A 56,040-nucleotide genomic window follows, 5' to 3' on the forward strand; every position below is an offset into this window, starting at 1 on the left:
TCGGGACAAACCCGACAGAATCCAGTTCAGAACAATCTGACCTAAACAAAAGACACCAAAAACTGGCATCAAAAAAAACAACCACACCCCACAAACGGGAAAACACGAGGTGCAGTCAAAAAACAACAAACAAAAACCACCAAACACACTATTGAGTTCTCAAACAACACGCCTTTTTCGGGCAACCCCACCAACCTACTATCTCTTGGTCGGGCTGTCAAGCTCTTGCTCTGGGCTTTTTCGGCCCCGCTCGTTCTTGACGTTGAATAGATTAGCGGGCCGATCTTGATTTTACAAAACGCCTGCATATGGCCGGTTTTTGGGCGAAAACGCGTCGCGCACGGTTCCGTCGGAACCGTCAGCGCGACACGCCAATCCCCGTCAACTGACCCGTTCGACCTCCGCGCCCAGACTCACGAGGTTCTCCACGAACAACGGGTACCCGCGATCGATGTGGAAAACGTCGTGAACCTCGGTGTCGCCATCGGCGACCAAGCCCGCCAACACCAAGCCGGCGCCGGCGCGAATATCCGATGCCCACACCGGGGCACTCGACAACTGCGGAATTCCGCGGACCACCGCGTGATGTCCGTCGGTCCGGGCGTCGGCGCCCAGGCGGATCATCTCCTCGACGAAACGGAACCGTGCTTCGAACACGTTCTCGGTGATCATCGAAGTGCCCTCGGCGATGCAGGCCAGGCCGATGGCCATCGGTTGCAGGTCGGTCGGGAATCCCGGATACGGCAGCGTCGCGACGTTGACGGCCTTCGGCCGTTCGTACTGCACGACGCGGAAACCGTTGTCGTGCTGGGTGACGGTCGCGCCGGCATCGTGAAGTTTGTGCAGCACCAGCTGCAGGTGTTGCGGGTCCACCCCCGTCACGGCGACATCACCACGCGTCATCGCCGCGGCAATTCCCCAGGTCGCGGCCACAATCCGGTCACCGATCACCCGGTGCTCGGTCGGATGCAGCTTGTCCACGCCGGTGATGGTCAGCGTCGAGGTCCCGCCCCCACTGACCTTGGCACCCATCTGGTTCAACATGTCGCAGATGTCGACGATGTCCGGTTCCCGCGCGGCGTTGTGGATGACCGTCACGCCCTCGGCGAGCACGGCCGCCATCAGGATGTTCTCGGTCGCACCCACCGACGGGAACTCGAGCTGAATCTCGGCGCCACGCAGGTGGTCCGCCTCGGCGACCACGCAGCCGTGCTCGATGTTGCATCGCGCGCCGAGCTGCCGCAGACCGGATTGGTGCATGTCCAGGGGCCGCGAACCGATCGCGTCACCGCCGGGCAGCGCGACTTTCGCCTTCTTGCAGCGCCCCACCAATGGGCCGAGCACACACACCGAGGCGCGGAACTGCCGGACCGCGGCGAAGTCCGCGTCGTACTTCGGCTCGTCGGGCGACGTGATTCGGGCAACATCGCCTTCGAGCTCGACGGTGGCCCCGAGACCACGGAGCACCTCCGCCATCAATGGCACATCCAGGATGTCCGGACAGTTGGTGATCGTGGTGGTGCCCTCGGCCAACAACGCCGCGGCCATCAGCTTGAGCACGCTGTTCTTCGCGCCCCCCACGGCAACTTCGCCGGACAACCGGCTACCCCCGGTCACCACGAAACGCTCGCTCACGCGGCTAAGTGTAAACAGCGGCGAGGGCCGGTGTCAGACAACGAACAGGTCACCGCGGGTACGGTTTCACCCATGGCCGTGCACCTGACCCGCATCTATACCCGGACCGGTGACGATGGGTCGACCGGGCTCAGCGATTTCAGCCGGGTGTCGAAGAACGACGCGCGCCTGGCCGCGTACGCGGACTGTGACGAAGCCAACGCCGCGATCGGCGTCGCGGTCGCTGCGGGCGCCCCGGACGAACGAATCCGCTTGGTACTCCTGCAGATTCAGAACGATCTCTTCGACGCCGGCGCAGATCTGTCGACCCCGGTGGTCGAGAATCCCGAATACCCGCCGCTGCGGATCACCCAGCCGTACATCGACCGACTGGAAGCCTGGTGTGACGAATTCAACGAGCCGCTGTCGAAGCTCACGTCGTTCATCCTGCCCGGTGGCACTCCCCTGTCGGCATACCTGCACGTGGCCCGAACCGTGGTCCGGCGCGCGGAGCGGGCGGCATGGCAGGCGATCGAGGAACACGGCGATTCGGTCAGCGTCCTGCCGGCCAAATATCTGAATCGGCTCTCGGATCTGCTGTTCATCCTGTCGCGGGTCGCGAACCCGGATGGCGATGTGCTGTGGCAGCCCGGCGGCGGGACGCCGCAATCCGACAACACCGGAACTCAGTAGGGGAATTCAGACCGCGCGGCGGCGCGAGCGCGGCGAAGGCCGGGCCTCCAGCCACGACGTGAAAGCCGTCAAAGCCCCACGGTCCAAAGCGATTTCGTAACCGTTGCGCCGTTCGGGACTGTTGTCGCGCAGCTCGAGAATGACCGTTTCGATGGTCATGATGTCGAATTCGTCGCCCCGTGGGGCGCGGCGCCCAACAACTTCCAGGCCACGACGGGACAGCGTCCGGTCAGGCCACCAGCGCAGGCTCGACAAACGATAAAAGCCGGCCTCACCACCGCGGTAGCGCATGACTCCATGCCGCCACCCGTGGCCGCCGGCAGCTGGGTAGTCGCGCAGGATGGCGGCAGTACCGCCAACCTGACGCAACTTCCACAGCCGATAACTCAGTGCGGCTACAGCCAGCACCAACACGCCGACGAGCGCGACCATCATCAACATGGACGCGCTCATCGGAGTATCAGTCGAGCTGGCCTACGGCGCGCAGACGCGCCCGGCCCCACGCAGCGGTCGCCTCGTCGTCGGACGCGGCATCGGCCTTGGCCGCATGCGCATCGATCTCCGACTCCAGCGCCGCATCTTCAACCAGAATCCGCACGGTGTCCTCGGTTACCGAGAGGAACCCACCGGACACGGCGATCCGCAGATCATCCTCGCCCTCACGCTCGACCCGGACCATCGCGTCCTCGACCAGCTGGCCGACCAACGGGATGTGCCGGGGCAGGATGCCGATCTCGCCGGCGGTGGTGCGAGTGAAGACGAATGTGGCCTTACCTGTCCACAGCGCGCGCTCGACGGCGACGATCTCGACGTCCATTTCGGCCATGTCACACCACCTTTCGGCTAAGACTGACAGCGAACTCTGCCAGTCGGTTCTTCGCGCAAGCGCTCATCACAGCTTGGCGCCGAGGCTTTCGGCCTTCTTCGCCAGGTCGTCGAGACCACCGATGAGGAAGAACGCCTGCTCCGGCAGGTGGTCGAAGTCGCCCTTGGCGAGACGGTCGAACGCCTCGATGGTCTCCTTCAGCGGCACCGTCGAACCCGGCTGGCCGGTGAACTGCTCGGCGGCCATCATGTTCTGGCTCAGGAAGCGCTCGATCTTACGGGCGCGGTACACCAGCACCTTGTCCTCTTCCGACAGTTCGTCGATACCGAGGATGGCGATGATGTCCTGAAGGTCCTTGTAGCGCTGCAGGATTCGGATGACTTCCTGAGCAACCCGGTAGTGCTCGTCGCCGACGATGCTCGGGTGCAGGATCGTCGAGGACGACGCCAGCGGGTCCACGGCCGGGAAGATGCCCTTGGAGAACACCGCACGAGAGAGCTCGGTGGTGGCGTCCAGGTGGGCGAACGTCGTGGCCGGGGCCGGGTCGGTGTAGTCGTCGGCGGGCACGTACACGGCCTGCATCGAGGTGATCGAACGACCACGGGTCGAGGTGATGCGCTCCTGGAGCTCACCCATCTCGTCGGCCAGCGTCGGCTGGTAACCCACGGCCGAAGGCATACGACCCAGCAGGGTCGAGACCTCGGAACCGGCCTGGGTGAACCGGAAGATGTTGTCGATGAAGAGCAGCACGTCCTGGTTCTGCTCGTCGCGGAAGTACTCGGCCATGGTCAGGGCCGACAGGGCGACGCGCATACGGGTGCCTGGCGGCTCGTCCATCTGGCCGAACACGAGGGCGGTGTCCTTGAGCACGTTCGCGTCCGCGAGCTCGACCCACAGGTCGTTGCCCTCACGGGTGCGCTCACCGACGCCGGCGAACACCGAGGTACCACCGAAGTTGCGGGCAATACGGTTGATCATCTCCTGGATCAGAACCGTCTTACCGACACCGGCACCACCGAACAGGGCGATCTTGCCACCACGCACGTACGGCGTGAGCAGGTCGACGACCTTCAGACCGGTCTCCAGCATCTCGGTGCGGGGCTCCAGGTCGGCGAAGGCCGGCGGCTTGCGGTGGATGGACCAGTGCTCGAACTCCTTGCCGTAACCCGGCTCGTCGAGGCAGTCACCCAGGGCGTTGAACACGTGGCCCTTGACGCCGTCGCCGACGGGCACCGAGATGGAGGCGCCGGTGTCGCGGACGTCGGTGCCACGCACCAGGCCGTCGGTCGGCTGCATCGAGATGCAGCGGACCAGGTTGTCACCGAGGTGCTGGGCAACCTCGAGGGTCAGGGTCTTGGCCAGCGCACCGAAGGTGATGTCGGCGTGCAGAGCGTTGAACAGCTCGGGCACAGAGCCACGCGGGAATTCGATGTCCACCACCGGGCCGGTGATGCGAACCACGCGACCAGTGGTCTTGGTCTCTACGGCAGAAGTCATATCTCTCTTCGCTTCCTACGGGGCCTATTTCGCGTCGGCCAGCGCGTTGGCGCCACCGACGATTTCGCTGATTTCCTGGGTGATCTGGGCCTGGCGCTCGCGGTTCGCGGCGAGGGTCAGGGCCTTGATCAGGTCGTCGGCGTTGTCCGTTGCCGACTTCATGGCGCGTCGACGCGAGGCCGACTCCGAGGCCGCGGCCTCTAGCAGTGCCGCGTAGACACGGGTCGCGATGTAGCGCGGGAGCAACGCGTCGAACAGCGCGTCCGCACTCGGCTCGAACGAGTACAGGGTGTGGACCTCGGTCGGCTCCCCCGTGTACTCGACGGCCAGCGGGGCGATCCGCACGGCCTCGGCCGTCTGCGACAGCATCGACTTGAACTCGGTCGACACGATGTGCAGTTCGTCGACGCCCAAGACGCCGTCGGCACCAGGTTCGTCACCCTCGTCGTCCGCACCCGACATGAACGCCGTCACCAGGGTGTCGGCGATCTCCTTGGCATTGGCGTACTCCGGACGCTCCGAGAAGCCGGTCCAGGACTCGGCGACGGCGCGCTGACGGAAGCTGTAGTACCCCAAGGCCTTTCGGCCGACGACGTACAGCACCGGCTCCTTGCCCTCGTTGCGCAGCAACGTGAACAGTTCCTCGGCCCGACGCAGCACGTTGGCGTTGTAACCGCCGCACAGGCCGCGGTCGGACGACACCACCAGAACCCCGGCACGCCGCGGGTTCTCCCGCTCCACGAGCAGTGGGTGGTCCAGCGCGCTGGCCCCCGCAAGCTCGGTGAGCATGTTGGTGATCTCGGTGGCGTAGGGCCGGGCTGCATCAACCCGGGCCTGCGCCTTGGCGATCCGCGACGTGGCGATCAGCTCCTGCGCCTTCGTGATCTTCTTGATCGACGAGGCGGATTTGATACGTCCGCGTAGCTCGCGCAGTGTGGCTGCCATTGGTTACCTAGGCCTTCTTCGGTGCCGGCTTGTTGACCTTGACCGACTCCTGGCCGAGCTCAGCAGGATCCAGGGCCTCGGCCTCGGCTTCCTTGACAACGACCGAGCTGCCGTCGGAGGCGGCGAAGCCCTTCTTGAACTCGTTGATGACCGAGACCAGCTTCTCCTCGTTCTCCTCGGAGAGCTTCTTGGTCTCCTTGATCCCGGTGAGGATGTCGGCGTGGCTGGCCTTCACGTGCTCCAGCAGTTCGGACGAGAAGCGCGAAACGTCTTCGGCCGGAACCGAATCCAGGTGGCCCTGGGTACCGAGGAAGATCTCGATGACCTGGTCCTCGACGGCCAGCGGGCTGTACTGCGGCTGCTTCAGCAGCTCGACCAGGCGCACACCGCGGTCCAGCTGAGCCTTCGAAGCGGCGTCCAGGTCCGAGGCGAAGGCCGCGAATGCCTCCAGCTCGCGGTACTGCGACAGGTCCAGACGCAGCGAGCCGGCAACTTCCTTCATCGCCTTGATCTGGGCGGCACCACCGACGCGGGACACCGACACACCGACGTTCACGGCCGGGCGGACACCCTGGTTGAACAGGTCGGACTCCAGGAAGCACTGACCGTCGGTGATCGAGATGACGTTGGTCGGGATGAACGCCGAGATGTCGTTGGCCTTGGTCTCGATGACCGGCAGACCCGTCATCGAACCGCCACCGAGCTCGTCGGACAGCTTCGCGCAACGCTCCAGCAGACGGGAGTGCAGGTAGAAGACGTCACCCGGGAACGCCTCGCGGCCCGGCGGGCGACGCAGCAGCAGCGAGATGGCGCGGTAGGCGTCGGCCTGCTTGGACAGGTCGTCGAACACGATCAGGACGTGCTTGCCGTTGTACATCCAGTGCTGGCCGATGGCCGAGCCGGTGTACGGGGCCAGCCACTTGAAGCCGGCGGGGTCAGAGGCGGGAGCCGCGACGATGGTCGTGTACTCCATGGCGCCGCCCTCTTCCAGCGCGCGCTTCACGCTGGCGATGGTGGTGCCCTTCTGGCCGATCGCGACGTAGACGCAGCGCACCTGCTGCTTCGGGTCGCCGGTCTCCCAGGCCTCGCGCTGGTTCAGGATGGTGTCGACGCAGACGGCGGTCTTGCCGGTCTTGCGGTCACCGATGATCAGCTGACGCTGGCCGCGGCCGATCGGGGTCATGGCGTCGATGGCCTTGATACCGGTCTGCAGCGGCTCGCTGACGCTCTGGCGCTGAACGACGGTCGGGGCCTGCAGCTCGAGGGCACGACGGGTCTCGGCCTTGATCTCGCCCTGGCCGTCGATCGGCTCACCCAGCGGGTTGATGACGCGGCCCAGGAACTCGTCGCCGACAGGCACCGAGAGCACCTCGCCGGTGCGCTTGACCTGCTGGCCCTCTTCGATCTTCTCGAACTCACCCAGGATGACCGCACCCACGCTGTGCTCGTCGAGGTTCAGGGCCACGCCCAGAACACCGCCGGGGAACTCGAGGAGCTCCTGGGTCATGACCGAGGGCAGACCCTCGACGTGTGCGATGCCGTCACCGGCGTCGACGACAGTGCCGATCTCTTCACGATCGGTCGAGGCCGAGAACGTCGTTACGTAGTTCTCGATGGCACCTTCGATATCAGCAGCCGAGATTGTCAACTCTGCCATGGTTTTTGGTCTTCCTAGTCTTGGGTGTTTCGGAGTTAGTCGGGCAGCCGGTTGGAGGCGGCGGCCAGTCGTGACGAGATGGAGCCGTCGATCACCTCGTCGCCGACGGTGATGGTCAGACCACCGAGGAGGCTCGGGTCGACATGCAGCTGGACGGACACCGGGTGACCGTAGATGCGGGTCAGGACCGACGTCAGTCGGGTGCGCTGGGCATCCGACAGGGCCGCGGCCGCTTCGACGTGGGCAACCACCTCGCCGCGGCGGGCGACTGCCAGCTCGGCCAGATCAAGGACGGCCTGGTCGGCACGCTCACCGCGCAGCAGGCTCACGGTCTGCGTCAGCAGCGCCTTGACGGTGCTGTTGACCGAGCCGTTGGCACCGGTGAGGACCTTGTCCAGCAAGGCAACTCGGCCGTCGACCGGGGTGCCGTAGTCACCGAGCAGCGTCGAGAGGCGCGGCTGCGCGTCCAGCACACGGCTGAACCGGAACAGCTGATCCTCGACCTCGGCGACGTCACCGCTGACCTCGGCCCGCTTGATCAGTGCCAGGCGAGCGACGTGCTCGACGGCGTCGACCAGGTCGGACTGCTCCGACCACCGCGAAGACACCGCGGAACGCAGCAGCTCCAGTGCGTTGGCGCCGATCTTGCCGGACAGCACCGCGTCCAGCAGAGCGACCTTGGGGGCCGGGTTGTCGGCGGGCTCGGCCAGGTGCCGGCCGAGGTTGACCTCGGTCAGCAGCAGGCGAGCGACGGCGGCCAGATCATCGGCGAGCGCGGTCAGCGCGGCCGCATCCAGGCCGTTGGCGGTCGCGTCGAACTTCTCGACCAGCGCGGTCAGTGATTCCCGGCTCGCGGCCCGCAGCTTCACCTCGGCGTGGGTACCGACCTCGGCCGAGGACGGGGCCATCTGCTCGAGATCGTCGAGGAAGCGGTCGACGGTGCCGGCCTGCGCGCCGGGCTCGGCGACGTAGCGCCGCACCAGCTCGTCGGCCTTGGCGACCGATTCCGCGCCCAGCTCCTGACGGAGCTCGCGGATGACGCCCTGGCGCATCAGCTCGACGTGCTGGCCGCCCTGTGCCTTGATCCGCTCGGCGTCGATGACGGCCTGCTCGGTGAGCTGCTCCACGATGCGCTGCGAATCGTGCCGGGCCTCGTCGGTCACCTTGGCCGACTCGGCCTTCGCGTCGGCAAGAGCCTTGGCGTGCATCTTGTCGGCGTCGGCGAGTTTCTGTGCGGCTTCGGCACTTTCGGCCAGCGCGACGCGAACGGCCTCCTGCTGCTTGGCCATCATGCCCTTCACCGGAGGTACCACGTACTTCCAGATGATGGCCACGATGACGGCAAAGCCGATCAGCTGCCCGATGAAGATTTCCATCTACTGGCTCCCGCCTGATTTCACGTCAGCCGCCAACTCGACGCCGAGAATGCGGCTCGCCAGCGTCTGGGACAGGTTGTCGACCGACGACTGCAGTTCGGTCTGTGTGGACTGCCGCTGTGCGGACAGTGCCTGGTCGGCACCCTTGAGGGTTTCGGCCACCTCACCACTCGCCGCTGCACGCGCCTGGTCGACGACCTTGCGGCCCTCGTTGCGGGCCTCGTCACGGATGGCCGAAGCCTCCGTGCGAGCGCTCGCCATCGCCGCGATGTAGTCCGCCTCTGCGGCGGCCACCTGCTCAGCCGACTTCCGGTTGTCAGCAGCGGTCTTGGCCAGCATTTCCTCGCGTTCGACCAAGACCTTGCTGATCGGTGGCACAACCCACTTGCCGATCACGCCGAGCACGATCAGGAAGATGATCAGCACGACGAAGAAGGTCGCGTTGGGGATCAGGAAGTTCTGACCCCCGCCGCCTTCCGCTGCTGCCTGGCCCGAGGCCAGGATGGTTGCGCTCAATTCACCCATGTCGACGGATTACGACAGGCCCGGGGTGGCGAACACGAAGAGCGCCATGAAGGCCAGGTTGATGAAGTACGCGGCTTCCACCAGACCGACGGTGATGAAGAACGGGGTGAACAGGCGGCCCTGGGCCTCCGGCTGACGGGCGATGCCCGAGATCAGCGCGTTACCGGCGATACCGTCACCGATACCGGCACCGATGGCGCCACCGGCCATGATCAACCCACCGCCGATGAGGGCGCCCTGGATGATAGTGGCGTTCGTTGCTGCGTCGGCCATTCTCTTTTTCCTCCTTGGTAACTGGTAGCTGCGCTACCAGGGTCTTATTTGTGGTTCCTACAGGTCTTGCGGGTACTCAGTGGTGCTCGTCGAGTTCCATCGACTGGCTGAAGTACAGGATCGTCAGCAGCGCGAAGATGAACGCCTGGATGAGGCCGACGAACAGGTCGAAGGTCTTCCAGATGGCGTTCGGCGCCCACTGCACGTACCACGGGAACATCGCGATCAGCGCGACCAGGATGCCGCCGGCGAACATGTTGCCGAAGAGTCGGAGAGACAGCGAGACCGGCTTGGCGATCTCCTCGACGATGTTGATCGGCGCCAGGACCGCGACGTGGCCCTTCAGCAGCTTCTTGAAGTGGCCGAAGACGCCCCGGCGCCAGATGCCCGCAGCGTGGTAGCAGAGGAACACGAACAGCGCGAGCGCCAACACGTAGTTGATGTCCGAGGCCGGCGGGGCCAGCAGTTCCTTCGCGCCACCGTCTTCCCCACCGAACTGCACCGGCAGGACCGACAGCCAGTTGGAGATCAGGATGAAGGTGAAGATCGTGACGGCCAGCGGGAGCACGAACGGCGCGATCTTCATGCCGATCGCGGTCTCGATCTGCTGGCGCATCTGGATGGTGATGGCCTCGAAGAACAGCTGCACACCGCCCGGCACACCGGTGGAGGTCACCTTGGCCTTCACGAAGAACGCCAGCGCGATGACGATGACCGCGGCCACGCTGGTGGCGATGATCGTGTCGACGTTGAAGGTGTAGCCCCACAGCTCGTGCTGCTCGTGGTGGCCGACCTCGATGGCGGCCTCGGCGGTGAATTGTTGAATCACTTGGGTCGTCAGTCCTTTGCTTCTGATCCGTCGTGTGCTTCTGGTTGGTCGCCGCCGCCACCGTTACGTTGGCCGGCGCGGACCTTCTTCATCACCGGCAATGCGGTGCTCATGACAAGAATCGCCTGGAACAAAGCCACCCCGAACAGCACGCCGATACCGGTTGGCTTGAAGAACCACGTGATCAGCAGGGCGATCACCGAGATGGCGACCAACCGCATGGCGGAGTTGGCGGCCATCTGCATCTTCAGGGGGTGGTCCTTGGCGGTGACCTTCGCAACCGCGCGACGGACCATCATGGCGTTGGCCAGACCGAGCGCCATCCCCAGACCGAAGAAGGCGCCGAACTTCAGATTGCCGCTCACTGCGTAGCCGCCACCGAGTGCGATGGCTGTCACGAGGAGCGAGATAGCAAACAAGCGCACGGGCTGAAAAGCCACTGCCGGCAACACCAAAGGCGCGTCCTGCGCTGGTGTCGTCATGGTGTTCACCTCAATCCCGCGGTCACGAGTGCCGTCCCCATATACCTGGCAATCCTGTGTGCGTGCCCACAGAGCGTATCGAAGGTCACATCGAGCGCGTCGGGCACACTGGAATCACCCAAGGGGAAGCTCCCTTTGTCGGTCGTCATTCGGCGCCGATCGGCTTGTGTGAACCGATGGGCCGGGCCGGCAACCCGCGAGGTTTTTCGGGTTCTGCCAGAACCGTACCACATGGTGAGCACCCGAAAACGGGCACCTACTACTTTTTGTCGTACTCGCCTTCTGGCACGTCATCGCGCCGCCGCAGGAGCGGAATCAGGGTGAAGATGGCGGCCAGCAGGATGGCCCCGAGCATCACCGCACCGGTGTACCGGGGGTCGAAGAAAATGGTGCTGGCCGCCCCCAGCGCCACGATGCCCACCCATAGGTAGATCAACAGCACGACGCGTCGGTGCGAGTGACCGATCTGCAGCAGCCGGTGGTGCAGATGCATCTTGTCGGGACTGAACGGGCTGAGTCCGGCACGGGTGCGGCGCACGATGGCCAGCAGCATGTCGAGGGCCGGTACGAACATCACCGCAACGACCAACAGGAATGGCGACAGCAAAGCAAAAACGTCGCGCGCGCCGTAGGCGTTCTGGGAGATCGGGCCCGCCGCGGTGGTCGACGCCGCCGCCAGCATCAGGCCGATGAGCATGGACCCGGAGTCGCCCATGAAGATGCGGGCCGGGTGGAAGTTGTGTGGCAGGAAGCCCAGGCACGCGCCGGCCAGCACGACCGAGATGACGGCGGGCGGGTAGAACAGCACGTCACCGCCGTGGTCGCGCAGCAGCCCGACCGAGAAGATGCAGATGGCCGACGCGGTGATGAGTCCCAGCCCGGCGGCCAGACCGTCGAGGCCGTCTACGAAGTTCATCGCGTTGACGATCGACACCGTCAGCGCCAGGGTCAGCAGGATCGACGACGCCTGGTCCAGCACGATGGTGCCGACACCGCCGATCGGGATGTACAGCACACTCCACGCGACGCCCATGGTGACCAGGACGCTGGCCGCGGTGATCTGGCCGGCGAACTTCGTCAGGGCGTCCAGGCCCCAGCGGTCGTCGATCAGGCCGATCAGCATGATCAGGCCGCCCGCCACCACCACCGCGGGCATACCGGACGAATAGACGAAACCTCGGGTCAGTGCGGGCAATTGGGACGCCAGCAGGACGGCGGCCGCCACCCCGATGTACATGGCCAGCCCGCCCATCCGCGGGACCGGCTGGACGTGGACGTCGCGTTCGCGCGGATAGGCCACGGCGCCGAACCGGAACGCCAGCGCCCGCACCCAGCCCGTGGCGAAGTAGGTGATGATCGCCGCGGTCAGACCGACCAGCACGAGCTCCCGGAGGGGAACCCCGGTGCCCCGGTCGATCTGCGCGAGCAGCCGGCCTGCGTCGGCAACTACGGTCACGACACCTCGCCGGTCAGGGACTCCGCTTCGACTCCGAGCACTTCGGCGATCTGTGCGAGCGAGATCGGCCCTTCGCGCAGCACCCGCGGCGTCGCGCCGGTCAGGTCGACGATCGTGGACGCGGCCTGCTTGGTCGCCGGTCCCGCGTCCAGGTACACCTCGACCTTGTCGCCCAGCTGTGCCCGCGCCTCGTCGGCGTTGACCGCGGGCGGTTGGCCCGAGATGTTGGCGCTGGACACCGCCATCGGGCCGACCTCACGCAGCAGCTCGATCGCCACCGGGTGCAAGGGCATGCGCAGCATGACGCTGCCGTTGGTGTCACCAAGATCCCACGACAGCGACGGGGCCTGCTGCACGACCAGGCTCAACGCGCCGGGCCAGAACGCCTCGATCAGGTCCCGGGCCGCCGGGGGCACGGCGTAGACGAGCCCGTCGATGGTGCGCCAGGAACCGACGAGCACCGGGACCGGCATGTTGCGGCCCCTCCCCTTCGCGGCCAGCAGCGCCGCGACGGCCTCGCTGTTGAAGGCGTCGGCACCCAGGCCGTAGACGGTGTCGGTGGGCAGCACGACCAGGCGGCCGCCCTTGAGCGCACTGATAGCCGAGGCGATCCCGGTGGCGCGCTTGGCCGCATCACCGCAGTCGAACGTCTCCATCCATCACTCCTCACGCAAGCGTTTCGTCGGTTGCCATGACCCGTTTTACCGTCGGGTCGCGGTGACGAACCGGGGCCGCCCGGTCAGGTCGCGCCGCGCGGTGATGTCACCGAACGTACCGTCGCGGTCCAAGGCGGCCACCACCTGATCGGCTGTGGTGTCGTCGTGTTCGATGCCCAACTTGCCGCCGGGACGCAGCAACCGGGCCGCCAGCGCGATGATCGGCACGATGACGGACATGCCGTCGGGCCCGCCGAACAGGGCGCCGGCCGGGTCGTGGTCGATGACCTCGGGGTCGAGGTCGGCGCCGTCCGGGATGTACGGCGGGTTGGACACCAGCAGGTCCACTGTGCCGGTCCTGTCTGACAGCAGGCTGGGAACAGTGACGTCGGCTTCCAGCACCTCGACGGCGCTGCCGTCGCAGTTGCGCCGGGCATAGGCCAACGCCTCCGGGGACTTCTCGACGGCCACAACTTGCGCCTGCGGCCAGGTGTGCGCCAGCGCCAGGGCCAGCGCTCCCGAGCCCGTGCACAGGTCCACGATCACCGGGCTCGGCGGCAACGGCTGGTTCATGGCCCACTCCAGCAGGGCCTCGGTCTCCGGCCGCGGGATGAACACCCCCGGACCGACGTGCACTTCCACCGGACCGAATGCCGCGGTTCCGATCAAGTGCTGCAAGGGAATTCGTTGTGCGCGACGCGCGATGAGGTCGCCGTAGCCGGCGAAGAACGTCGGGTCCGGCTCGACGAACAGCAGCCGGGCCCGATCGACTCCGGCGATGTGCGCCGCCAGGTACTCGGCGTCGACGCGGGCGGAATCGATGCCCGCCGCAGCCAACGTCGCGGTGGCCTCGTCGAGCGCCTGCCGGATGCTATTCACCCTCGGCGAGCCGGGCCTGCTTGTCGGCGGCCGCGAGGGCGTCGAGCAGCGCGTCCATGTCGCCGTCGAGCACCTGGTCGAGGTTGTGGGCCTTGAAGTTGATCCGGTGGTCGGCGATGCGGTTCTCCGGGAAGTTGTAGGTCCGGATGCGCTCGCTGCGGTCGACGGTGCGGATCTGGCTGGCGCGGTCCGCGGAGGCGTCGGACGCGGCCTGCTCTTCGGCCAGCGCCTGCAGACGCGCGGCGAGCACCACCATGGCGCGGGCCTTGTTCTGCAGCTGCGAGCGTTCGTTCTGGCAGGTGACGACGATGCCGGTGGGCAGGTGCGTGATGCGCACCGCCGAGTCGGTGGTGTTGACGCCCTGACCGCCCTTGCCGGACGAACGGTAGACATCGATCCGCAGGTCCGATTCGTCGATCTGCACCTGCTCGACGTCTTCGGGCTCCGGGTAGACGAGGACGCCGGCGGCCGAGGTGTGCACGCGGCCCTGCGATTCGGTGACGGGCACGCGCTGCACGCGGTGCACGCCGCCCTCGAACTTCATGCGCGACCACACGCCGTCGGCCGAATCGCCCTTGCTGGCGATCGTGATGGTGGCGTCCTTGTAGCCGCCGAGGTCCGACCAGGTCTCGTCGAGCACGGTGACGGTCCAACCGTGGCGCTCGGCGTACCGGATGTACATGCGCGCGAGGTCGGCCGCGAACAGCGCCGATTCCTCGCCGCCTTCCCCGGACTTCACCTCGAGGACGACGTCGTCGGCGTCGTGCGGGTCGCGCGGGGCCAGCAGGTCGGTCAGCTTGGCGTCGAGCTCGGCGACGCGGGCCTCCAACTCGGGCACCTCCGCGGCGAACGCGGCGTCCTCAGCGGCCAGCTCGCGGGCCGCCTCGAGGTCACCCCGGGCGGCCTCGAGCTTGCGGTAGGTCACGACGATCGGCGACACCTGCGCGAACCGGCGGCCGACCTTGCGGGCGGCGCCGGCGTCGGCGTGCAGGTTCGGGTCCCCCAGCTGCCGCTCGAGGTCGGCGTGCTCGGCCAGCAGTGCCTCGATGCGGGGCGCGGTATCGGTCTGTGCCACTTTCGGACTCCTGCGGTTGTTCTGGGGTGCCGGATGCTGGATACGAAAACGGCGCCCGGACCTGACGCGAATGCGACAGATCGGGCGCCGTTGACGAAGCTAGCTCTCGGACGCGGCCTTCGAGCCGGCGTTGCGCTTGCCGTACCGCTTCTCGAAGCGGGCCACGCGGCCGCCGGTGTCGAGAAGCTTCTGCTTGCCCGTGTAGAACGGGTGGCACTGCGAGCACACCTCGACCACGATGTGGCCGCTTTCCTTGGTGCTACGAGTCTGGAAGCTGTTGCCGCAACCGCAGACCACGGTGGTCTCGACGTATGCGGGGTGAATACCCGATTTCATTTCATGGTCCTCTGTGATCGATGGCGCCGGGTCGCCCGAGAATTCGGACGTGAACCGGAGCCGAGGGGGTTCGGCGGTCGATTATGCCAGGTCAGCCGCCAAGGTCCTAAACGCGTTCGGGCCGGCGACTATTCCGCGGCACCGCACTGCCCCAGCTCAGCGAGGCGACGCTCCAGAAATCGTCGCTCCGGTTCGGTCGTCGCCAATGCCAGCGCGCGCTCGAAGGCGGTCCGCGCCTCTCCGGTGCGGCCCAAGCGACGCAGCAATTCCGCCCGGGTTGACGGCAGATAGCGATAATCGCCCAGGTCAAGGGCATCGATGAGCTCCAGCGCCCGGGCGGGATCGCCGGCCTCGGCGACAGCCACCGCACGATTGAGCGCCACCACCGGCGATCCGGTGAGCGCTTCGAGCCGCTCGTACAGGACCACGACCTCGGGCCAGTCGATCTCCTCGTCGGCCTGCAGCGAGGCGATGGCGGCCTGCAGGACGTACGGCCCGGCAGCGAGCCGCAGGGCCAGCGCGCGGTCCAGCGCGGCCCGCCCGGCGTCGACCTTGGCCTGGTCGTACCGCGTGCGGTCCTGCTCGGCTAGGGGCACCACCCGACCGTCGACCACACGGGCCGCGCGCCGCGAATCGTGCAGCAGCATCAGCGCCAGCAACCCGTAGGCCTCGGGCTCGTCGGCCAAGAGGTCGGCGAGGAGACGGCCGAGGCGGATCGCTTCGGCGGCGAGGTCATCGCGCTCGGTGAAGCCCTGGTTGAAGATCAGGTAGATCACCGCCAGCACCGTCGCCACGCGGTCGGGCAGCATCCGGTCGGCCGGCAGGGCGAACGGGATGTTCGTCGCCTTGATCTTGGCCTTGGCGCGGGACAGGCGACGCTTCATGGTGTCCTCTGAGACCAGGAACGCCCGCCCGATCTCGGCGGTGGTCAGCCCGCCGAGCGCCCGCAGCGTGAGCGCCACCTGGGCGTCGCGCGCCAGGGCCGGATGGCAGCACATGAAGATCAGCTGCAGCCGGTCGTCGCCGATGGTGCTGTCATCGAGATCGATGTCGTCCATGGTGATTGCCTGTTGATCGGCGTGGAGCAGCCGGGTTTTGGCGCGCAGCGTCTGCTCGCGGCGCAACCGGTCGATCGCCACGTTGCGGCCGGTCCGCACCAGCCAGGCCACCGGCGCGTCCGGCACACCGTCGCGGGCCCACCGCTCGGCGGCGCGGACGAATGCCTCCTGCGCGGCATCCTCGGCGAGCTCGAAATCGCCGAGGATGCCGATGAGCGCGGCCAGGACCCGGCCCCACTCGCGCTGGAAGATCGCGTCGATCAGTGGGCACCCTCAAATGGGGTCTCGAAGAGCGGCCGCACCTCGACGCCGCCACCGAGTCGCACGGCCGGGATCCGCTGGGCGAATTTGATGGCCTCGTCGAGATTCTCGGCGTCGATGACGAAATAGCCGGCGAACACCTCTTTGGTGTCGGCGAAGGGACCGTCGGTGATCAGGTCGGCCCGAACCGATGTCGCGGTTTCGACGGGCTGCAGGTGGCCGCCACCAACGCACTGCGGGTCCTGACGAAGCGCCGCGTACTCGGCCGTCAGGGCCGCGTGCTCTTCCTCGGTGATGTCGGTGTCGTGGCTGCCCGGCTTGATGTAGATCAGCGTTGCGTATTTCATCGTTGTCTCCCTTTGGGTTGATCGTCCAACAGCAGTGAGACGAACGGGGACCCAATGTGGGGACACGACCGCCGAAATCAGTTTTCGGCGAGTGGCGCGTACTCCGTGCCGTCCCGTTTCCACAGCACCCGGCCGGCCGGATCGGCGCCCAACGCAACCAGTTCCCGCTTGAGAATCTTGTTGGTCGCGGTGCTGGGCAGGTCGTCGGCGATCCAGACGTACCGCGGCCAGGACTTCGGGGACAGGTCCGGCTGCGCGGCCAGGAATTCCGCGAACGCCTTCGGGTCGAGGGCCTGGCCATCGCGCAGCACCATGGCGGCCATCACCTGGTCACCGACGAACTCGTCGGGCACCGGGTAGACCGCGACGCGGCTGATCACCGGATGCCGCAACAGGATTCGTTCGATGGGCGCCGCGGTGATGTTCTCTCCGTCCACGCGCATCCAGTCGGCGGTGCGGCCGGCAAGGTAGATCCAGCCGTCGGCGTCGCGGTAGGCCAGGTCCCCCGACCAGTACATGCCGTGCCGCAGCCGTTCGTCCGTCGCACCCTGGTCGTTGTGGTAGCCGCGGAACATGCCGCTGCCGTTGGTGTTCACCAACTCGCCGGTGGCCGCCTCGGCATTGATCAGCGCTCCGGTCTCGTCGAAGCGGGCCACATCGCACTCCTGGACGGTCTCCGGGTCGTAGACGGCGACGCCCGGGAAACCCTTGCCGACGCTGCCGGCCGGGGTCCCCTCGGAGCGGGTGATGATGATCGCGAGCTCGGTCGAACCGAAGCCGTCCCACACGCTGCAGCCGAAGCGGCGGCTGAACTCGTCGATGTCGCGGTCGGCGGCCTCGTTGCCGAACGCCACCCGCAGCGGATTGTCGTGGTCGTCGGGCTGCTCGGTGGTGGCCAGAATGTAGGCCAGCGGCTTGCCGACGTAGTTCATGTAGGTCGCGCCGTAGCGGCGGATATCCGGGAGGAAACCCGACGCGGAGAACTGCGCGGGTGCCATCGCCGCGCCGGAACCGAGTGCGACGCCCCAGCCGGCGTAGACGCCGTTGGAGTGGAACAGCGGCATCGCCAGATAACAGGTGTCCTTCTCGGTCAGCTCGTAGCGCTGCACGAGTGCCGCTGCGGAGAACAGCACGATGGAGTGCGCCACCTCGACGGCCTTGGGCTCACCGCTGGTGCCGGAGGTGAAGATCATCATGAAGGTGTCGTCGGGCCCGACTTCACGATGTGGGGTCAGATCCTGCTGTGGCCACTCGGTCGCGGTGACGTCGACGACGGTGACCCCGGGCAGGCTGAGGCCGGCGAGCAGGTCGCGGTGCTGGGCGTCGACGAGGACGATCTGGCATTCGACGCGGGCGATGTCGCGGGCGAGCGCCGCACCGCGACGGGTGTTGTTGATGCCGCACAGCACATAGCCGCCCAGGGCCGCGGCGGCGAGCGCGGTGAGCATGTCCGGGGTGTTGCCCAGCAGCGTGCCCACGTGCAGCGGCCGCAGCGGGTCGGCCTGGCCGATCAGGGCGGCGGCCTGCGCCCGGGCTCCGGCGACGTACTCTCGCCAGGTCCAGGTCGCCTCGCCGTACTTGACGGCGACGGTGTCCTGGTCGGCGCGTTCGCGAAGTAACTGCTGAAGGGTGTCCGCCATATGGGCTCCCGGGGCATGGGCGATCACGAGAACCACCCGAGTGAACAGATTCCTGGAAGTGTCTACCATGCTTGACGGGTGGCGCACTAGCGTCAGCGCCCTGGCAGAATCGTCGTTCGCCCGGTTGACATGTGAGGAGACATCCCGGTGGCAAGCCCAGAATCCCCGAAGAGCGTGCGTGATCGACTGATCGACGCCGCCGAAGAGTGCATGCGCGCCAAGGGAATTCGCGCCACGACGGTATCCGAGGTCGCCGAGGCCGCCGGCGTCTCCCGCGGTTGGCTGTACCGGCACTTCCCGGACAAGGTGACGCTGCTGGGCGCCGCGATCGTCCGGCTCAACAACGCCTACTGGAGCGACGCGCACGCCATGCTGGCCTCGATCGAAGGCCTGGACAACCAGATCGTCACCGGAATCCAGCACGGCCGCACCGCCTATGACGATCCCGGGGCCCTGCTGATGAAGCTGCGCGTCGAGGAGCCCGACGAGTTCGCCGCCTGCGCCGGCGCCGGCGTGCAGGGCCTGGTGCCCGACCTCGCCGATTTCTGGTCCCGCTACCTCGTCGCCGCGCGCGACAACGGCGAAATTCACCCCGATACCGACATCGACGACGCCGCCGAGTGGATCGCCCGCGTCATCCTGTCGCTGGCCACGATGCCCGGGCAGCGGCTGGACGCCAACAACGCCGACGAACTGCTCGCGCACGTGCGCCGCTACGTGATGCCGGGACTGAAGGCCCAGCCGTAAACCAGCCGGCGAACTGGTTGTCGGCGCGGACTTCGGCTTTCCCAAGCGCGAAACCAACCGGATGGCGGCTTTCGGCCAAGTTTCCCGCCACCCCGTTGGTTTCGTGTTCCACTCAAAATGTCGAAGCCCCCAAATCGGCTGATTTGGGGGCTTCGGCGTGGGCTGGGGCCTAGTCGGCGTCCATGTTGCCCGGGGCCGTCTTCGAGACCTGAACCAGGAACTCGTAGTTGGTCTTGGTCTTGCGCAGCTGGCTCATCAGCAGGTCGATGGCCTGGTGCGGGTCCAGACCCGACAGCACCCGACGCAGCTTGTGCACGATCGCGAACTCGTCCGGGCCGAGCAGCAGCTCGTCCTTGCGGGTACCGGATGGGTTGACGTCGACAGCCGGGAACACGCGGCGCTCGGCGATCTTGCGGTCCAGCTTGAGCTCGGCGTTACCCGTGCCCTTGAACTCCTCGAAGATGACGGTGTCACCGGTCGAGCCGGTCTCGACCATCGCGGTCGCGATGATGGTCAGCGAGCCGCCGTTCTCGATGTTGCGCGCAGCACCGAGGAAGCGCTTCGGCGGGTACAGCGCGGTGGAGTCGACACCACCGGACAGGATGCGGCCCGACGCCGGCGACGCGTTGTTGTACGCGCGGCCCAGGCGGGTGATCGAGTCCAGCAGCACGACGACGTCCTTGCCCTGCTCGACGAGGCGCTTGGCCCGCTCGATGGCCAGCTCGGCGGCCTGGGTGTGGTCTGACGGCGGCCGGTCGAAGGTCGAGGCGATGACCTCACCCTTCACCGAGCGCTGCATGTCGGTGACCTCTTCCGGACGCTCGTCGACGAGCACCACCATGAGGTGGCATTCCGGGTTGTTCTTGGTGATCGCGTTGGCGATGTCCTGCATGATCGTCGTCTTACCGGCCTTCGGCGGGGACACGATCAGCGCACGCTGGCCCTTACCGATCGGCATGATCAGGTCGATCACACGCGTGGTCAGCCGCTCCGGAGTGGTCTCCAGGCGCAGCCGCTGGTTCGGGTACAGCGGGGTCAGCTTGGTGAAGTCGGGCCGGTTGCGCGCGGCTTCGACCGGACCACCGTTGACGCTGTCCAGACGCACCAGCGGGTTGAACTTCTGGCGCGGGTTGTTGCCGCCACCGGTGTTCTCGCCCTCGCGCGGGACCCGCACGGCGCCGGTCACCGCGTCGCCGCGGCGCAGTCCGTTCTTGCGGACCATGTTCATCGAGACGTAGACGTCGTTCGGTCCGGCCAGGTAGCCCGAGGTGCGGACGAACGCGTAGTTGTCCAGCACGTCGAGGATGCCGGCGACCGGCTGCAGGACGTCGTCCTCGCGCAGTTCGGTCTCAGCGTTGCCGCCCTGGTTGTCGCCGCGCTCGCCACGCCGGCGACGGTCGCGGTCCCGGAACCGACGGCCACGACGGCCCTGGCGGCTGTCGTCGTCGTCATTGTTGTTGGCGTTGTCGCCCTGGTCGCGGTTGCCACCCTGGTTGCGGTTGCCGCCGCCCTGGTTGTCGCCACCGCGGTCGCGGTTGCCACCCTGGTCGCGGTTGCCGCCCTGGTTACCTTCGGCCTTGTTGCCGCCCTGGTTGCTGTTGTCGGCGTTCCGCTCGCGGTTGCGCTCCTCGCGCGGGGCCTCGGCATTGTCCGTGTTCTCGCCCTTGTCGGCCTTTTCGGCGGGCTTGTCACCGTCGGCGGCGTCACCGTCGGCGGGCGCACCGGCCCGGCGCGACGCGCCACGGCGCTCGCGGCGCGGGGCCTGCTCGGCGGCGGGGGCGGCAGCGTCGCTGTCGGTGTTCGCGGCCGGGGCCTGGGCTTCCTTGGCCTCGGTGGGGGCGCCGGTGCCGTTCACGGCCTCGGCGACCTTGGTCTCGTTCTTGGCTTCGGCCTTAGTGGCCTTGGCTTCGCTCTTGGCGCCGTTGGCCTCGCCACGGTGTTCCCGGATGGCGGCGATCAGTTCGCTCTTGCGCATGCCGGAGGTGCCCTTGACGCCGGCCTCGGCGGCGAGCGCACGCAGGTCGGGGAGCAGAAGACTGGTCAGCGATCCGGAGCGTCCGGCCGCCGGCGCTTCAGTTGCCGGGGCATCAGTGTTGCCGTCGGCGGTGAAGAGGTCCGTATCAGTCACGGATTTCCTTTCTGTGCCCTCGCGCAGCTGATCAGGCGAGGGTTTGGTTCGCAGGCGGACGGCTTCCCCGAACCGCATTCGTCAAATGCCGGGTCGGCTGAGGCACTGCAACAGCCAGGCACCAGGATTTGTCGCCGTGCGGCGAACCATCAGTCCACGAGTTGAACATCAAAGAGAAGAGTGGTCGTCCTACCGTAGGCGCAGGTACTAGAGCCTGCGATTGCTGGACGCTGCGAGAATATCTCTCATCCGACAATGAAGCAAGAATTGCCACTCGGCGTGTGCTCTCCGCTAAACGCCGGCACCGACGGTCCAGCGAACCCCTTGGCCCACCGCCATCTTCTCGACGGCGAAACCGTTGGCCGCACCGAATTCGAGGACTTCGGCCGGTAGTTCGGGCTCGGTGCTGAATGCGATAACCGCAGGTCCAGCACCAGAAAGCACTGCTGCCACCCCAGAACGCCGGAGCATCGCCAGATATTCCGCCGAGGCCGGCATCGCCGCCGCGCGCTGCGGCTGGTGCATCACGTCTTCGGTGGCCGCCATCAGCAAATCCGGACGCTGCGTGAGCGCCACCACCAGGAGCGCGGCCCGGCTGACGTTGAACGTGGCGTCCTTGTGCGCGATCTGCTCGGGAAGCACCGCGCGGGTCTCGGCGGTCGACGACCGCACCTGCGGAATCGCCGGGAACAGGTGGATGTCGGGATGCAGCGTCAGCGGCGCGGCCGCGTACACCGGGCCGGGCTCGGTCCAGGACACCACCGCACCGCCCAGCACGGCGGCCGAGGCGTTGTCCGGATGCCCCTCGAACTCCGACGACAGCTGGACCAGCTGATCGAGCGTCAGCGGCTGCGAACCAGATTGGGCGATAAGGCCATTGGCCACCGCCAAACCGCCCACTACTGCGGCGGCCGATGAGCCGAGGCCGCGTGAATGCGGAATGACGTTGCGGCACTTGATGTTCAGACCGGAAACCGAAACGCCGCCGGCGGCCAGGCCACGCCGGATCGCCCGCACGACCAGATGGGACTCGTCGTCCGGAACCTGCCCGGCCCCCTCCCCCGTCACCTCGATGACGAGGCCGGATTCGGTTGTCTCAGCCTGAATTTCGTCGTACAGGCTCAACGCCAGTCCCAGGCTGTCGAAGCCGGGGCCGAGATTGGCGCTCGAGGCGGGGACGACGGCGGTGGCGAGCAGGCCGGCGGGCAGGTTTTCGGTCACTGCGTCAGACCAGTCCGAGCTGTTCGACCACGGCGGTCGGATCGACCGGGATGGCCTTGACCTCGGGCATACCCTTGAGGGCGTTGTCGGGGTCCTTGAGGCCGTTGCCGGTGACGGTGCAGACCACGGTCGAGCCGGGCTTGACCCAGCCGTCCTCGATGGACTTGAGCAGACCGGCGATGCTGGCGGCCGAGGCCGGCTCGACGAACACGCCTTCGGCCTTGGCGACGAGGTGGTACGCGGCCAGGATCTCTTCGTCGGTGGCAGCGAGGAAGCGACCGTCCGACTGCTCCCGTGCCGCAACGGCGCCGTCCCACGAAGCCGGCGAACCGATCCGGATCGCGGTGGCGATGGTCTCGGGGTTCTTGACGGGCTCGCCGAGCACCAGCGGCGCCGCACCGGCGGCCTGCGTGCCGAGCATGCGGGGCAGCCGGTCGGACACGCCGTCGCGGTGGTACTCGCTGTAGCCGCGCCAGTAGGCGGTGATGTTGCCGGCGTTGCCGACGGGCAGCGAGTGCACGTCAGGGGCGGTGCCGAGGGCGTCGACGATCTCGAACGCGGCGGTCTTCTGCCCCTCGATGCGGACCGGGTTGACGGAGTTGACCAGGGCGATGGTCGGGTAGTCGGCGGTCAGCTTGCGGGCCAGCTCCAGACAGTCGTCGAAGTTGCCGTCCACCTGAATGATCTTGGCGCCGTGCATGACTGCCTGCGCCAGCTTGCCCATCGCGATCTTGCCCTGCGGGATCAGCACCGCGCAGGTGATACCGGCACGCGCCGCGTAGGCGGCCGCCGACGCCGAGGTGTTGCCGGTGGACGCGCACAGCACGGCCTTCTGGCCACGGGCGACGGCGTCGCTCACGGCCATGGTCATGCCACGGTCCTTGAACGAACCGGTCGGGTTCAGCCCCTCGACCTTCAAATGCACTGTGCAGCCGGTCTGCTCGCTCAGCCGCTTGGCGTGGATGAGCGGGGTGCCACCCTCGAGCAGGGTGACCGGCGTCCAGTTCTCGGTGCCGGGCAGACGATCCCGGTAGGCCTCGATCAGCCCGGGCCACGGCTTGTGCACGCTCATTACTTACTGGTTCCTTCCATGCGCAGCACACTGTTGATGCTCTGCACTGCTTCGTGATCGGCAAGGGCCGCAACGGTTTCCGACAGCGCTTCATCGGTGGCCCGGTGGGTGACGACGACGATGCGGGCGCCGCTGCGCTGACCCGACTCGTCCTCCATGCCCTCCTGGCGGACCTCGGCGATGCTGACCTCACGCTTGCCGAATTCGGCTGCGACAGAAGACAACACACCGGGCTTGTCCGCCACGTTCATGCTGACGTAGTAGCGGGTCTCGATGGCGCCGATCGAGGCGATCGGCAGCTTGGCGTATTTCGACTCCCGCGGACCACGGCCACCCTGCACGCGGTTGCGCGCGGCCATGACGACGTCACCCATGACGGCCGACGCCGTCGGCGCCCCACCGGCGCCGCGGCCGTAGAACATCAGCTCGCCGGCGGCCTCGGCCTCCACGAAGACCGCGTTGAACGCGCCGTTGACCGAGGCCAGCGGGTGATCCAGCGGCACCAGTGCCGGGTAGACACGGGCCGAAACCCGTTGCTTGCCTTTACCGGTGGTCAGCCGCTCGCAGATGGCGAGCAACTTGATGGTGCAGCCCAGCGCCTTGGCGGACTCGAAGTCGGCGGCACTGACCTTCGTCATGCCCTCGCGGTAGACGTCGTCGGCGGTGACCCGGGTGTGGAACGCGATGGACGCCAAGATGGCGGCCTTGGCGGCGGCGTCGTAGCCCTCGACGTCGGCGGTGGGGTCGGCCTCGGCGTAGCCCAGCACGCCGGCTTCGGCGAGCGCGTCGGCGTAGTCGGCGCCGGTCTCGCTCATCGCCGACAGGATGTAGTTGGTGGTCCCGTTGACGATGCCCGCGACCCGCAGCACGACGTCACCCGCCAGTGACTGGGTCAGCGGCCGGATCACCGGGATCGCACCGGCCACGGCCGCCTCGAAATACAGGTCCACGCGCGCCTTTTCGGCGGCCTGGGCGAGTTCGCCGGTGGACTGCGCCATCAGCGCCTTGTTGGCGGTGACCACCGACTTGCCCTGCTCCAGCGCGGCCATGATGGCCTTGCGGGCCGGCTCGACGGGGCCCATCAGCTCGATGACGATGTCGACGTCGTCACGCGAGACCAGGGCCTCGATGTCGTCGGTGAGCATGTCGACGGGCACGCCGCGGCCCTTGGCGACCTTGCGGACACCGACGCCGCGCAGTTCCAGGGGCGCACCGATGCGAGCGGCCAAGTCGTCAGCGCTGTTCTCGATGATCCGGACCACCTCGGTCCCGACGTTCCCGAGTCCGAGAACTGCTACGCCGATTGGCTTTTCACTCATTGACCACTCACCTCCAGGCTCAACAGGTCTTCGACGGTCTCCCGACGCAAGATCAGGCGTGCGTTGCCGTCCTTCACCGCGACGACGGCGGGACGGGTCAGCAGGTTGTACCGGCTCGACATCGAATAGCAGTAGGCGCCGGTGGCGGCGACCGCGATCAGGTCGCCAGGACCCACGTCACTGGCCACCCAGGTGTCCCGGACGATGATGTCGCCGGTCTCGCAGTGCTTTCCGACGATCCGGGCCAGCGTCGCGGGGGCGTCGCTGGCGCGCGACACCAGCCGGGCGTCGTACTGGGCGTCGTACAGCGACGGCCGGATGTTGTCGCTCATGCCGCCGTCGACGCTGACGTAACGCCGGTACTTGTCGGCCGAAACGGCAACGTCTTTCACGGTGCCGACCTCGTACAGCGTGATGGTGCCGGGGCCCGCGATGGCGCGGCCGGGTTCCACGACGAGCTTGGGCGTGGGCAGGCCGACGGCCTCGGACTCAGCCTTGACGATGGCCTTGAGCTTGTCGGCCAGTTCCTTCATCGGTGGCGGGTCGTCGCTGGGCAGGTACGAGATGCCCAGTCCCCCACCGAGATCCATGACGGACATCTGCGCCGTCTTCTCGACACCGAATTCGGCGACGACGTCGCGCAGCAGGCCGATGACGCGGTGGGCGGCGATCTCGAACCCGGCGACGTCGAAGATCTGCGAGCCGACGTGGCAGTGCAGACCGACCAGCCGCAGGTTGTCGGTGGCGAAGACCTTGCGCACCGCGTCCATCGCCGCGCCGCTCGCCAGCGAGAGACCGAACTTCTGGTCCTCGTGGGCGGTGGAGATGAACTCGTGGGTGTGCGCCTCGACGCCCGGGGTTACACGGACCAGGACGTCCTGCACCACACCGGCCGCGCCGGCGATGGCCTCCAGGCGTTCGATCTCGATCTCGGAGTCCAGCACGATGTGCCCGACGCCCGCCGCGACCGCGGCGCTCAGTTCAGAGACCGATTTGTTGTTGCCGTGCACCGTGATTCGCTCGGCCGGGAAGTCGGCGTGCAGGGCCACGGCCAATTCGCCGCCGGTGGCGACGTCGAGGCACAGGCCCTCCTGCGCGACCCAGCGCGCAATCTCGGCGCACAGGAAGGCTTTTCCGGCGTAGTGCACGTGCTCGCCGCCACCGAAGGCGTCGGCGATCTCGCGGCACCGCGAGCGGAAGTCGTCCTCGTCGATGACGAACAGCGGCGTGCCGAACTGCTCGGCCAGTGCACTGACCGTCACACCGGCGATGCTGACCTGACCGTCGGTACCCCGAACCAGGTTGCGCGGCCAGACATTCGGCGCCAGCAGGTTGACCTCGTCGGGGGTCTGCGGCTTCTCCGGCACCACGTTGCCGGTCGGTTGCCCGCTCACATCCGCTCCGGAGCGCTCACGCCGAGGATCTGCAGACCGTTGGCGATGACCTGGCGGGTGGCCGCGCACAGCGCCAGGCGCGCCCGGTGCAGGTCGCTGTGCTCTTCGTCGCCCATCGGGAGCACGCGGCAGGAGTCGTAGAACCGGTGGTAGTCACCGGCCAGGTCTTCCAGGTAGCGGCACACACGGTGCGGTTCCCGGAGGGCCGCAGCGGTTTTGAGGACCCGCGGGAACTCGCCGATGGTGCGCATCAGCGTGGCTTCGCGATCGTGGCTGAGCAGGTCGAGGTGACCGAGGTCGGACTGCAGGCCGAGGTCGGCCGCGTTGCGCGCCAGGGCCGACAGCCGCGCGTGCGCGTATTGCACGTAGTAGACCGGGTTTTCGTTGGACGCGCTGGCCCACAACCCCAGGTCGATGTCGATGGGGCTGTTCACCGACGACCGGATCAGTACGTAGCGCGCCGCGTCCACGCCGATGGCGTCGACCAGGTCCTCGAGGGTGATCACGGTGCCGGCGCGCTTGCTCATGCGCATCGGCTGGCCGTCCTTGAGCAGGTTGACCATCTGGCCGATCAGCACCTCGACGGTGGCCGGGTCCTCGCCGAGCGCGGCGGCGACGGCCTTGAGACGGCCGATGTAGCCGTGGTGGTCGGCGCCGAGCATGTAGATGCACAGGTCGAAACCGCGCTGGCGCTTGTCCAGGTAGTACGCGATGTCACCGGCGACGTATGCCGGGTTGCCGTCGCTCTTGATGACGACGCGGTCCTTGTCGTCACCGAAGTCGGTGGTGCGCAACCAGATTGCGCCGTCCTGCTCGTAGATCGAGCCGTTGTCACGCAGCTTGTCGATGGCCTGTTGCACCCGGCCCGAGGTGTGCATCGAGTCTTCGTGGGTGTAGACGTCGAAGTCGGTGCCGAAGTCGTGCAGCGACTGCTTGATCTGGCCGAACATCAGGTCCACGCCGAGCTCGCGGAAGACTTCCTGACACTCGTCGGCGGGCAGGCTCAGCGCGTCGGGCCGCTTGGCCACGACGTCGGCGGCGATGTCCTTGATGTAGTCGCCGCCGTAGCCGTCCTCCGGGGCCGGCTCGCCCTTGGCCGCCGCGACCAGCGAGCGGGCGAAGCGGTCGATCTGCCCGCCGTGGTCGTTGAAGTAGTACTCGCGGACGACGGTGGCGTCCTGCGTGGCCAGCAGGCGGCCCAACGCGTCACCGACGGCGGCCCAGCGGGTGCCGCCGATGTGGATGGGTCCGGTCGGGTTCGCCGAGACGAACTCCAGGTTGATGTGGCGGCCCTTGAGCTCCTCGGAGGTGCCGTAGCGGTCGCCGGCGCCCAACACGTTGAGAATGACGACACTCTGCGCGGACGCCTCGATGCGCAGGTTCACGAAGCCCGGACCGGCAACGGTGGCGTCGGCGATACCGTCGGCGTCGTTCAGCCGCTCTGCGAGCCATTCGGCCAGGTCACGTGGGTTGACGCCGACCTTCTTGCCCAGCTGCAGCGCCAGGTTGGTCGCGTAATCACCGTGCTCGGGGTTGCGCGGACGCTCGATGGCCACTGTTTCGGGCAGCGCGGCGATGTCCAGGTCGTGTTCGACCAGGACCACGGCGGCGGTGTTCTTGAGCAGTTCAGCCAGATCGGCGGGGGTCACGGGGGTCCATCCTATGGGCTGAGCTGCTCAGGCTTGTCATCGGTCACCTGCTGGTCGGTAGGCAGTCCGCACCGATTCGGGAGGCGGGCCACCGATGCGCTAGTCTGTGATCGCCCAACGGCGCCGCTGGCTCGCCAGCATCAAGCGCCCCCGTAGCTCAGGGGATAGAGCGTCTGCCTCCGGAGCAGAAGGCCGCAGGTTCGAATCCTGCCGGGGGCACCCAATCAAACTTTCACGTGCGGTTCCGCACGTCTTGCCGGCCCAAGCACCCCCGACCGCAATCAGAGTGCTCAGCGACGGCCGCTACCCGAGTTGTACCCCGGGGACGCCACGTCCGACTCGGAGAGCTCGAACGGCGGCGGCGCCATGACTTCAGGCGTGAACAGGTTGCCCCCGGTCGGCGTCCCCTCCGCAGGCGGTGCGCTCTCGGCGGGTGGGGTGCTGATGATCTCGCTGGTGCCGACGGGGGTGTCGGAAACATCCTCAGATGCGTCGCCCGCGGGACCGCGCGGCACCCAGACCAACAGGTCCTGCATACCGTCGTTGTAGACGACGCTGTTGGGCACGTCGCCGACGACGTCGAAGTAGAGCTTGCCGGTCGACGTCCCGCCGGGCGGTGCCGACGGCAGACCGCCACCGATCACGCGGTAGTTCGCCCCGCTCTCGGCCCGGGCGTTGAAGAACGCGGTGATCGGGTTGGCCCAGCCGCCCACCCCTTCGACGGTCACGGTCGCCGAGTAGAGCTGGCCGTTGTGCGGCACGGGGTCCGAACTCGGCTTCAGGCCCTTGACCGTGTAGCCGATCTCGTTCAGCGTCTCCTGCTGTCCGAACGGCTTGATGTTGTTGGCCGCCGAAGCAGAGCCTGCCGTCATGCCGGCCATACCGAACACGATCGCGGCGATCCCCACGGGCGCCACAAGTTTGATCTTCACCGTTACTCCCGTCCCACACCGAGGCAGTGTCCAACGCGGAGGTTACCCGCCGAACCGCTGGTCAAACGCAACTTCGCGCAGATCATTCGGACGTTCAGTGCCCGGCTGCCGGGACACCGGCATCCGCTGTGTGCCCGAGCGGGATAGGAACAAGCCGAATCTCGAGATCGGAAGGATGTCATGGGCAAGCAATTCGGGTGGGGACGCTTCTTGGCGGTGGCGCTACCGGTATCGATTCTGACGTTCATCCTCGACGTCGTCTTCCACAAGACCGCAGGACCGGCACTCTTCGGCAACAGCTACCCGGCGGCCGACTACCCGCAGCGCCCGCTCGCCGAAATCATGGACCTGTTCCCGTTTCTCGGGTTCACGTACGTCCTGCAGCTGACGATGCTGTGCTTCCTGTTCCTGCGGCTGTACCCGGGCCGTGGGCTGGGCAAGGCCGCCTGGTGGGGCATCTGGGGCGGCCTGTTCGTCGTCATCCCCAACATGCAGTTCTTCGTCGCCGTCGCCCACACCACGTGGACGATGCTCATCATCCAGATGATCGAAGCCATCGCACTGTGTGTCCTGGCGGCGTGCCTCTTCGAAATCGCCTACCGCCCAAAGGGCTACAGCCAGGATAACGCGGCGACCACGAGCGCCTCGGTGCCGGTGTCGAGCGTCGGCTGAATCACCGGGCCGAACGTCGGCGAGTGGTTCACCGGGATGTCCTGACTGATCCGGCCGGCTTCGGCGGCACGGCTGAATTCGGCGGCATCGATGCCGCCGAACATCCAATAGGTGTACGGCACGCCGAGCGCGCGCGGGATGTCGCTGAAATCCTCACTCGCGGAGGCCTGCGGGATGGCCAGCACGCGGTCGCCGAACTGTTCGACGAACGCGTCGTGCACCCGGGCGGTGGCGGCTTCGTCGTTGTCGGTGACCGGAAACTGGTCGTAGAACTCGAATTCCGGCTCCTTCGGTGAATCCGACGCCTGGCACTCGGCGATGACGATGCGCTTGATGGCCGCGATGACGGCGGTGCGCACCGCCTCGTCGTAGGTGCGCAGATTCAGTTCCAGCACGGCGTGGTCACCGATGATGTTGCTCTTGGTGCCCGAGTTGATGCTGCCGACGGTGAGTACGACGGTCTCGGTCGGCGCGACCTCGCGCGACACGATGGTCTGGAGCCGGATCACGATCATCGCGGCCAGCACAACGGGATCGATGGTGGCGTTGGGCATGGACCCGTGGCCGCCGCGGCCGTAGACCGTCACGCGGATGCTGTCGGCCGCGGCCATCACCGGCCCGCTGCGGGTGCCGACGTATCCGGCCGGAGCCGGAGCGACGTGCTGACCCAGCGCCACATCGACATTGCCGACGACGTCCGCCAGCCCGTCGGCGACCATGCCGGCGGCACCGCCGCCGACCTCTTCGGCCGGCTGGAACAACGCAATCGCGGTGCCCTGCCAGTGATCTCGCCCGTCGGCCAGCAGCGCGGCCGCACCGAGCAGGCAGGTGACGTGGGTGTCGTGGCCGCACGCGTGCATGACGGGCACGTCCTTGCCGGCGGCGTCGGCGCCGCGCACCGTGCTGGCGTAGGGCAGCCCGGTGGCCTCGGCGACGGGGAGCGCGTCCATGTCGGCGCGCATGAGGACCGCCGCACCGTCACCGTTGCGCAGAATGCCCACCACGCCGGTGCCGCCGATTCCGTCTGTCACTTCATAGCCGAGCTCGTTCAGCTTGTCCGACACCAGCTTTGCGGTGCGATGTTCCTGATGTGACAGCTCCGGGTGCTCGTGCAGGTCCCGGTACAGGTTCTCCTGCCACACCCGCACCTCGGGCAAGCCGGCCAGCACGTCCGTCGCACGACTCACAGCGCCGCCTCTCCGGTGAAGTCCTTGACCACGTCGGCCACCCGGCGCAGCTGGTCGATGTCCGAACTGGTGGGGATGAGATGCACCTCGTCGGTGCCGATGTCATCGAATTTCTGCAGCACGTCGAGCAATTCGTCCTCCGTGCCGGCCCAGCCCGTGGTGGGCGCCATCGCGTCGACGTACTCCTCGGGAATCCAGTTCATGTACCGGCGCAGGTGCCGGTGCACCTGGTTGCGCGCTTCGTCCTTCTCCCCGAGGGCGAACCAGAACGACGTGGCCAAGTGCGGCTTGGGTTTTCCCGCCTCGGCCCACGCCTCCCGGGCGACGTCGAACAGTTCGCTCTCACGCTCCACGTTGAGGTCCAGCGTGGTACCGGCCACGCCGTCCGCCCAATTGGCCGCGCTGCGTATGGTTTTCGGACCGATGGTGCCGACCAGCAATCGCGGGCCACCCGGTTGGACGGCCTCGGGTCCGACGGGCAGCACGGATTCGGTGAGCTTCTCCCCCGCCCAGACGCGCTTCATCAGCGCGACCCGCTCGGCCATGCCGCGCATGGTCTGGGTCTTCGGGTCGGCACCGACGGCGTTGTAGTCCTCGTGCCGTCCCCCGACGCCGAGGCCGACCGTCAGCCGTCCACCGCTGAGCATGTCGCCCGTGGCAAGCGCTTTCGCCAGCATCACCGGATCATGCAGTTGCGGGACGATCACCGTGGTGACGAGCCGCACGCGGTCGGTCCAGGCCGCCAGGGCGCCGAGCAGCGTCAGGGAATCGGGATTGTCGAACGCGATGCGCTCACCCCAGCACAGGGACGAGAAGGGCCCGCCGTCGATCACTCTTGCCCACGCCGTCAGCGTTGCCGCATCGAGGTTGGGCTCCATCACTGGCATCGTCATCCCGATCTGCACACAGCCGATTCTGGCATGCGCGTCCAGCGCGAGGGTTGGGGTCGACCGGCCGGACCCCGGCCATGAGCGGACCGGCAAGGCCCGGTACAGGGCGAACCAGTGGGGGTTTACCCCCAGAGATGTCGCGGGAAAACGCCGTGTCTCCGGGCTCCGCCGGTGCCTAAGTTGGAGGCATGGTCGCAACAGCTACAGACCCCGCGTCGGCCGAGCCGACACATCCGACAACGACGCCGCCGGTGCCACGCGCATCAGACCTCGGTGTCGTCCCGACGTCGTCGATGATCGTCGGCGCGTTCGCCGGCATGATCTGGTTCTGGATACCGCTGTCCCTGCTCATCCTCGCCGTCACCTCGATCCCCTCGGTGATCGGGACGGTGTTCGGCGGGGTGGTGTTCGTCTACGCCGTCCGCGCCACCGACCGGGTCGAGCGGCTGCGCAGCGAGGCGGTGTTCGGCTTCGGCATCGCCGTCCCCTACCGAAAGCTGACGCCCTACAGCGGCTTTCAAGGTTGGGCCCACCAACTCTGGCTGGACGTGAGCAGCGGCCGGTTCTGGAAGGTGTTGGCGCACAGCTACCTGCGCATGGTCTTCGACATCTTCGCGGTCGGGCTGGCCTTCTCCCTGCTGGCTTTCGCGCTGCTCGGTCCTGCCGCGGCGACCGCGATCCACAACAGCGATCCCGCTGCCGGACTGAGCTTCATCTCCCCGCCGCTGTCCTGGCTGCTGGCCATCATCGCGCTGGCCGCCGCCGCAGGCATCCTGGTGTTCGGTCCCCGGGTGGACGCCGCCGTCGACCGGTGGCTCCTGCCGGCATCGCCGACGGCGGCGCTGCAGCATGAGGTCAGCGCCCTGCACCAGGCCCGTCGCGGCGCGGTGTCGTCGGCGTCCACCGAACGGCACCGCATCGAACGCGACCTGCACGACAGTGTGCAGCCCCGGCTGGTGTCGTTGGCCATGACGATCGGGCTGGCCCAGACCAAGCTCGACTCGGACCTGCCCGAGGCCCGCAAGCTGATCGCCGAGGCACACGACGACGCCAAGGCCGCGCTCCTCGAACTGCGAAATGTGGTGCGCGGCATCGCGCCGACGATCCTGGCCGACCGCGGCCTGGACGCCGCACTGTCGGCGGTGGTGCAGCGCACCGAAACCGCCGGCGTGCCGGTGACGCTGGAACTGCAACTGCCGAAACGTTTTTCCGACGAGGTGGAGTCGTGCGCGTACTTCGTCGTCGCCGAGTCGTTGACCAACATCGCCAAGCACGCCCAGGCCACCCACGCCGTGGTCACGGTGCGCTACCACGAGCCCACCGACCAGCTCCACATCTCGGTGTTCGACGACGGTATCGGCGGGGCCCAGACGACCGGCGACGACACGACGGGCCTGCGCGGACTCGGTGAGCGGGTGCGCGCGGCGCGGGGCACCTTCGCCGTCTCGAGCCCCGAAACCGGAACGACGACCGTGACGGCGGTACTGCCATGCGCATTGTGATCGCCGAGGATTCGGCCCTGCTGCGCGCGGGTATCGAGCGCATCCTGATCGACGCCGGCCACGACGTGCTCGCTGGGGTGCCCGATGCCACCGAGCTGCTGCGGGCCGTCAACGAGCACAACCCCGACCTCGTCATCGTCGATGTCCGGATGCCGCCGACCTTCACCGACGAAGGCATCCGCGCCGCCGCGCTGCTGCGCAGCCAGAATCCCGAGTCACCGGTGCTGGTGCTGTCGCACTATGTCGAGGAACGGTACGCGGCTGACCTGATCGCCTCGGATACCAGGGGTTTCGGCTACCTGCTCAAGGACCGCGTCGCCGACGTCCCGGCATTCCTGGACGCCGTCACCACGGTGGGGACGGGTGGCACCGTCCTGGACCCGGAGGTGGTGTCCCAAATCCTGGTGCGCACCCACCGCCGCTCCACCCTGGCCGTGCTCACCCCGCGCGAGCAGGAAGTCATGCAGCTGATGGCAGAAGGCAAGACCAACTCGGCCATCGCAGGGCTGCTGCACATCTCGATCGGCTCCGCCGAGAAACACATCGCATCGATCTTCACCAAGCTGGACCTGACGCCCGACGACAGCGAGAACCGGCGGGTCCTCGCCGTCTTGCGCTATCTCGAATCCTGAAGAGAGAAAAGGACTTTCCCATGACTTCGAATCTGGATACCGCACCGCCGGCCGACACCGCCACGCCGCCCGCGCTGACCCCGGGCGGCCGGTCGGCGATGCGCTCGCTGCTGGTGGTGACCGCCCTCGTCGTGACGCTGTCGGCGGCCGCCGGGATCGGCGGATTGGCCTGGGGCATCAGCTCGGTGCGCGTCGCGGCCGAAACCGAGACCCTGCCGGCCGATTTCAGCTCCCTGACGATCGACACCGGCGATCTGCCGACTGCCATCAGGATCGCCAGCGACCGCAATGCCCATGAGCCACGGGTCCGGATGCGGCTGCTCAATACCGCAAAAGACGATCACCAGGCCCTGAAGGTCACCCGCAACGGTGGCGCTGTGAGCCTCACGGTGACCGGCACACCGTCGCCGCTGTTCGACTTCGGGCCGCCCGGGGAGATCATGGTGACGCTGCCTCCCGATGTCGCACACCGGCTTTCGGTCACCACCAAGCAGCAGGTCGGCGTGATGCTGAGTCTGACCGATCTGGATCAGCTGACCGTCCACAACACCGACGGCGCGGTGATCCTCGGTGGCAACGCCCGCCGGATCGAGATCCACACCCAGAGCGGCGATGTGCAGACGCGTGAGCCGATCGTCGTCACCGACGCGTTCATCGCCGACTCGACCGATGGCCACATCGCGGTGGACTTCAAAGAGGTCGCTCCGCGCACCGTGGAGGTCACCAACCGGGACTCCGACATCGACATCACCGTGCCGACCGGTGGGCCGTACCTGGTGCGGGCACAGGCGGGCGACCACGCGCAGGTGCGCGTGCCGCAGACCGAGGATCCGGCCCGCGCCGTCGCTCAGATCACCGCACGGACCGATGATGGCAGCATCACCGTCACTACGCGCCGGTGAACGGCCCCACCCGCAAGGTCGGGTAAGCCGTACTGGCGCAAGCGGTATCAGCATGGCCGATGATGATGGGCTCGGTGTCACCCGGCAGGTTGACCTGCAATCCGCTGACCGGCACGGCATTACAGTCGGCCGGGAAGTTGCCCGCGTTGACGATGCCGAGGTTCGCCGCGGTGGACTGGCCGGGTTCGATCACCACGACACCGATGACGGTCTCCGCATCCTGACTGGCGGCCACGCCGACCACATGGTTGTCGGAGCCGGCAATGAACGACACCGCCGGATAACCCGACATGCTGCACGGGGCGTCCCCGGAGTTCTTCAGGATCACCGGATAGAACGTCGTCCCGGCGGCACCGTCGGGCGGGCCGAGGCTCGGTGTCAGTTGCGCAGTGGCACAGCGCGGTACCTGGACGGGGTCGGCATGAGCGACCGTGATCGGCCAGGCGCAGGCCACCGCCAACGGGATCGCGACAACGGTTCGCATGCCTGCTCCTTTCCCGATGCTCACGCGAGCCCGGCCATGATGTCGGCGACCGAACCCGACCGGATTTTCCGGAATCCGGTGCCCGCCCAGACGTTTGTCCCGTCCGGGTCGCCGGCTGCCACCGCCGCCTTGCGCAGCGGGCTGGTGAGGTAATGCACCTCGGGATAGCCCAGCGGCGCCTGCTCGTCGTGTTCGTCGATGAACCGGTTGCGCAGCCCGCGGGCGTACCGTCCCGAGAAGGCTTTGGTGACAACGGTTTCGGTGAACCGTGGATCGACGAGTGCGGCGCGGTGCACCGGGCTGGAGCCAGACTCCTCGGCGAGCAGAAATGCCGTGCCGAGTTGTGCGGCCACGGCACCGGCGGCGATCACGGCGGCGACGTCGTCGCCGGTCATCAGGCCGCCCGCGGCGACGACGGGCAGTTCGGTGGTGGCGAGTACGTCGGCCAGCAGTTCGGTGAGTGGCTGCGTGGCGGGCGCGGCCAGCGGATCGTAGGTGCCGCGGTGGCCGCCGGCGCCGGGGCCCTGCACGGCGAGGGCGTCCACCCCAGTGGTTGCGGCCTGCGCGGCTTCGTCCGCGGTGGTGACCGTTGCGACGGTGGTGATACCGGCCTGCCGCAACCGCGCGCACTCGTCGGCGGTTGGCCCGCCGAAGGTGAAGGACACGACGTCGGGCCGCAGGTCGGCGACGACGTCGAGCTTGGCCGCCCAGTCGTCATCGTTGAATGTCGCATCGCCGAGCGCCGCCCCGTAGCGGGTGGCTTCGGCAGCGAGTTCGGTCGCGTACCGCTCGATCTCGCGGGGCTGTGCGGTACTGGGCTGCGAGGCAAAGAGATTCACGCCCAGCGGGCCGGTGGTCAGCGCGCGTGCGGCGGTGATGCGGTCGGCCAGCGTCTGCGCCGTCAGGTAGCCGGCTGCCACGAATCCCAGGCCACCGGCCGCCGACCCCGCAGCGGCCAGCTCGGGCGTCGATGGCCCACCGGCCATCGGCGCGACAATCACCGGAACTGCCAGCTCACGCAGGTCGAACGCCATACTTAGATCATGACAGGCAGGGGCCGCACACCGCGGCAGTGACGCGACGCTCGTGAACGGGTAGAACGGAGGAATATGGCCATCACCTTCAACCACACCATCGTCCACTCGACCGACCGCTCGGCCGCGGCCACCTTCTTCACCGAGCTCTTCGGTTTGCCTCCCGCCCAAGAAGGCGGGCCGTTCCTCGCCGTCGAACTGAACCACGGCGTCAGCTTGGATTTCGCCCAGGTCCCAGAGGGGACAAATGTCGTCCCGCAGCATTACGCGTTCCTGGTGTCCGAGGATGAGTTCACCGCGATCTACGGCCGGATTCGTGAACGCGGACTGCAATATTGGGCCGATCCGCGCGGCCAGCATCCCGGCGAGATCAATCGCAACGACGGTGGCCGGGGCGTCTACTTCCAGGATCCCAGCGGGCATTACCTGGAGATCATCACCCGGCCGTACGGCTCAGGCGGCTGAGCACCCGGTCCGCCAGTGTCACGGCGCCCGGGCCGCGTAACCGGGGCAACACCTTCGGCCGGTTGCCGAGCACCGAGATCAGCTCGGCGGCCGTGCCCTCCACCGCCGGCCCGGTGGTGCCGTGACGCCAGCCGGTGTCGACGGCGCTGAGCTGAAGACCCCGGCTGTTGCGGTATGCGGGGACGAACGGGTTGGGGAAGGCGACTTGGGTGTCCAGGACCGTGTTGAGCAGGTGGGCCGGGATGTCCGGTTCCCGGCCGACGGCGAACAGGATGTCCAGCTCGTGGGTGATGTGGTCGCCCAGCAGTAGCCGGGCCGGAAAGTATCGGCCGACGCCGGCGGGACGGGCGCTGACGGCTCGGAAATCGTCCAGCAGGCGTTCGGCGCTGCGGCCCCGTGCGCGTTCGGTGGCAGTGGCGGTGTTGGCGCGGTCGAAGTCGCGGTGCCGGATCATCTCCCCCACGAACGCGCCGACGGGATGACTGCATCCGACCACCAGATGTCCCAGCACGTCGCGGTTGCTCCACTCCACACACAGGCTCGGTGCGGCCCATTCTTGCGGCGTCAGGCCGGCAACGACGTCGGCGAATCGTTCGTCGTTGGCGCGCAACGCATCACGCGCGGACATCAGAGGTGCTCCGTCAGGAAGGCGAGCTGATCGTCGAGTACTCGCCGCACCAGCGGCGGGTGGTAGATCGCGAAATGGTCGGATGCGTAGTGCCGCGCGATCCCGCGCGGCGCTCGCTCGGCCACCGCTTGGGCGTACCGCGGATCCATCAGCGTCTCGTCATCGCAGACGCACACCAGGAGGGGCGCCTGGACCGTCGCGGCATGGCGCAGCGCCGATCTCGTGATCAGCAGCGCGGCGTCGACCGCGGTGATCCGATTGTCGAACGCGGTGCCGGCCGGCACCGTCGACCGCCACCCGTTCTCGGCTCCGGGCACCGTCACGAGCGCGTCGGTCCCGGGCTGTCCCACGATGGGCACGTAGCGACGTCCGCGCCGGAGAAGCGCACGCACCGCGTCGTGGACGATCGCCGGTGTCAGCCGCAGCGCACCCCGGATGCCGACGCTGCGGGCCGATGCCGGCCCGTGAGTGATGGGACATTGCACCACCGCGGCGGCGATGTCGGTGCGGCTGCCGGCCACCCGCACCACGTTCATGCCGCCGAGGCTCGTGCCCCACAAGCCGATGCGGTCGGCGTCGACTTGCGGGTGCCGCTGTAGGTAATCGATTGCGGCGTCGACGTCCCGGCATTGTTCAGGAATCGAAATATGTTGCCGCGGTTCGCCTTCGGAGGCCCCGTTGAACCGGTAGTCGAAGGACAAGGTGGCAATGCCCGCGGCGGCGAAATGCTGTTCGTACTGCGACAGCATCATGTCGCGGGTGGCGCCGAGACCGTGCACCAGGACGACGGCGGGATGCGGACCAGGGGTCGACGGCAACGTGAGCCACGCGGCGCAACGGTCTCCACCGCTGACGAAGTGCAACTGCTCGACCGGGATCGCTGATGTCATCTGAACTCCTCACATAAGTACGCTGTACGTATCGTCTACACTTCAACACGTACGACGTACTCGTCAAGGGGGTGCTCATGCGCGCACGGTTCACCACGGACGAAATCGCTTCCGCTGCACTGCGAATCGTCGACGAATCCGGTTTGGCGGCGCTCAGCATGCGGTCCCTGGCCGCGGCACTCGGCACGGGGCCGATGACGATGTACAACTACGTCGCCGACAAAGAGGGCCTGGAAGAACTCGTCGTCGCCGCGGTGTCCGCCGGGATCGAGGTGCCCGAACCCACCGACGACTGGGCCGCTGATGTCCATGCAACGGCGTCCGCGGTGTGGCGCGGCGTGCGGGCCCACCCGGCCGCCATCCCCCTCGTCCTGACCCGGCGAATGGCGTCGGCCACGGGGTTCGCTGCCGCCGACGCGCTCGTCGGCGCGCTCGAGCGGGCCGGCCTGTCCGACGCTGCCAGGCTGTCCGCGTTTCACGCGGTGCTGGGATTGGTGACCGGCTCGGCGCAGGCCCAGCTGGCCGGGCCGTTCTCGGGCGACGCCGCCGAGACCGCGGCCCGGATCGGATCGGCCGCCGGAGTCCGGTACCCGCACATCGCCGCACTGTCCGAGGTGGCCGCGACCGTGTCGGTCGAGGACGATTTCGACGGCGGGCTGCGGATGCTGATCGCGGGCATCGCGGCGGCGGGCAGTTAGCGGCCGCTCATCCGCCGCGAGCGCGACGAAATTGCACGCGAATTACGGTGTGTCGGCGTAAAAACACGGCCGCTCGCGGCAATGAAGGGCTAGCTGTGAACCGGGGGGCTAGCTGTGGCCGCGGCGGGCTTCCTGGGTGCGGTAGTCGCCTGCCAGCGTGCTGACGTGGTCCGGGAGCTTGCCCGTGGCCACGTCGGCGAGGCTGGTCTGTTCGAGTACCGAGCGCATGCTGGCGCGCAGGGCGCGCCACACGTCAGTGAGGGCGGCCGTCGGCCCGGAGTACGGCAGATCGCCGAGTCCGATGTCGCGGACGCTCGCCAGCGGGCCGTCGATGCAGCGCAGGACGTCGGCGATGCTGATGTCCGCGGCCGGCCGGGCCAGCTCGTAGCCACCGTCGCGGCCGCGGTGGCTGCGCACCAGACGGTCGGTGCGCAGGTTGGTCAGGATGTCGACCAGGAACTGCGCGGGAATGCCCTGCGCCTTGGCCAGATCCTCGGTCTTGACCAGCGCACCGGCGTCGGCGGCGGCCAGTTCGACCATGGCGCGGACGGCGTACTCCGCCTTGGCTGACATCCGCATCAGCCAATCATGCCATTCCGGGTCGGATTAGTCCGGAATAGCTGCGACGTTGGGCGCGACCACCGCCACCAGATCGGCCAGGCCGGCGAGGCTCGCCGCCTGCAGCGCCGCGGCCGGCACCGCCTGACCGTCGGGGCCGGCCAGGGTGCGCGTCGCCGTCGCGGCGGCCACGACCGTCGGCGCGTACCCGAGGCTGAACGCGCCACGGGCGGTGGAATTCACGCACATGTGCGTCATGAAGCCGGCTAGCACCAGGTTCGACGCGCCCAGCGCCTTGAGCCGCTCATCGAGATCGGTCTGCACGAACGAGTTGGGAAACTGCTTGACGATCACCGGCTCGTCGCCCCGCGGCGCCACCCGGTCGACGATCGCACCGGACTCGCCCACGATGTCGTACAGCGAGCCCGGCCCATCGTCGTGCTGGATGTGGATGACGGGAATGCCGGCCGTGCGGGCACGGTCGAGCAGTGCGGCGGTCTCATCGAGAGCGTCCTGCACACCCTCGAGCTCCATCACCCCTTGCGTGTAGGTGTTCTGGCAGTCGATCAGAACCAGGGCCGAGTCCGCGAGGCGGACCGGTTCGACAGGCAGGCTGGACAATTCACGCAGGGTGGGGCGAGTCATGTTGTGAGCCTAGTGGCGTGCGGCGGCGGTTAGGCTGAATTGGTGGGGCTACCGGACTGGTCGAGGCCGAAGATCCTGCTGGCGCTGCTGGCTGTCACCGTGCCGATCTTGGTTCTCATCGCCATCAACAAAGCGGACAGTTCGAGTGCACCGCCGCAGCAAGAGGCCAGCGCCGACTGCCGGCAGGTCGACCAAGCAGTGCGGCATTGGTCAGAGGCTTTGCCCGCCATTCAGTTCGGACTGACCCGCTCCGCCGATGCCGCCGCCATTGCCCGTGACTCTGCCACCGCGGCGGCCGCAGTGCGCAGTGACGCGGCCTCGATCACCGATATGACCTTGCGTGACAAGGTAACCGCACTGGCAGACAAACTCGACATGGTCAGTCGGGGCAGGCCGAGTGCCCCACCGGACTGGCGTCCCGACCAGACCTTCATGGATGGATACCACCCGATGACGACGCTCGTGCACCAGCTCAAAGTCGCGTGCCCGAACGTCGGCAACGATCCGGCGCCGGCCGGGCCGCCCACCCTGCCGACGAATTAGCTTCGGCGGGAATCGCTTTCGACGTCCCCCGCCCGAGGCTAGTTGTTGCCGTTGAGACCCGGATGCAGACCGGGTGCGACGCTCGGCGCGCCCGGCGCCGTGACAGCCGGACTGAACAGGTTGCCTCCGGTGGGGCTGATGCTCTTCTCCGTCGGCGTCGCCGATGGCGCCGGCGACGAGGTCGTCGTCGTTGTGGTGGTGGTCGACGGCGACTGCCCGCCGTTGTTGCTACAGCCCGCGGTGAGCACGCCCATGGCAAGGAGTGCGGCGCCGCCGGCCGCGGCCATCAGACGACGAGTGGACAGATGAGTACGCATACGAACACAAACTAGCCCTGACCGGCTGTTATCGCCACCGATCGATCAGCGGGCAGATTCTTGCCCCAGGATCGCCGCGCCCAGCCACCGCCGGATGAACGCCCGCAACTCGTCGGGAGTGCGCCCGTCCCCTGCCGGCGCGAGGAAGTAGGACAGCATGATGCGCAGCGTGAATTCGACCAGCTCGCGCAGCGCCGCGTCGTCGTATCCGTAACTCGCCCAGTCGACGTCGAACCGCGCGATCATCTGCATGCCGAAGTCCTGCGCCTCGGCAGACGCCATGTCACTGCTGTGCGCGCTGACGTACGGCGCCGACATCAGGATGCCCAGGTGCGGTGTCCGGGCCACGGCGTCGAGTGTGTAGAGCACGCCTTCGGTCATCGCGTCGGCGGGATCGTGAATCCCCCGCACGTGCTCGCTGAGCAGATCCAAAAAGCCTGCGACCGAGGCGATGGCGGCGGCGCGCATCAACTCGTCGGCCGTCGGGAAGTACCGGTACACCGTCTGCCGGATGACACCGAGCGATTCGGCGACGTCGGCGATCGTGATCGCGGTGCCCGTGGTGGCGAGCAGCTCGACTGCCGCGGCGACGATGCGGCGGGTCGCCTCGTCGTCATCGGCGGGCGGCTCCCCTCCCCAACCGCGACGTTTGCGTGCCATCCGCCGGACGGTACACGGCCGGCACCGCCCCGGGCATTGACGGATGTTCGCCAACACTGTAACCATACACAGGCGACATAATTTGTATGATTACTGATCGAGGTGCCCAGTGACCGATCTCCAGGTCCGCAAGATGCGGTTCGCTTTCGCGGACCACCCCGTGCCGTTCCTCTGGAACGAGACCAACCCCGCGTTCTCCGCAATGGCAAATGCCGTGTCCTTCTTGGCAATTGCGTTCGAGAAGATGATCGTCAGCACCATGGCCGAGGCCAAGCCGCTGCTGACCGACCCGGTGATCGCCGAGGAGGCCGACGCCTTCGTCCGGCAGGAGGGGCAGCATTCGATGGCCCACCGCGCCCATGCCCGCGGCCTCATCAAGGCCCACCCGGAGCTCAAGGAGACCCTCGACGAGGTGATCGCCGCGTTCGACGGCCTCGTCGCCAACAAACCGCTCAAATATCGGCTGGCCTACACCGCCGACCTCGAGGCGACGTTCACGCCGGTCTTCAAATTGATGCTCGACCACGACGACACGTTGTTCGCGCCAGGCGACGACCGCGTCGCGTCACTGTTCTTGTGGCACTTCGTCGAAGAGGTCGAGCACCGGAGCTCGGCGCTCATCATCTACAACGGCCTGGTCGACGATCCGTGGTACCGCATGCGGGTGGCGCCGTCGATCTTCAAGCACGTGATGGATTGCGTGCGGATGGCGTGCAACGGGTTCAACAAGCATCTGCCGCTGGAAGTCCGCAAGGTCGACGCGCTGTCGGCGTTCGCGCTCGAGCGCCGCAAGAACACGATCCTGAAGAAGCTGGGCCGCATCCCGGACTTCGGGCCGTTCACGAGCGCGTTCCACGACCTGCCGGTCCGCGAGCAATTGGTGGCGCTGTCAGGCATCGTCCGCAGCCAGATTCCGGGCCACAACCCGGAGCACGAGAAGCTGCCCGCACTCGCGGCCGAATGGTTCGATCGCTACGACGCCGGCTACGACGTCACCCACTGGTACACCGCCGGAAAGCAGAGCGCCCATGTCTGACCTGTGTTCCCCGACGTTCGCCGATCTCGCCGGGCGCCTTGGCTTTTCCTGCGACACGGCCGGCGGCCTGCTCGAGGTCCGCAATCCCCTGCAGCTGGAGAACTGGACCCTGCCGGTCCTGGAGTTGACGGTGATCACCGGCGCGGTGCTGACCCTGGTCTACGCGATCATCCGGCTGCGCCGCCACGGTGACGCCACCAACATCGCCCTGTGGTTCGGCGCCGTCGCCTACCTGCTGATCATCGAGCCGCCGCTGTACTTCCCCGCAGCCTTCGGCATCGCCGACCGCGTCGACACCATGTTCGCGCACAACGTGTTCACGTTGGACTTCCTGTGGGGCCGGCTGCCGCTGTACATCGTCGCGATCTACCCGATGATGGCGACCGTCGCCTTCGAAATCGTGCGCAGCCTAGGGGTTTTCCGGCGGTACGGCACCCTGGTCGGCGCCGTCTGCGTCGGGTTCGTCCACCACGCGTTCTACGAGATCTTCGACCATCTGGGCCCGCAGCTGCGGTGGTGGGAATGGTCGGTGCACAACCCGATGAACCAGCCGATGTTCGACTCCGTACCGCTGCCCAGCGTCGTCGTCTTCGCCGCGCTGTGGCCGATGTCGCTGGCGCTCTGTGTGCAGTTCTTCGTGGGCCGGCACGCTGATCGGGGCCGCCGCTTCACCGGTTTCGAAATCGTCTGGCGCACTGTGGTTGCCGGGGTGTTGGCTTCACTGGGTACCGCGATCCTGCCGCTGCCCGCGACCGTGATCGGCGGCGTCACCGGCAGCAGCACCGCGGGCGGTATTGCCTACGCGGCGGAACTCGTGGCGGTGTGCGCCGTGGCGGTCTGGGCGCTGGTGACGCAATGGCGCCGGCTGCGCGGCACCGTCGCCAGCCCGACCGAACCGCGCTACGTGAGCCCGCCATGGCTGATCGGCTACGCCGTCGCCTACCTGGTCGTCATGGCGGCGCTCTGGCTCAGTGCCCTGCCCGCCTACTTCGGCGCGGTCAACGGCGTTACCGCGCACGGGGATCCGATCGGCAGCCTGTGGTACACGGCGGCGTGCTTTGCGATCGCGATCGCCTGCCTCGTCGCGGTTCGCACCGTTGCACCAGCGAAAGCCAATGCGCCGCTGCCGGTTACCGCGTCGGCGTAGCTCGATAGGCCCCAAGAGAAATCCGTAGCTTCAATCACGAGGCACTCTCGACTGTCATTGTTGAAGCCAGGGACGTTTTCGGGCCGTCAACAGTCCCTGGCTTCAATAACCATCGGCACATCACCACTTCGGCTGCACTGAGGGATTTTTCCCGCTACGGAGTCTGCATGGCTGGACGCAGTCGTCCGAGATGCGCGAAATGGCTGTGGGAACATGCGTCCCCACAGCCATTTTCGTCGATGTCGCGAGAGCTACTGCGTCGCGGTGATCGCCAGCACCCGCTCGGCCAGTTCCGGCCGGCACACCACCAGGTCGGGCAGCTTCGGGTCCTCGCGGTTGTAGACCAGCGGCGAACCGTCGATCCGCGAGGTGTGCAGGCCGGCAGCGCGGGCCACCGCGACCGGCGCGGCGGAGTCCCACTCGAACTGACCACCGGCGTGGACGTAGACGTCGGCCCGGCCCTGGATCACGGCCGCGACTTTGGCTCCGGCCGAGCCCATTTCGACCAGGACTCCGTCAAGGGCGTCACGCACCGCGAGCGCGATGGCCGGCGGGCGGGTGCGGGACACCACGATGCGCGGCGGACCGTCGACCGCGAAGGGCGCGGCCACCTCGGGCGTGTGCAGCGTGGTGTTCTGCGCGGGCAGCGCCACGGCGCCGGCGACCAGCTCGCCGGATTCCCACAGCGCCACGTGCACGGCCCAGTCGTCACGGTCCAGCTCGGAGAACTCGCGGGTGCCATCGAGCGGGTCGATGATCCACACCCGGTCGGAGGTCAGGCGGGCGCTGTTGGCCCGTTCCTCCTCCGTCGCCTCCTCCGAGAGCACCGCGTCATTGGGACGCAAGCGTGCGAGCTCCGTCATCAGGAACTCGTGAGAGCGCTTGTCCCCCGCCGCTTTCCGCTCGGAAGCGTCGGCCGTGGCGAACTCGGCCCGCACGTCCAGCAGCAGGTCACCCGCGCGGGTGGCCAGCCGCTCGGCAACCTCGTGATCGGTCATCGCGGCGCCACCAGCATGTCGACGACGCGCTGCGCCTGAGCATCCAGATCACCCGGCACCAGCGCCAGGTCCGGGTTCTTCGGCCGCTGGTACGGGCTGTCGATACCGGTGAAGTGCGTGATCTCACCGGCACGCGCCTTGGCGTAGAGCCCCTTGGGATCGCGGGCCTCGCAGTCGGCCAGCGGGGTGTCCATGAACACCTCGAAGAACTCGAATCCCTGGTCCGTGTGGACCTTTCGCGCCAACTCACGGTGCTCTTCCAGCGGGCTGATCGCCGGCACCAGCACGATCTGGCCGGAGTCGGCCAGCAGCGTGGCGATGTGGGCCAGGCGGCGCAGGTTCTCCGAGCGGTCGGCCATGGAGAAGCCCAGGTCCGAGTTCAGCCCGTGGCGCAGGTTGTCGCCGTCGAGAACGTATGCGGGACGTCCCAATTCGAGCAGCTTGCGCTCCACCAGCATGGCGACCGACGACTTACCCGAGCCGGACAAGCCGGTGAACCACACCGTGCTGCCCTTCGACAACCGGTCCTCGGCCGTGACGAGGTTGGCGTGCCGCACCGCGTTCGGGCTGGCCGACCGGTTGGCCGCCGGCGTGGTGTCACGCACCATGCCCGCGGCGACGGTGCCGTTGGTGTCCGGGTCGATCAGGATGAACGAGCCCGTCACGGCGTTGCGCGAGTACTCGTCGAGCAGCAGCGGCTGCTGCGTGCGCAGCGTGACGCGGCCGAGTTCGTTGAGCTTCAACGCCGTTGCGCTCTTGTCGCGGTGCAGGGTGTTGACGTCCAGCCGGTAGTCCAGGTCCGAAACCCGGGCCCGCGTGGTGCGGGTGGTGTGCTTGATGATGTAGTCCCGGCCCGGCTCGAGGCTCGCGTCGTCGGACATCCAGCACACGGTGGCGTCGAATTCCTGCGTGGTGTGCGGCTGGTTGTGCACACGAGCGATCATGTCGCCGCGCGAGATGTCGATGTCGTCGGCCAGACTCACCGATACCGCCATGGGCGCGAAGGCCTCCTCGAGCGGCCCGGTGGGGCCGTCGATCGCGGTGATGGTGCTGGTCTTTCCCGTTGGGAGAACGACGATCTCGTCGCCGGGGCGCATGACGCCACTGGCGATGGTGCCCGCGTAGCTGCGGTGGTCGGCGTGCTCGTGGGTCTGCGGGCGGATGACGTACTGCACCGGGAAGCGGACGTCCATGAGGTTGCGGTCACCGGCGATGTACACCTCTTCGAGGTGGCTCAGCAGCGACGGACCCTCGTACCACGGCGTCTTGTCCGACTTGGTCACCACGTTGTCGCCGGCCAGCGCCGACAGCGGGATGGTGGTGACGTCCTGGATGTCCAGGCGGGCCACGAACTCGTGGAAGTCGTCGCGGATCTTCTCGAAACGCTCACGGTCCCAATCGATCAGGTCCATCTTGTTGACCGCCAGCACGATGTGCTGGATGCCGAGCAGCGAGGCCAGGAAGGCGTGCCGGCGCGACTGCTCCAGCAGCCCGTGGCGGGCGTCGACCAGCACGATGGCCAGCTGCGCCGTCGAGGTGCCGGTGACCATGTTGCGGGTGTACTGGATGTGACCCGGGGTGTCGGCGATGATGAATTTCCGCTTGGCCGTGGCGAAGTAGCGGTAGGCGACATCGATGGTGATGCCCTGTTCCCGCTCGGCGCGCAGGCCGTCGGTGACCAGTGCGAGGTCGGTGTAGCCGTGGCCGCGTTCCTTGGAGGTGCGCTCGACGGCGGCCAGCTGGTCCTCCATGACGGCCTTACTGTCATAGAGCAGCCGGCCGATCAGCGTGGACTTGCCGTCATCGACGGAGCCAGCAGTGGCGATACGAAGCAACGTTGCCATATCAGAAGTAGCCTTCCCGCTTACGGTCTTCCATGCCGGCCTCAGAAATCCGGTCGTCTGCGCGGGTCGCGCCGCGCTCGGTCAGTCGGGACACCGCGGTCTCGGCGATGACTTCCTCGACGGTCGAAGCCTCCGACTCGACGCAACCGGTGCAGGTGACGTCACCGACGGTGCGGAACCGGACGGTCTTGGTGATGACCGGCTCGTCGTCGTTCGGCTTCAGGTATTCGTGCACGGCCAGCAGCATGCCGTCGCGCTCGAAGACCTGGCGCTCGTGCGCGTAGTAGATGCTCGGCAGCGCGATCTCCTCGGCGCCGATGTAGGCCCAGATGTCGTACTCGGTCCAGTTCGACAGCGGGAAGACGCGGATGTGCTCGCCCTTGCGGTGCCGGCCGTTGTACAGGTTCCACAGCTCGGGGCGCTGGTTCTTGGGGTCCCACTGGCCGAACTCGTCGCGGAAGCTGAAGACACGCTCCTTGGCGCGGGCCTTCTCCTCGTCGCGCCGGGCGCCACCGAAGGCGGCGTCGAACTTGTTCTCGCGGATGCCGCGCAGCAGCGACACAGTCTGCAGCGGGTTACGCGAGGGACCGTTGTCGACGACGCGTCCGGCGTCGATGTCGTCCTGCACGCTGGCCACGACCAGGCGCAGGTTGTACTTCTCGACCAGGGCGTCGCGGGTGGCGATGACCTCTTCGAAGTTGTGGCCCGTGTCGACGTGCATGACGGGGAACGGCAGGCGGCCCGGCGCGAACGCCTTGATGGCCAGGTGCAGCATCACGATCGAGTCCTTGCCACCGGAGAACAGCAGCACCGGCCGCTCGAACTCCGCGGCGACCTCGCGGATGATGTGGATGGCCTCGGCCTCCAGCGATCGCAGATGGCTCAATTCGTATTTGGCGGCCCGCTGGTCCACCTTGGACGCCTCGGCGGCGTCGGGAGTGACGGTCATCATTTCCCCGTAAAGTTGGTAGAACTGGTCAAGTTAAGAACCATGGTCGGAATTTACGTGCCCGGTGGCGCAGTGTCAACGGTTGTAACCACCGAGATCAGGTGGAACAACGCCGCCGGCGGCTGCCGGCTTCCCGATCGCCGTCTCTGCCCGAAGGAGCACCCCACCCCACGCTTCACGCCGGGTCGCCATCACTACCTGCCAGGTAATTGAACCGACTACCCGCCGCGCGCAGACTTCCATGACATGAGCCCGAGTACCGGCGCCGAGGTCATGGCGCAGTTCATCCCGCAGTCACCGCTCGTCGCCAAGCTGGGCATCGTCGCCGAAGCACTCGACGCCCCGGAGGTCCGGTTGCGGATGCCGTGGGACCCGACCAACACCACGCTGGCCGACATGGTGCACGGCGGCGCCATCGCCGCACTGGCCGATGTCACGGTCATGGCGGCGGCGTGGTCGACCGAACGCGAACCCGAATCGCTTCGCGGGGTGACGATCTCGATGTCGGTCCAGTACCTGGCGCCCGCCCGGTCGACCGACCTGATCGGTGTCGGGCGCGTGCTGCACCGCGGAAAGTCCTTGGTGCACTGCGAGGTCGAGATCGAGACACCGGGCGGCGACCCGGTGGCCAAGGCCGTCGGCACGTACAAGATCGGCTGAGCGAGGCCGCCCGATCGAGGCCAACGAAACGCAATGCCTCGGATCGCAGTCACCTGCTGACTGCAATCCGAGGCATAGACGCGTGCTCCGATCAGTGGGGCGCCTCGAGGTCGTAGACCGTCGCGCCACCGACGTCGAGCTTGGCGAAGTGCCCCGTCACCCATGCGGTGATCTCGGCGGCACTACCCCGCTCACGCCGGGGGCCGCCGGGCCCCTTGTGATCGCCGGCGATGAAGTAGTGGATCTGGCCGTCCTCCACGTACCGCTGGAACTGCGCCAGGGTCGGCGCGTTGTCCCCGCCGGAGAATCCGCCGATCGCCATCAACGACTTGCCGGTGCTCAACTCCAGATCGCCGGCCTGGAAGGACCCGACCGTCGCTGCGGCCCAACGGTTGTCGGCACCGCGGATCAGGTTCTCGAGTTCGGCGTTGGGGCCGTCGCGGTGCGGACCACCCGGGCCACCACCCGGCCACGAATCACCGCCGGGCCGCGGCGGACCTGACATCGAGCCGGGGCCACTGCTGTGGGCCGCGGCCACGTTGTAGATCGTGAACGACGCCGACCCGGCCAGGGCCGCGGCGACCGCGATACCGGCGACGACGGCCGTGACCCGTCCGGAGCGCGCCCCGACCGCCACGACGGCCACCGCCGCCAGGACCGCCACCACCGCGATGGTCCACCGCAGGGCGGGCATCCAGTCCGGGGTGCGGGACAGCAGCGCGAACGCCCACCCGGCCGAAACGACCAAGATTAGTGCGAGCAACAGCCGTGCCGACAACGTCTCCCGGCGCTGCCACAGCTGCGCGACCACCATGCCGGCCAACGCGGCGACCGCAGGGGCGAGCGCGACGTTGTAATACGGGTGCACCGTGCCGTCCATGAAGCTGAACACCACGCCGGTCACGAGAAGCCAACCGCCCCAGAGCAATACCCCGGCGCGGCCCAGGTCGGTGCGGGGCGCGCGGCGAGTGGCCCACAGCAACAGCACCAGACCGATCAATGCCACCGGCAGCAGCCACGAGATCTCGACACCCATCGACGGGCCGAACAGTCGGGTGATGCCGGCGTGCCCACCGAAGAACAGGTTGTCCCGCATGCCGCCGCCGGGACCGCCGCTGGGACGGTCACCACCGGTGATCCGCTCGATGCCGTTGTAGCCCAACGCCAACTGCAGCAGGCTGTTGTCGGTGGACCCGGCGATATACGGACGGGCGTCGGCGGGCCACAGGCTCACCAGCGCGATGTACCAGCCAGCCGAAACCACGAGGGCCACACCGGACATCAGCAGCGCGCTGATGCGGCGCCCGATACTGAACGGCGCGGCGACCAGGAACGCCAATGCCAGTCCCGGTACCGGCAGGAACGCCTGCAGCATCTTGGTCAGGAAGGCGAAGCCGACGACGACGCCGGTCGCCGTCATCCAGCGCGCGGAGACGGCGAAGTCCTTCGACTGGATGGCCCGCACCGTGCAGTAGGCCGCGGTGATCAGCAGCAGCACGAGCAGCGCGTCCGGGTTGTTGAACCGGAACATCAGGGCCGCAACGGGAGTCACTGCCAGCACCAGGCCGGCCAACAGTCCGGCGGCCGCACCGCTGGTGCGACGGACCGTCGCGTACAGCATCCCGACCGACGCCACGCCCATGAGTGCCTGCGGCAGCAGCATGCTGAACGCGCTGAATCCGAACAGCCGGCCCGACAGACCCATCAGCCACAGGGCAGCCGGCGGCTTGTCGACCGTGATCGCGTTGCCGGCGTCAAATGAGCCGAACAGCAACGCTTCCCAGTTCTGGGTGCCCGCCTGGGCCGCGGCGGCGTAGTACGAGTTGGCCCAACCCGAGGAGCCGAGCGCCCACAGGTACAGCACGGCGGTCGCGGCCAGCAGCGTCAGCAGCGCGGACCGTTCCCATACGGGCCGGGCCCAGATTGCTGGGCGCCGACGGGGTTTGGGTAGCTGAGCGACGGTGGGTGCAGTGGCGATCACGCGCGGGTCTCCTCTGAAGCGATTGGTAGGCAGGTCAATTCGCACGCCGCGGGTGGAACACCCAACCGCGCAGCAGCACGAACCGCACCGCAGTGGCGACGAGGTTGGCGGCCACCAGCACGCTCAGCTCGAGGAGATGGTGGGCGTGCGGTGCGAACGCGTGCAGCCCGGCCAGCGCGCCGCTGGTGATGGCCAGCGCGATACCGAAGACGATCAACCCCTCGAACTGGTGACGGGTCGCGCTCGCCGCTCCCCCACCCCGGACACCGAATGTGAAGCGCCGATTGGCGGCGGTGTTGACGATCGCGGTGACCAGCAGGGCGATCAGGTTGGCCGTCTGCGCGCCGAGCGCGGCGTGCATCATCATGAACAGCAGCAGATAGGCCAGCGTCGAGGCGACACCGATGGTCCCGAACCGGACGACCTGGCGCAGCAGCGAACGGGGTGCGGCCGCCCTGGTCGACGAACCCAACTGCGCGGCAATGGTGTGCACCGGGATGCTGCCGTTGGCGAACCCGCGCAACAACCGGCCGACGCCGCGGAGGTCTGCGGCCGCGGTGGCGATGATGTCCACCCGGCTGTCGGGGTCGTCGACCCAGTCGACCGGGACCTCGTGGATGCGCAGGCCCGTGCGCTCGGCCAGCACCAGCAGTTCGGTGTCGAAGAACCAGCCGGTGTCCTCGACGAGCGGCAGCAGCGCCTGGGCCACGTCGGCCCGGATGGCCTTGAAGCCGCACTGGGCGTCGGAGAACTTCGCCGACAGTGCCCCGCGCAGGATCAGGTTGTAGCAGCGGGAGATGAACTCCCGCTTCGGCCCCCGCACGACCCGGGAGGACCGGGCCAGCCGAGTGCCGATCGCCAGGTCTGAGTGGCCCGAGATCAGCGGCGCCACCAGCGGGCCGAGGGCGGCCAGGTCGGTGGAGAGATCGACGTCCATGTAGACCAGCACCGGCGACTGCGAGTGCGACCACACCTCGTGCAGCGCCCGTCCCCGGCCCTTGAGCTCGAGCCGCACGACGCGGACGTTGTCGAGCTCTGCGGCCAACTCGGCGGCGACCCGAGGGGTGTCGTCGATGCTGGCGTTGTCGGCGATGGTGATCTGCACCGGGTACGGGACGTGCTCTTCCAGGTGGCGGTGCAGCCGGCGGATCGAGCCGGGCAGTGCGACCTGCTCGTTGTACACGGGGACCACGATGTCCAGCACCGGGACGCCGGCAGCACGTGCGGCGAGGGCGGCATTGGGGCGCGTGGTGAAGCGTTGCTCGGCTGCCAACTCGGAGCGCTCGACCAGGTTCGTCATGACATTGATTTTTGGGCCGCAGCTTTAGCCGGCCATGGGCTGAAGCTATGCGGAAGCTATGTGTTTGGGGCTGCCGTTGATTCCGCGGCCAGGGCGTAAAAGCGCGAGAACAGAGCGCCCGCAGCGCAGAGTCAACACAACACCCACATCGACTCCGCGGCCAGGGTGCAAAAGCGCGAGTAGAGCGCGCCCACGCCGCAGGATCAGCTAGGCGGGGTCAGTGCGGCTGCGTCAGGTCGTAGATCACGGTTTTGTCGACGGTGGTGGCGGTGAAGTGCTGGCTGACCCACGTGGCGATCTGCTGAGATTCCTGCTTGGCGTCGTCCTGACCGTGGGGTCCCCAGCCCATCTTGACGCCGCCTTCGACGAAGTAGTGGATCTGACCGGCAGCGACGTACCGCTGGAACTGCGCCAGCGTGGGCGCGGGATCGGTGCCGTTGAAGCCGCCGATCGCCATCACCGGGACGCGGGCGGCCAGCTGGTAGCCGGCCGCGTTGGTGGAGCCGACGACGGCGGCCGCCCACCGGTAGTGCCCGGCGTCGGTGCTGAGCAGCGTCGTCACGGCAGCTCCCGGCACGGGCGATTCGAAGAGCCCGCCGCCAGGTCGGAAGCCTTGCGGCGGAGCGCCCATCGCCCGGCCGGGCCCACCGGCGTGACCCCGCCCCTTGCCGTGTCCGGGCGGTGACCCCCAGCCGGCACTGCGACCGCCGGGCCCGCTCACCGACGGCATCGCCCCGGTATGCGAAACACTCGCGGTGGCAATCGAATACGCGGTCGGTGCGGCCAGACAGACCACGACCGCCACGGCCACCGCCAGGCGCGCGGAGCCGAATCGCGGCGGCGCGAGCAGCAGCAGGGCGGCAACGGCGCCGACGATCAGCACCGACATCCGTAACCACGTCACATCGGCGCGGCTCAGCAGCATCGCGGCCACCGCGGCCGTCGTCGCCACGGTGCCCGCCATGGTCAGCCGGGCCGGCCAGCCGGCGCGGTTGCGCCACAACAGCACCGACCCGATACCCACGCACGCGCCGATGGCCGGCGCCAGCGCCACCGTGTAGTACTGATGCACGATCCCGTTGGCGAAGCTGAACACCACGGCGGTGCACACCAGCCACCCGCCCCAGAGGATGAGCGCGGCCCGCGTCGCGTCGGTGCGCGGCAGCCGGCGCGTGAGCACCAGTCCCGCGATCAGACAGATCAGTGCCGCGGGCAGCAGCCACCCCGCGTAGGTGCCCATGCTCGCGCCCAGCAGCCGATCCCACCCGGCGTCGAAGTTCGGGTTGCCCAGGCCGCCGGGCTCGTTCCCGTTCAGCCGGCCCACACCGTTGTAGCCCAGGGCCAGTTCGATGATCGAATCATGTTGCGATCCGCCGATATACGGGCGCGACGAGGACGGCCACAGTTCGACCAGCGCGAGGTACCAGCCGCCGGAGACGACCATGGCCGCCGTGCCGCCGAGCAACCGCCACAGCCGGGTCCGCACCGGCGACGGCCCAGCGACCAGGTACGCGGCGGCGAAGGCCGGCAGCACCAGGAACGCCTGCAGCATCTTGGCCAGGAACGCGAATCCCGCGGCGACCCCGGCGACGACCAACCACCAACGGCCCGCGTCTTTTTCGCAGGCGCGCTGCACGCAGTAGGCACCGACCACGAGGAGCAGGACCAGCAGTGCGTCGGGATTGTTGAACCGGAACATCAAGGCGGCCACGGGCGTCAGCGCGAACACCGCGCCGGCCAGCAGCGCGGCGGCCGGCCCGGCGGCGCGGCGCACCGCGGCATACAGCACCGCCACCGCCGCCACACCCATCAGGGCTTGCGGCACCAGAATGCTCCAGGAACTGAGCCCGAACAGCCGGACCGAAAGGTCCATCACCCACAGCGCACCGGGCGTCTTGTCGACGGTGATGGCATTACCGGAGTCGCTGGCGCCGAACAGCATTGCGGTCCAGTCGCTGGCACCGGCCTGCGCCGCCGCTGAATAGAAGCTGTTGGCCCAACCGCTCACGGACAGGTTCCACAGGTACAGCACAGCGGTGCCCGCGAGCAGGAGCCCGAGCTGGAGTTGCTCGCCGAATGGGCGGCGTGGTGCGGAATTCACCAGTCTGATTGTGGGCGCGTCTGTTAGGCGGACGTCGAGGCGACGCTGTGCGGTGGCTGTGAGGCTTGATCGGCCGGGCCCGCGGGCAGGCGCACGGTGAACACCGTCGCTCCGGGGCGGCTGTCGACGCTGATGGTGCCGCCGTGCGCCTTGACCACGGCCGCGACGATGGCCAGCCCCAGCCCGGTGCTGCCGGCCTGACGGGACCGCGACGAGTCACCCCGGGCGAAACGCTCGAACACCTCGGGCTGCAACGTCTTTGGAATGCCCGGGCCGTCATCGGCGATGCTGATCACGGTGGCGTCCGGGCCCGCGGACAGCGCGATCGTCACCGACGTACCGGCGGGCGTGTGCGTGCGGGCGTTGGCCAACAGGTTCACCAGGACCTGGTGCAGCCGCGCCGGATCGCCCTCGATGGTGACCGGTTCTTCGGGCAGGTCCAGCGACCAGTTGTGGTCGGGGCCGGCGACGTGTGCGTCGCTGACGGCGTCGACGACCAGTTGGGACAGGTCGACGTTCTCCATCTCCAGCGGCCGGCCGGCATCGAGCCGCGCCAGCAGCAGCATGTCCTCGACGAGCCGGGTCATGCGGGCCGTCTCGGATTCGACGCGGTTCATCGCGTGGGCGACGTCGGCGGGCAACTGCTCGCTCTTGCGTTGCGCCAGTTCGGTATAGCCGCGGATCGCCGCCAGCGGCGTGCGGAGTTCATGACTGGCGTCGGCCACGAACTGACGCACCCGCGTCTCACTGGCATGGCGGGCCGCGAGCGCGCCGGCGATCCGGTCCAACATGCGGTTCAGCGCCGAACCCAGCTGGCCGACCTCGGTGTGCGCGGCGACGGGATCGACGTGCACGATCTCCGTCGGCAACTGGACCTCTCCCCGATCCAGTTCCCGGTCGGCCACGTCGCGCGCGGCAGCGGAAACCCTTGACAGCGGGGCGAGTTGGCGGCGGATGATCCACACCCCGACCACCGTCGCCCCGATCAGCGCCAGAGCGCCCACCGCGCAGAACATGCCGAGCACCCACAGCAGGGTGTTGTCGACGTGCCGGGTCGGCAGGCCTGTGACGATGGTCTGCGGACCGCCGTGCCGGGGATGCAAACCGATGACGCGGTAGCGCCCCAGCCCGTCGATGTCCATGGTGCGAATCTTGCGATCGGGTGGCACCTGCGCCAATTGCGCTGTGGCCGTGGTTGATACCGAATTACGACTGCCCTCGGAGGTGATGACACCGGCGTCGACCTGGCCGCGGAACACCACCGCTCCGATGGTGCCGACGGCCTGTCCGGGCGCGTTGAGGAAGCCGGGGCCGGGGCCGGCCTCGGGGTCGAAGCGCATCCGGAAATGCGGATCCATGGACGGCCGGGGCACCCCGCCGGTCAGCGGCGGCGCCATGGGCGGCGGTGGCAGCTCGAAGATGGCGGCCGAGCGCCGGCCCGCCTCCAGCACCTGGTCGTCCAACTGGTGCAGCAGAAAGCGCTGCAGCGCAAACTCGGTGGCCGCGCCGACGCCGACGATGACCAGCGCCAGCAGCAGCACCTGGGTGACCAGCAGCCGGACCCGCAAGGACCAGGTCCGCGGCTGCCAGATCCGCGTGCCGGCCTCAGCGGGCGGGTCGGAGGACATATCCGGCGCCACGCAGGGTGTGGATCATGGGCTCGCGGCCGCTGTCGATCTTCTTACGCAGGTACGACACGTACAGCTCCACGATGTTGGAGCGGCCACCGAAGTCGTAGCTCCACACCCGGTCGAGAATCTGGGCCTTGCTCAGCACCCGCTTGGAGTTGCGCATCATGTACCGCAGCAGCTCGAACTCGGTAGCGGTCAACGTGATCGGTTCGCCGGCGCGCGTCACCTCGTGACTGTCCTCGTCGAGCACCAGGTCGCCGACGACGATCTGCGCGCCACCGGCCTCGTTGGCCACACCGGTGCGCCGCAGCAGCGCGCGCAGCCGCAGCACCACTTCCTCGATGCTGAACGGTTTGGTGACATAGTCGTCGCCGCCCGCGGTGAGGCCGGCGATGCGATCCTCCACCGAGTCCTTGGCGGTCAGCAGCAGCAACGGCAGCCCAGGGATCTGCTCGCGCAGCTTGCGCAAGACGTCGAGCCCGCTCATGTCGGGCAGCATCACGTCCAGCACCACCACGTCGGGTGGGTTGTCCTTGGCCAGCGCGATCGCGCTCGCGCCGTCGCCGGCCGTGGCGATGTCCCAGCCCTCGTAACGCAGTGCCATCGAGACGAGCTCGGCGAGGACGGGTTCGTCGTCGACCACGAGTACGTTGATCGGCTTGCCGTCGGCGCGGTGCATGACGACACGCGGGGCTTCACTGTCACGGGCGGTGCTGCTGGGACCTGTCACAGCTCCATTATTCGCACCGGTGTGAGCCTCGACTGTGGCGAATCTATGCGCGAGCTGTGAAAGCCGGCT

Annotated in this window: 57 protein-coding genes and 1 tRNA gene (1 of these 58 only partly in view); 13 read left to right on the forward strand and 45 right to left on the reverse strand. The window is 67.7% G+C overall.

What is annotated here, in order from left to right; genetic code table 11:
* Positions 1–381: 381 nt before the first annotated feature.
* Positions 382–1,635, reverse strand: coding sequence for a UDP-N-acetylglucosamine 1-carboxyvinyltransferase (murA, locus tag VXD91_RS27825; RefSeq protein ID WP_060998843.1), 1,254 nt, complete (start codon positions 1,633–1,635; stop codon positions 382–384).
* Between the two features lie 72 nt (positions 1,636–1,707).
* Between murA and VXD91_RS27830 the strand changes: the two genes are divergently transcribed.
* The gene (locus VXD91_RS27830; RefSeq protein WP_318986523.1) at positions 1,708–2,307 is read left to right on the forward strand and encodes a cob(I)yrinic acid a,c-diamide adenosyltransferase; all 600 of its coding nucleotides are present in this window, start codon (positions 1,708–1,710) and stop codon (positions 2,305–2,307) included.
* 6 nt (positions 2,308–2,313) lie between these two features.
* Here the strand turns inward: VXD91_RS27830 and VXD91_RS27835 are convergent, their stop codons facing one another.
* The 18 genes from VXD91_RS27835 to fadD1 all read right to left on the reverse strand — a co-directional run bounded on the left by VXD91_RS27835 (position 2,314) and on the right by fadD1 (position 18,425).
* Entirely contained in the window at positions 2,314–2,760 is a 447-nt protein-coding gene (locus tag VXD91_RS27835) for a DUF2550 domain-containing protein (RefSeq protein ID WP_212812495.1), read from the reverse strand.
* A gap of 7 nt (positions 2,761–2,767) precedes the next feature.
* Positions 2,768–3,133, reverse strand: coding sequence for a F0F1 ATP synthase subunit epsilon (locus VXD91_RS27840; RefSeq protein ID WP_020104136.1), 366 nt, complete (start codon positions 3,131–3,133; stop codon positions 2,768–2,770).
* A gap of 66 nt (positions 3,134–3,199) precedes the next feature.
* Positions 3,200–4,630 carry a F0F1 ATP synthase subunit beta gene (atpD, locus tag VXD91_RS27845; protein ID WP_029105840.1) on the reverse strand — a complete coding sequence of 477 codons (1,431 nt, stop codon included), beginning with the start codon at positions 4,628–4,630 and terminating at the stop codon, positions 3,200–3,202.
* Between the two features lie 24 nt (positions 4,631–4,654).
* A complete protein-coding gene (locus tag VXD91_RS27850; RefSeq protein WP_346416883.1) occupies positions 4,655–5,575 on the reverse strand; it encodes a F0F1 ATP synthase subunit gamma in 921 nt (306 codons plus the stop codon).
* Positions 5,576–5,582: 7 nt separating this feature from the next.
* Positions 5,583–7,232 carry a F0F1 ATP synthase subunit alpha gene (gene atpA / locus VXD91_RS27855; RefSeq protein ID WP_212812497.1) on the reverse strand — a complete coding sequence of 550 codons (1,650 nt, stop codon included), beginning with the start codon at positions 7,230–7,232 and terminating at the stop codon, positions 5,583–5,585.
* A gap of 35 nt (positions 7,233–7,267) precedes the next feature.
* On the reverse strand, positions 7,268–8,608 hold the full coding sequence (locus tag VXD91_RS27860) for a F0F1 ATP synthase subunit B/delta (RefSeq protein ID WP_346416884.1): 1,341 nt from the start codon (positions 8,606–8,608) through the stop codon (positions 7,268–7,270).
* Positions 8,609–9,133: a F0F1 ATP synthase subunit B gene (locus tag VXD91_RS27865; protein ID WP_346416885.1), complete on the reverse strand. Its 525-nt coding sequence runs from the start codon at positions 9,131–9,133 to the stop codon at positions 8,609–8,611.
* A 9-nt stretch (positions 9,134–9,142) separates the two neighbouring features.
* On the reverse strand, positions 9,143–9,406 hold the full coding sequence (locus VXD91_RS27870) for a F0F1 ATP synthase subunit C (RefSeq protein ID WP_020104130.1): 264 nt from the start codon (positions 9,404–9,406) through the stop codon (positions 9,143–9,145).
* Positions 9,407–9,482: 76 nt separating this feature from the next.
* Positions 9,483–10,235, reverse strand: a complete 753-nt coding sequence (atpB, locus tag VXD91_RS27875; RefSeq protein ID WP_174814043.1) for a F0F1 ATP synthase subunit A — start codon at positions 10,233–10,235, stop codon at positions 9,483–9,485.
* Positions 10,236–10,243: 8 nt separating this feature from the next.
* Positions 10,244–10,717 carry a hypothetical protein gene (locus tag VXD91_RS27880; RefSeq protein WP_029105839.1) on the reverse strand — a complete coding sequence of 158 codons (474 nt, stop codon included), beginning with the start codon at positions 10,715–10,717 and terminating at the stop codon, positions 10,244–10,246.
* A 259-nt stretch (positions 10,718–10,976) separates the two neighbouring features.
* Positions 10,977–12,173 (reverse strand): MraY family glycosyltransferase, encoded by a 1,197-nt coding sequence (locus VXD91_RS27885; protein WP_346416886.1) that lies wholly within the window; start codon positions 12,171–12,173, stop codon positions 10,977–10,979.
* Complete coding sequence (locus VXD91_RS27890; RefSeq protein WP_346416887.1) at positions 12,170–12,829, reverse strand: L-threonylcarbamoyladenylate synthase; 660 nt, start codon at positions 12,827–12,829, stop codon at positions 12,170–12,172. Before VXD91_RS27890 ends, VXD91_RS27885 begins: the two co-directional genes overlap by 4 nt.
* 45 nt (positions 12,830–12,874) lie before the next feature.
* The gene (prmC, locus tag VXD91_RS27895) at positions 12,875–13,708 is read right to left on the reverse strand and encodes a peptide chain release factor N(5)-glutamine methyltransferase (protein ID WP_346416888.1); all 834 of its coding nucleotides are present in this window, start codon (positions 13,706–13,708) and stop codon (positions 12,875–12,877) included.
* A complete protein-coding gene (gene prfA / locus VXD91_RS27900; RefSeq protein ID WP_346416889.1) occupies positions 13,701–14,783 on the reverse strand; it encodes a peptide chain release factor 1 in 1,083 nt (360 codons plus the stop codon). Before prfA ends, prmC begins: the two co-directional genes overlap by 8 nt.
* 99 nt (positions 14,784–14,882) lie before the next feature.
* On the reverse strand, positions 14,883–15,119 hold the full coding sequence (gene rpmE, locus VXD91_RS27905) for a 50S ribosomal protein L31 (RefSeq protein WP_212812502.1): 237 nt from the start codon (positions 15,117–15,119) through the stop codon (positions 14,883–14,885).
* Between the two features lie 128 nt (positions 15,120–15,247).
* Complete coding sequence (locus VXD91_RS27910; protein WP_346416966.1) at positions 15,248–16,441, reverse strand: sigma-70 family RNA polymerase sigma factor; 1,194 nt, start codon at positions 16,439–16,441, stop codon at positions 15,248–15,250.
* The gene (locus VXD91_RS27915; RefSeq protein ID WP_346416890.1) at positions 16,438–16,785 is read right to left on the reverse strand and encodes a YciI family protein; all 348 of its coding nucleotides are present in this window, start codon (positions 16,783–16,785) and stop codon (positions 16,438–16,440) included. Before VXD91_RS27915 ends, VXD91_RS27910 begins: the two co-directional genes overlap by 4 nt.
* Positions 16,786–16,862: 77 nt before the next feature.
* The gene (fadD1, locus tag VXD91_RS27920) at positions 16,863–18,425 is read right to left on the reverse strand and encodes a fatty-acid--CoA ligase FadD1 (protein ID WP_346416891.1); all 1,563 of its coding nucleotides are present in this window, start codon (positions 18,423–18,425) and stop codon (positions 16,863–16,865) included.
* Between the two features lie 147 nt (positions 18,426–18,572).
* On the opposite strand from fadD1, the gene VXD91_RS27925 reads away from it, so the two are divergent.
* Entirely contained in the window at positions 18,573–19,172 is a 600-nt protein-coding gene (locus VXD91_RS27925) for a TetR/AcrR family transcriptional regulator (RefSeq protein ID WP_212812505.1), read from the forward strand.
* 169 nt (positions 19,173–19,341) lie between these two features.
* Here the strand turns inward: VXD91_RS27925 and rho are convergent, their stop codons facing one another.
* The 6 genes from rho to argS form a co-directional block, all read right to left on the reverse strand.
* A complete protein-coding gene (rho, locus tag VXD91_RS27930) occupies positions 19,342–21,300 on the reverse strand; it encodes a transcription termination factor Rho (protein WP_346416892.1) in 1,959 nt (652 codons plus the stop codon).
* Positions 21,301–21,591: 291 nt separating this feature from the next.
* The gene (gene thrB / locus VXD91_RS27935; RefSeq protein WP_318986533.1) at positions 21,592–22,521 is read right to left on the reverse strand and encodes a homoserine kinase; all 930 of its coding nucleotides are present in this window, start codon (positions 22,519–22,521) and stop codon (positions 21,592–21,594) included.
* Positions 22,522–22,525: 4 nt separating this feature from the next.
* Complete coding sequence (gene thrC / locus VXD91_RS27940) at positions 22,526–23,593, reverse strand: threonine synthase (protein WP_346416893.1); 1,068 nt, start codon at positions 23,591–23,593, stop codon at positions 22,526–22,528.
* The gene (locus VXD91_RS27945; RefSeq protein ID WP_212812509.1) at positions 23,593–24,912 is read right to left on the reverse strand and encodes a homoserine dehydrogenase; all 1,320 of its coding nucleotides are present in this window, start codon (positions 24,910–24,912) and stop codon (positions 23,593–23,595) included. The genes thrC and VXD91_RS27945 overlap by 1 nt, the downstream gene beginning before the upstream one ends.
* Positions 24,909–26,279, reverse strand: a complete 1,371-nt coding sequence (gene lysA, locus VXD91_RS27950) for a diaminopimelate decarboxylase (protein WP_346416967.1) — start codon at positions 26,277–26,279, stop codon at positions 24,909–24,911. Before lysA ends, VXD91_RS27945 begins: the two co-directional genes overlap by 4 nt.
* Before the next feature lie 23 nt (positions 26,280–26,302).
* Positions 26,303–27,955 carry an arginine--tRNA ligase gene (gene argS, locus VXD91_RS27955; protein WP_212812511.1) on the reverse strand — a complete coding sequence of 551 codons (1,653 nt, stop codon included), beginning with the start codon at positions 27,953–27,955 and terminating at the stop codon, positions 26,303–26,305.
* 146 nt (positions 27,956–28,101) lie between these two features.
* Here argS and VXD91_RS27960 point away from each other — a divergent pair.
* Positions 28,102–28,174 (forward strand) — tRNA-Arg (locus VXD91_RS27960).
* 71 nt (positions 28,175–28,245) lie between these two features.
* Here the strand turns inward: VXD91_RS27960 and VXD91_RS27965 are convergent.
* Entirely contained in the window at positions 28,246–28,887 is a 642-nt protein-coding gene (locus tag VXD91_RS27965; RefSeq protein WP_346416894.1) for a DUF1942 domain-containing protein, read from the reverse strand.
* A gap of 180 nt (positions 28,888–29,067) precedes the next feature.
* Here VXD91_RS27965 and VXD91_RS27970 point away from each other — a divergent pair, with 180 nt between their 5' ends.
* Positions 29,068–29,559: a hypothetical protein gene (locus VXD91_RS27970; protein ID WP_346416895.1), complete on the forward strand. Its 492-nt coding sequence runs from the start codon at positions 29,068–29,070 to the stop codon at positions 29,557–29,559.
* Here the strand turns inward: VXD91_RS27970 and VXD91_RS27975 are convergent.
* Positions 29,499–30,746, reverse strand: coding sequence for an amidohydrolase (locus VXD91_RS27975; RefSeq protein ID WP_346416896.1), 1,248 nt, complete (start codon positions 30,744–30,746; stop codon positions 29,499–29,501). The genes VXD91_RS27970 and VXD91_RS27975 overlap by 61 nt on opposite strands.
* Positions 30,743–31,639, reverse strand: a complete 897-nt coding sequence (locus VXD91_RS27980; RefSeq protein ID WP_212812532.1) for an LLM class flavin-dependent oxidoreductase — start codon at positions 31,637–31,639, stop codon at positions 30,743–30,745. The genes VXD91_RS27975 and VXD91_RS27980 overlap by 4 nt, the downstream gene beginning before the upstream one ends.
* A 185-nt stretch (positions 31,640–31,824) precedes the next feature.
* Between VXD91_RS27980 and VXD91_RS27985 the strand changes: the two genes are divergently transcribed.
* From VXD91_RS27985 to VXD91_RS27995, 3 genes are read left to right on the forward strand one after another with little or no spacing between them, the layout of a single operon-like run.
* On the forward strand, positions 31,825–33,138 hold the full coding sequence (locus VXD91_RS27985) for a sensor histidine kinase (protein WP_212812533.1): 1,314 nt from the start codon (positions 31,825–31,827) through the stop codon (positions 33,136–33,138).
* Positions 33,126–33,770 carry a response regulator transcription factor gene (locus VXD91_RS27990; RefSeq protein WP_212812534.1) on the forward strand — a complete coding sequence of 215 codons (645 nt, stop codon included), beginning with the start codon at positions 33,126–33,128 and terminating at the stop codon, positions 33,768–33,770. Before VXD91_RS27985 ends, VXD91_RS27990 begins: the two co-directional genes overlap by 13 nt.
* A gap of 20 nt (positions 33,771–33,790) precedes the next feature.
* Positions 33,791–34,672, forward strand: a complete 882-nt coding sequence (locus tag VXD91_RS27995) for a DUF4097 family beta strand repeat-containing protein (RefSeq protein ID WP_346416897.1) — start codon at positions 33,791–33,793, stop codon at positions 34,670–34,672.
* Here VXD91_RS27995 and VXD91_RS28000 read toward each other — a convergent pair.
* A complete protein-coding gene (locus tag VXD91_RS28000; RefSeq protein ID WP_212812536.1) occupies positions 34,659–35,156 on the reverse strand; it encodes a DUF4232 domain-containing protein in 498 nt (165 codons plus the stop codon). The genes VXD91_RS27995 and VXD91_RS28000 overlap by 14 nt on opposite strands.
* 20 nt (positions 35,157–35,176) lie before the next feature.
* Entirely contained in the window at positions 35,177–36,190 is a 1,014-nt protein-coding gene (locus VXD91_RS28005) for a nitronate monooxygenase (protein ID WP_346416898.1), read from the reverse strand.
* A 75-nt stretch (positions 36,191–36,265) separates the two neighbouring features.
* Here VXD91_RS28005 and VXD91_RS28010 point away from each other — a divergent pair, with 75 nt between their 5' ends.
* Entirely contained in the window at positions 36,266–36,655 is a 390-nt protein-coding gene (locus VXD91_RS28010; RefSeq protein WP_346416899.1) for a VOC family protein, read from the forward strand.
* On the opposite strand, the gene VXD91_RS28015 is transcribed toward VXD91_RS28010, so the two are convergent.
* Together VXD91_RS28015 and VXD91_RS28020 are read right to left on the reverse strand one after the other, a co-directional pair.
* Complete coding sequence (locus VXD91_RS28015) at positions 36,627–37,283, reverse strand: maleylpyruvate isomerase family mycothiol-dependent enzyme (protein WP_346416900.1); 657 nt, start codon at positions 37,281–37,283, stop codon at positions 36,627–36,629. The two genes, VXD91_RS28010 and VXD91_RS28015, sit on opposite strands and share 29 nt — an antisense overlap.
* Positions 37,283–38,173 carry an alpha/beta fold hydrolase gene (locus VXD91_RS28020; protein WP_346416901.1) on the reverse strand — a complete coding sequence of 297 codons (891 nt, stop codon included), beginning with the start codon at positions 38,171–38,173 and terminating at the stop codon, positions 37,283–37,285. Before VXD91_RS28020 ends, VXD91_RS28015 begins: the two co-directional genes overlap by 1 nt.
* Positions 38,174–38,250: 77 nt before the next feature.
* Here VXD91_RS28020 and VXD91_RS28025 point away from each other — a divergent pair, with 77 nt between their 5' ends.
* Positions 38,251–38,871: a TetR/AcrR family transcriptional regulator C-terminal domain-containing protein gene (locus VXD91_RS28025; RefSeq protein WP_346416902.1), complete on the forward strand. Its 621-nt coding sequence runs from the start codon at positions 38,251–38,253 to the stop codon at positions 38,869–38,871.
* A gap of 108 nt (positions 38,872–38,979) precedes the next feature.
* Here the strand turns inward: VXD91_RS28025 and VXD91_RS28030 are convergent, their stop codons facing one another.
* Positions 38,980–39,450, reverse strand: coding sequence for an RrF2 family transcriptional regulator (locus VXD91_RS28030; protein ID WP_212812542.1), 471 nt, complete (start codon positions 39,448–39,450; stop codon positions 38,980–38,982).
* 27 nt (positions 39,451–39,477) lie between these two features.
* Complete coding sequence (locus VXD91_RS28035) at positions 39,478–40,074, reverse strand: cysteine hydrolase family protein (RefSeq protein ID WP_346416903.1); 597 nt, start codon at positions 40,072–40,074, stop codon at positions 39,478–39,480.
* Between the two features lie 42 nt (positions 40,075–40,116).
* On the opposite strand from VXD91_RS28035, the gene VXD91_RS28040 reads away from it, so the two are divergent.
* The gene (locus tag VXD91_RS28040) at positions 40,117–40,617 is read left to right on the forward strand and encodes a hypothetical protein (RefSeq protein ID WP_346416904.1); all 501 of its coding nucleotides are present in this window, start codon (positions 40,117–40,119) and stop codon (positions 40,615–40,617) included.
* Positions 40,618–40,655: 38 nt separating this feature from the next.
* On the opposite strand, the gene VXD91_RS28045 is transcribed toward VXD91_RS28040, so the two are convergent.
* The gene (locus VXD91_RS28045; RefSeq protein ID WP_346416905.1) at positions 40,656–40,934 is read right to left on the reverse strand and encodes a hypothetical protein; all 279 of its coding nucleotides are present in this window, start codon (positions 40,932–40,934) and stop codon (positions 40,656–40,658) included.
* A gap of 45 nt (positions 40,935–40,979) precedes the next feature.
* Entirely contained in the window at positions 40,980–41,594 is a 615-nt protein-coding gene (locus VXD91_RS28050) for a TetR/AcrR family transcriptional regulator (RefSeq protein ID WP_346416906.1), read from the reverse strand.
* A gap of 109 nt (positions 41,595–41,703) precedes the next feature.
* Here VXD91_RS28050 and VXD91_RS28055 point away from each other — a divergent pair, with 109 nt between their 5' ends.
* Together VXD91_RS28055 and VXD91_RS28060 are read left to right on the forward strand one after the other, a co-directional pair.
* Positions 41,704–42,630 carry a metal-dependent hydrolase gene (locus VXD91_RS28055; protein ID WP_346416907.1) on the forward strand — a complete coding sequence of 309 codons (927 nt, stop codon included), beginning with the start codon at positions 41,704–41,706 and terminating at the stop codon, positions 42,628–42,630.
* Complete coding sequence (locus VXD91_RS28060; protein ID WP_346416908.1) at positions 42,623–43,777, forward strand: hypothetical protein; 1,155 nt, start codon at positions 42,623–42,625, stop codon at positions 43,775–43,777. The genes VXD91_RS28055 and VXD91_RS28060 overlap by 8 nt, the downstream gene beginning before the upstream one ends.
* Before the next feature lie 251 nt (positions 43,778–44,028).
* Here the strand turns inward: VXD91_RS28060 and VXD91_RS28065 are convergent, their stop codons facing one another.
* Genes VXD91_RS28065 through cysD form a run of 3 tightly spaced genes read right to left on the reverse strand, consistent with a single transcriptional unit; the run spans position 44,029 to position 47,571 of the window.
* On the reverse strand, positions 44,029–44,775 hold the full coding sequence (locus tag VXD91_RS28065) for a 3'(2'),5'-bisphosphate nucleotidase CysQ (RefSeq protein ID WP_346416909.1): 747 nt from the start codon (positions 44,773–44,775) through the stop codon (positions 44,029–44,031).
* Positions 44,772–46,619: a sulfate adenylyltransferase subunit CysN gene (gene cysN, locus VXD91_RS28070; RefSeq protein ID WP_346416910.1), complete on the reverse strand. Its 1,848-nt coding sequence runs from the start codon at positions 46,617–46,619 to the stop codon at positions 44,772–44,774. The genes VXD91_RS28065 and cysN overlap by 4 nt, the downstream gene beginning before the upstream one ends.
* 1 nt (position 46,620) lies before the next feature.
* Entirely contained in the window at positions 46,621–47,571 is a 951-nt protein-coding gene (cysD, locus tag VXD91_RS28075) for a sulfate adenylyltransferase subunit CysD (RefSeq protein ID WP_212812552.1), read from the reverse strand.
* A gap of 243 nt (positions 47,572–47,814) precedes the next feature.
* Here cysD and VXD91_RS28080 point away from each other — a divergent pair, with 243 nt between their 5' ends.
* Positions 47,815–48,228 (forward strand): PaaI family thioesterase, encoded by a 414-nt coding sequence (locus VXD91_RS28080; RefSeq protein ID WP_110772304.1) that lies wholly within the window; start codon positions 47,815–47,817, stop codon positions 48,226–48,228.
* Between the two features lie 91 nt (positions 48,229–48,319).
* On the opposite strand, the gene VXD91_RS28085 is transcribed toward VXD91_RS28080, so the two are convergent.
* From VXD91_RS28085 to VXD91_RS28110, 6 genes are all read right to left on the reverse strand, one after another.
* Positions 48,320–50,152 (reverse strand): glycosyltransferase family 39 protein, encoded by a 1,833-nt coding sequence (locus VXD91_RS28085; protein WP_346416968.1) that lies wholly within the window; start codon positions 50,150–50,152, stop codon positions 48,320–48,322.
* A 91-nt stretch (positions 50,153–50,243) separates the two neighbouring features.
* On the reverse strand, positions 50,244–51,509 hold the full coding sequence (locus VXD91_RS28090) for a bifunctional glycosyltransferase family 2/GtrA family protein (protein ID WP_293015011.1): 1,266 nt from the start codon (positions 51,507–51,509) through the stop codon (positions 50,244–50,246).
* Between the two features lie 217 nt (positions 51,510–51,726).
* Positions 51,727–53,610: a glycosyltransferase family 39 protein gene (locus VXD91_RS28095; protein ID WP_293015008.1), complete on the reverse strand. Its 1,884-nt coding sequence runs from the start codon at positions 53,608–53,610 to the stop codon at positions 51,727–51,729.
* A 23-nt stretch (positions 53,611–53,633) separates the two neighbouring features.
* On the reverse strand, positions 53,634–55,238 hold the full coding sequence (locus VXD91_RS28100) for a HAMP domain-containing sensor histidine kinase (RefSeq protein ID WP_293015006.1): 1,605 nt from the start codon (positions 55,236–55,238) through the stop codon (positions 53,634–53,636).
* Positions 55,216–55,920, reverse strand: coding sequence for a response regulator transcription factor (locus tag VXD91_RS28105; protein WP_293015070.1), 705 nt, complete (start codon positions 55,918–55,920; stop codon positions 55,216–55,218). The genes VXD91_RS28100 and VXD91_RS28105 overlap by 23 nt, the downstream gene beginning before the upstream one ends.
* A gap of 118 nt (positions 55,921–56,038) precedes the next feature.
* Positions 56,039–56,040 carry a 2-nt sliver of a hypothetical protein gene (locus VXD91_RS28110; RefSeq protein ID WP_293015003.1) on the reverse strand. It continues 247 nt past the right edge of the window, so just 2 of its 249 coding nucleotides fall inside the window; the start codon falls outside the window, past its right edge; the stop codon is cut by the window's right edge — 2 of its three bases fall inside, at positions 56,039–56,040.

This window comes from Mycobacterium sp. SM3041, from assembly GCF_039668335.1.
Classification (GTDB): Bacteria; Actinomycetota; Actinomycetes; order Mycobacteriales; family Mycobacteriaceae; genus Mycobacterium.

What these genes read in the sequence shown, in the direction of transcription:
- VXD91_RS27830 (WP_318986523.1), top strand. Translation starts at nt 1,708, where the DNA reads ATGGCCGTGCACCTGACCCGCATCTATACCCGGACCGGTGACGATGGG.
- VXD91_RS27835 (WP_212812495.1), bottom strand. Translation starts at nt 2,760, where the DNA reads ATGAGCGCGTCCATGTTGATGATGGTCGCGCTCGTCGGCGTGTTGGTG.
- VXD91_RS27840 (WP_020104136.1), bottom strand. Translation starts at nt 3,133, where the DNA reads ATGGCCGAAATGGACGTCGAGATCGTCGCCGTCGAGCGCGCGCTGTGG.
- atpD (WP_029105840.1), bottom strand. Translation starts at nt 4,630, where the DNA reads ATGACTTCTGCCGTAGAGACCAAGACCACTGGTCGCGTGGTTCGCATC.
- VXD91_RS27850 (WP_346416883.1), bottom strand. Translation starts at nt 5,575, where the DNA reads ATGGCAGCCACACTGCGCGAGCTACGCGGACGTATCAAATCCGCCTCG.
- atpA (WP_212812497.1), bottom strand. Translation starts at nt 7,232, where the DNA reads ATGGCAGAGTTGACAATCTCGGCTGCTGATATCGAAGGTGCCATCGAG.
- VXD91_RS27860 (WP_346416884.1), bottom strand. Translation starts at nt 8,608, where the DNA reads ATGGAAATCTTCATCGGGCAGCTGATCGGCTTTGCCGTCATCGTGGCC.
- VXD91_RS27865 (WP_346416885.1), bottom strand. Translation starts at nt 9,133, where the DNA reads ATGGGTGAATTGAGCGCAACCATCCTGGCCTCGGGCCAGGCAGCAGCG.
- VXD91_RS27870 (WP_020104130.1), bottom strand. Translation starts at nt 9,406, where the DNA reads ATGGCCGACGCAGCAACGAACGCCACTATCATCCAGGGCGCCCTCATC.
- VXD91_RS27880 (WP_029105839.1), bottom strand. Translation starts at nt 10,717, where the DNA reads ATGACGACACCAGCGCAGGACGCGCCTTTGGTGTTGCCGGCAGTGGCT.
- VXD91_RS27890 (WP_346416887.1), bottom strand. Translation starts at nt 12,829, where the DNA reads ATGGAGACGTTCGACTGCGGTGATGCGGCCAAGCGCGCCACCGGGATC.
- rpmE (WP_212812502.1), bottom strand. Translation starts at nt 15,119, where the DNA reads ATGAAATCGGGTATTCACCCCGCATACGTCGAGACCACCGTGGTCTGC.
- VXD91_RS27915 (WP_346416890.1), bottom strand. Translation starts at nt 16,785, where the DNA reads ATGAAATACGCAACGCTGATCTACATCAAGCCGGGCAGCCACGACACC.
- fadD1 (WP_346416891.1), bottom strand. Translation starts at nt 18,425, where the DNA reads ATGGCGGACACCCTTCAGCAGTTACTTCGCGAACGCGCCGACCAGGAC.
- thrC (WP_346416893.1), bottom strand. Translation starts at nt 23,593, where the DNA reads ATGAGCGTGCACAAGCCGTGGCCCGGGCTGATCGAGGCCTACCGGGAT.
- VXD91_RS27945 (WP_212812509.1), bottom strand. Translation starts at nt 24,912, where the DNA reads ATGAGTGAAAAGCCAATCGGCGTAGCAGTTCTCGGACTCGGGAACGTC.
- VXD91_RS27970 (WP_346416895.1), top strand. Translation starts at nt 29,068, where the DNA reads ATGGGCAAGCAATTCGGGTGGGGACGCTTCTTGGCGGTGGCGCTACCG.
- VXD91_RS27980 (WP_212812532.1), bottom strand. Translation starts at nt 31,639, where the DNA reads ATGACGATGCCAGTGATGGAGCCCAACCTCGATGCGGCAACGCTGACG.
- VXD91_RS27985 (WP_212812533.1), top strand. Translation starts at nt 31,825, where the DNA reads ATGGTCGCAACAGCTACAGACCCCGCGTCGGCCGAGCCGACACATCCG.
- VXD91_RS27990 (WP_212812534.1), top strand. Translation starts at nt 33,126, where the DNA reads ATGCGCATTGTGATCGCCGAGGATTCGGCCCTGCTGCGCGCGGGTATC.
- VXD91_RS27995 (WP_346416897.1), top strand. Translation starts at nt 33,791, where the DNA reads ATGACTTCGAATCTGGATACCGCACCGCCGGCCGACACCGCCACGCCG.
- VXD91_RS28000 (WP_212812536.1), bottom strand. Translation starts at nt 35,156, where the DNA reads ATGCGAACCGTTGTCGCGATCCCGTTGGCGGTGGCCTGCGCCTGGCCG.
- VXD91_RS28005 (WP_346416898.1), bottom strand. Translation starts at nt 36,190, where the DNA reads ATGGCGTTCGACCTGCGTGAGCTGGCAGTTCCGGTGATTGTCGCGCCG.
- VXD91_RS28010 (WP_346416899.1), top strand. Translation starts at nt 36,266, where the DNA reads ATGGCCATCACCTTCAACCACACCATCGTCCACTCGACCGACCGCTCG.
- VXD91_RS28015 (WP_346416900.1), bottom strand. Translation starts at nt 37,283, where the DNA reads ATGTCCGCGCGTGATGCGTTGCGCGCCAACGACGAACGATTCGCCGAC.
- VXD91_RS28020 (WP_346416901.1), bottom strand. Translation starts at nt 38,173, where the DNA reads ATGACATCAGCGATCCCGGTCGAGCAGTTGCACTTCGTCAGCGGTGGA.
- VXD91_RS28025 (WP_346416902.1), top strand. Translation starts at nt 38,251, where the DNA reads ATGCGCGCACGGTTCACCACGGACGAAATCGCTTCCGCTGCACTGCGA.
- VXD91_RS28030 (WP_212812542.1), bottom strand. Translation starts at nt 39,450, where the DNA reads ATGCGGATGTCAGCCAAGGCGGAGTACGCCGTCCGCGCCATGGTCGAA.
- VXD91_RS28035 (WP_346416903.1), bottom strand. Translation starts at nt 40,074, where the DNA reads ATGACTCGCCCCACCCTGCGTGAATTGTCCAGCCTGCCTGTCGAACCG.
- VXD91_RS28045 (WP_346416905.1), bottom strand. Translation starts at nt 40,934, where the DNA reads ATGCGTACTCATCTGTCCACTCGTCGTCTGATGGCCGCGGCCGGCGGC.
- VXD91_RS28050 (WP_346416906.1), bottom strand. Translation starts at nt 41,594, where the DNA reads ATGGCACGCAAACGTCGCGGTTGGGGAGGGGAGCCGCCCGCCGATGAC.
- VXD91_RS28060 (WP_346416908.1), top strand. Translation starts at nt 42,623, where the DNA reads ATGTCTGACCTGTGTTCCCCGACGTTCGCCGATCTCGCCGGGCGCCTT.
- VXD91_RS28065 (WP_346416909.1), bottom strand. Translation starts at nt 44,775, where the DNA reads ATGACCGATCACGAGGTTGCCGAGCGGCTGGCCACCCGCGCGGGTGAC.
- cysN (WP_346416910.1), bottom strand. Translation starts at nt 46,619, where the DNA reads ATGGCAACGTTGCTTCGTATCGCCACTGCTGGCTCCGTCGATGACGGC.
- cysD (WP_212812552.1), bottom strand. Translation starts at nt 47,571, where the DNA reads ATGATGACCGTCACTCCCGACGCCGCCGAGGCGTCCAAGGTGGACCAG.
- VXD91_RS28080 (WP_110772304.1), top strand. Translation starts at nt 47,815, where the DNA reads ATGAGCCCGAGTACCGGCGCCGAGGTCATGGCGCAGTTCATCCCGCAG.
- VXD91_RS28090 (WP_293015011.1), bottom strand. Translation starts at nt 51,509, where the DNA reads ATGACGAACCTGGTCGAGCGCTCCGAGTTGGCAGCCGAGCAACGCTTC.
- VXD91_RS28100 (WP_293015006.1), bottom strand. Translation starts at nt 55,238, where the DNA reads ATGTCCTCCGACCCGCCCGCTGAGGCCGGCACGCGGATCTGGCAGCCG.
- VXD91_RS28105 (WP_293015070.1), bottom strand. Translation starts at nt 55,920, where the DNA reads ATGCACCGCGCCGACGGCAAGCCGATCAACGTACTCGTGGTCGACGAC.